Below are 57671 nucleotides of genomic sequence, written 5' to 3'. Positions count from 1 at the left end.
CACCGCGCCGCCGCCGAGGCGCTGCTGGCCGCGGGTGTGCACTGTTTGATTGAGAAGCCGCTGGCCCCCAGCGTGAGCGAGGCGCGAGTGATCGCCGACGCCGCCGCCAAGAGCGGGGCCGTGCTCCAGGTGGGCCATGTCGTCCGCTACGACCCCGTCATGGTCGCCATCCGGCAGCTTGCGCTGGGCATGCCGCGCTTCATCGAGATCGACCGGATCAGTCCCATGACCTTCCGCAGCGTCGATGTGGGCGTGGTGCTGGACATGATGATCCACGACCTGGACCTGCTGCTGATGCTGCTGGAGCGCGAGCCCTCCGAGGTTCACGCCAGCGCCGTGAGCGTGCTGGGCGACAGCGAGGATGTCTGCAATGCGCGACTGACCTTCCCGCCCGGACCTGACGGCCACCGCTGCGTGGCCAACGTCACGGCGAGCCGCCTGGCGCTCAAGACCGAGCGAAAGATTCGCCTGATCGGCGCTGACGCCTACATGAGCGCCGACTTCGTCGAGCGCAAGGGAACCGTGGTCCGCAAGACCGCCAACCAGGAGAAGCTCGCCTCAGTCAAGAAGAGCCTGAAGGAGGGCGAGGATCTGAGCAGCGTGAACTGGCTGGACCTGGTCTCGGTCGAGCCGCTGGACGTGAAGGCGGGGGAGCCGCTGAAACTGCAGCTGCTGGATTTCATCGACGCCATCCGCACCGGGCGCAAACCCTTCGTGGACGCTGAAGCCGGATTCGCCGCGGTCCGCACCGCCGAGCGCATCGTGGCGGCGGCGAAGTCCCTTGATGCCGCGAGCGTTGTGTAGACCATGAGAGTCGGATCGCACCGAAGCGCGGCTGGCGGAGTTGCGAACGCGGTTCGCGAGGCTGTGGAGCGCGGCCTTGACTGCGTGCAGCTCTTCACCTCAAATCAGCGTCAGTGGCGGCCGCGCCAGCCTTCCAAGGAGGAATGCGCGGAGTGGCTCGAGGCGCTGAAGGCCGCCGGCTGGAGCGATCCTGAGGATCATCGCGTGGTGAGCCACAACAGCTACCTGGTGAATCTCGCCAGCCCCTCGGCGGAGGCTCGTAAACGGTCAATCGCCCTGCAGCGCAGCGAGCTGGAGCGCTGCGAGATGCTGGGCATCCGCCTTTGCGTGATGCATCCCGGCGCGCATCTGGGCGAGAAGCGCTCGCCCAAGGACAAGAACGACTTGAGCAAGGAACCCACCGGGGAGGAAATGGGGGGCCTGAAGCGCCTTTCCGCAAGCCTGGACCAGATCCACAAGGAACTGCCCGGCTACAAGGTGGTGACATGCCTGGAGAACACGGTGGGAGCGGGCACGACGCTGGGATACAACTTCAACCAGCTGGCGGCGGCGCGCAGCTTGGTCAAGGAGCATCAGCGGATCGCCTACTGCATCGACACCTGCCACGCCGTCGCCGCGGGCTATTGCATGGACACGGCCAGGGCCGCCGGGGAAACCCTCAAGCGCATTGACGAACACCTCACGGTGGAGCGGGTCATGGCCTTCCACGCCAACGACTCGCTCTTTCCCTGCGGTAGCCGCAAGGATCGCCACGCTCACATCCTGGAAGGCGAGTGCGGCGAAGCCTGCTTCAAGAGCCTGGCGTCGGTCAAGGCGTGGCGCAACGTGCCCGTGATTCTCGAGACTCCCAAGGAGGGTTCCTTCAAGGGTCGCGACTGGGATGTCGAGAATGCGGATCGATTGCGCCGGCTCTGGGGTGTGAAGACAGCGGCGGCCAAAGGCGCAGTGAAGAAACTGGCGAAGTCGAAAGCGAAGACCATCCTCGCGCTTCTGCTGCTGGCGCCGCTGCTCATGCTCAATGTGGGATGCAAGACCAAGACGCTCGAGCAGATCCGCGGCGAGACTCCGATCGAGAGCGCTCCCGCGGTGAGCGGACCCGCCGCCCCCAATGTCCGCGAGGCGGCCCAGCTTTCGCAGGCGAACCAGTTGATGCAATCGGGCGACTACGACAACGCCCTGGCCGCCTTCCAGGAAATTCTGCAGGAAAATCCCAAACTTCCCGACGCCTGGGTCGGCGTCGGCCAGGTGCAGGCCCTCAAGCAGGACTGGACGCAGTCGGAGAGCGCCTTCGCCAACGCCGCGGACTTCGACTCGAGCAACTTCGACGCGCAGTTCGGCCGCGGCAAGGCGCTGCAGGTGCTCAACAAGCTGGTCGACGCGATCCGCGCCTATCACCGGGCGCTGCTCATCCGGCCCGAGGACTTCGACGCCAACCTGAACATGGCCACCGCCTACCTGCAGCTCGACGAGAGCAAGAGCGCTGTGGTCTACGCCGAGAAGGCGGTGAAGCTGAAGCCGGACTCCGGTGTGGCCCGCATCAATCTTGGCGTGGCCTATGAGCAATCCGGCAAGCACGAGTGGGCGATCCAGCAGTACGAGATGGCCGCGGAGCTGATGGAGCCGACGCCGCAGCTGCTCACCAATCTCCTCAACGCCTATGCCAAGAGCAAGCGCTACCGCGAGGCTGTCAACGCCGCGCTGCTGCTGGTCAAGCTGGCGCCGACGGCCAACAGCTATGAGCGGCTGGGTTGGGCCTACTTCCGTGTGGGGGACTACGAGAAGAGCGTGCGCAGCTACCGCGAGGCGGTGCGCATCGATCCCAAGCACTGGCCGGCGTGGAACGGCGTGGGGGTCAATCTGCTCAACGCCTGGGTGGTCGGCGGCAAGAAGAACACGGCAACACAGGGCGACGCCAAGGCGGCCTTCGAGCGCTCGCTGCAGCAGAATCCCGAGCAACCGAAGGTGCTCAAACTGATCAAGGTCTATGGTCTCTAGCCATGGCCCCGACCGCACCAACTGAAGTCGTCCGCGCCTCCATCGCCGCCGCGCGAAAGAACGAACTCCTTTCCGCGGCGAGGGTGGATGAGACCCTGAGCGCGATCTTTGGCGGGGAAGTTCCGCCGCCGCTGGTCGAGGAGTGGCTGCGACTGCTCTCGGGACATCTGCCGACCACCGCGGAAATCCTGGGCGGCGTCACCGCGCTGATTCGAGTCGGGAAGACCGTCCCCACCAATATCTCAAGCGAGCGCATTGTGGACACGGCGGGCACCGGCGGGGCGCCCAAGGTGCTCAACGTCAGCACGCTCGCGGCCCTGATCATCGCCGCGTGCAAAGGCGTGGTGGCCAAGCATGGCAACCGATCGCGCACCGGCTTCGGCTCCTCCGAGACGCTCGCCGCGCTCGGGGTCAACATTGACGTGGCGCCGGAAGTCCAGGCAAAAATGCTGGAAGAGTGCGGTTTCTGCTTCTGCCTGGCTTCGAAGCATTATCCCGCCGCGCGCTTCGTGGCCGACGCCCGCAAGGCGATCGGAGCCCCGACGCTTCTCAACGCGATCGGTCCGCTGGTGAATCCGGCCGGCGCCTTGCGGCAGGTGGTCGGCGTCTGGTCGCGGGATCTTCTGGCGCCGGTAGCCGAAGTATTGGCCCGCTGCGGCGCGGTGAAGGCTTTTGTGGTCCACAGCGACGATGGCTTCGACGAGGTGAGCGTGAGCGCCAACACCCGCGCGGTCGAGGTGGTCCGGGGCCGCGTCCTGGGCGACGTGGTCTTCGAGCCGGAGCAGTTCGGAATTTCGCGGAGCAAGACCCAGCCGCGCGCCGTGGAGAATCTCGACGACGCCACAACGCTCTTTCGCAGGCTGGCTTCGGGGATCGACGGCGGTCCGGCGCTGGATTTGGTGCTGATCAACGCGGCGCTGGGATTGATGGTGGCCGACAAGGCGGGCGATCCGCGGGCTGCGGGGGCCCTGGCGGCGGATGCGATCCAGTCGGGCCGCGTGAATTCGCTGCTGGAGCGGGTCATCACGCTTTCAAACCAATAATTCCGGGGAAAATCAGCCGACATCGAAGGTGCGTCGGCGGCGCCTCGCCATGCTTGGCCGATGCGCAATGGAATCTTCGGACTGCTGGTCGCCATCGTCCTGACGGCCGCCGTTTCAATGGGACTCTCGATGCAGCCGGGTGCGGTCGCCGAGTGGATCATCGATTTTCTGATCGCGGCGTCGGTGGTGCTTGCACTTGTCGCGATGATTTTCAAGAGCAGGGAAGCCTTTGTTGCTTCGTTCCTCGCCCTGGCGTGCATCGGCGCGGCGTGGGGGGGACACGCGGCGACGCGGGAATCCCGCGGCAATGCGCGCGCGGCGGTCGGCGCGGAACCCGTGCTGGTTCGCTTCCAGGCCACGCTCGAGGAGCCGTTCAGGCAGCCTGATCCGCCCGAAGATGACCTGCTGGATCGATTTCAAAATGCGGCCGACCCGCCGCGACATCGCGCGCCGGCCACTCTTGATCACTTTCGCTCCGGTGATGTGGTGATTCCATGCTCCGGCACGGTCTCACTGACGATTGACGGCGAAGGTGCGGACTTTGCGGCCGGAGATGTTGTTGCCGGCGTCGGATGGATGCGCGGAATCGGTGCCCCGAGCAATCCCGGCGAGCCGGATTTTCGCGTGCGGGCCTTCCGCGACGATCGCTGCGGGAGCATCTCGGTCGTCGGTGTTCCGGAATTGGTTTCGAAGGCGACCGAGTCCAGTCATCCCTTCCTGAAGTGGCGAAGCCTGGCATGTGAGTGGGTCGATCGCAACTTGATCGCCTCAATGACCGCTACGGCACCGGCGAGAATCCGGACGCTTGTGGTCGCCATGACGACGGGCCGGCAGCTTCCGGGATACCGGCTGCTTCGACAAAGTTTTTCCGCCAGTGGGCTGAGTCACTTCCTGGCGATCAGCGGATTCAACGTGGCGGTGCTCTTCGGCGCGGTCTGGGTGATCATGGAATTCATCCGGGTTCCCTGGCTGATCCGGGGATGGATCCTGGCGACGACGGCGCTGCTGTTTCTATTTGTCGTGGATGTGGAGACCTCCGTGCTGAGGGCGGGAATCGCCGGAGTTCTCGCAGGCGTGTCGGTCGCCTGCGACCGTGGGTGGCGCGCCGACGGCCTGCTCGCCACCGCCGCGATCTTCACGCTGGCCGGCGATCCGTGGGCCGCGTGGAATCCCGGGTTTCAGCTGAGCTACGGCGCCGTGCTGGCGCTGCGCTATGGAAGCGGGCCGACACTGCAGTGGCTTGCACTTCCGTGGAAAGCGCTGCCTGGGCTTCCGCGAACGCCGGCTCCGGGCCCCGTGAAATCTCTCGCCACTGCACTTTCAGCCAGCGCCGCGGCGTGGCTGATGTCGACACCCATCACCGAATCCCATTTTGGAAGCGTGTCGCCCTGGGCGGCACCGGCGAGCACGGTGCTGGCTCCGCTGGCCGCGGTGATCACGGTGCTTTCGTCGCTGGCGTGCCTGGCCGGATCGATTCCCGGCGCCTCGATCCTGCTGGGCTGTCCGCTCTCGCTTTTTGCGTCGATCTTTCTGTGGCTCGCGGAAATGGTTGCGCGATTGCCATCGGCGAACTTCCGCGGCGGCCTCATTCCCTGGTGGTGGGCGGTCGCTGAGCTTGTCGCGCTGGCGGCGTGCTGGATGTGCCCGCTCGCGTCGATTCGTCGGATCGCGCTCCCTCTCTTCGCGTTCCTGCTGGTCACCGCAATGGTGTTTCCGCTGCCGGTGGTGAATGCGTCGCCACGGGGCTGGAAACTTCGGCTGATCACCATCTCGGTGGGCGATGGCAGCGCCCATGTGATCGAGACGCCAAGCTCGCGCGTGCTCTTCGACGCGGGCACGATTTCGCGGCACGCCGGCGGATCGATGGTGCTCGTGCCGGCGCTCAAGGCCCTGGGCTGCACGCATTTCGATGCGGTCATCATCTCGCACCCGCATCTGGACCACTTCTCGGCGCTGCCGGAGATCGCGGCGGAGATTCCCATCGACCGCGTCTACGCCACCGAGGCGTTCATCAAATACACCGGATCTCCATACGCCCCCGGCGTTCTGATCGACGCGATGCGCGAGCGCGGCGTGCGGGTCGAGACGCTTGTGGCCGGGAGCGGACTTGAATTTGACGGCTTTGCGTGGAGCGTGCTGCACCCCGCGGCCGGATATCAAAGCCGCATCGTGAACGATGGAAGCCTGGCATTCCGCATCCACCCGGCTGAAGATGAAGGCGACATGTCTTCAAAGTCATCGCCCTCCATGGCCTGGCTGACGCTGTTGGGGGATGCCCAGACCGAGGCGATCGCGAACCTTCTTGCCTCGCCGCAGTTCGGTCCGTCGCGCGTGATGGAGCTGCCACACCACGGAGCCTGGGCCGACGGCGTCGCTGAATTGATGGCGCGGTTGAACCCGGAGATGCTGGTGCAAAGCACGGGTCCGCAGCGCTTTCGCCATGACAAGATTGGCGCCGTGGTCGGTGCCCGACTGCGCGGCGTGACCTGTCGCGACGGCGCCCTGCGGGTCACCTGGTTCGGCGATGGCATCAAAGATCGGATTTTGCTGGAGCGCTGGCGGGGGAGCGGGTGGGAGGCGGTGACTCCGAGCATGAATCGGAAATGACGATGGCGTCGCCCAGTCGAAGGGCGCATCCAAAGGCGCCGCGCTTCGATTGATCGAGGCGGACCGTCAGCTCCTCGCCCTCGAAGGGCAGGCGAAGGTCGGTCGCGGCAAACTCCGGGGTCAGCGCCCCCTGCCAGAGAATCTTGCCGTTGCTTTCGATGGAGGCGTGACAACCGACCGCGCTTCCGAGCTGCGGCGGAATGGAGAGCGTCATCGACAGCGTGCCGCGTGTCTTGGGAAAGGAGAATTGAAAGGCGCCGGGGCCATGCAGGTCCAGCGGCGTGGCGTCGAAGGCCGTGGGAATGAAGGGCGACGAGATGGTGGGGGGCGAAAGCCTGGTCGCCGAGGCGTCTGCTTCGGGAATCGCCTTCCACGGGCAGTTTGCCAGCACCGTCATGGCATTGGAGTTCGGTGCGATCGCCAGCACGCTGGTCCAGGGCAGGACGACGCTCTCCATCTCCGCCACCGCGTGGGGCCGCCGGGCTCGGCACTGGTTCTGGTCATCGCTCCAGGAATCAACGTCGATTGCGCTTCCATCCGCGAGCCAGATCCGCCAGCCGCCAGCCGGCTTCGACTTCGACGCCAGCCGGATTTCCGCGATCCGGTCCATGGGAATGCGCATGACCTGCTTGCCGGGTTTCTCGCCCGGCGCAGGCGCCGGCGTGGCGACCTCGAGGCCGATCCCGGTGGCGACATCGACCGAGTCGATGAATCCCTCAAGCCGGTCGCTGTTGACGAGGATGATCATGTCCTTGGTCGAAACCAAGTCGCGCTTGCGGGTGAATGGTCCGATGGAGAGGGTCTGTTCCAGGTCAATGGGGACGGATTGCAGCGCGGCATTTCGCCACGAGGGCTTGAGGCCGCCCATCTCGAAGACGCCGGCGAGGCGCTGCCCGTCGATCATCATGTAATAGCTTTGAGCGCCCGACTTGCTGAAGAGGCCGGCCACCGAGCGCTGCTTCACCTTCGCGCCGCACCAGCCGGGCCAGGAGTCGCTGGGAGGAAGAGTCTTGACTTCGACGGGTGCCGCGGCGCCGCTCATGACCGGCTCGAAGAGAACGGGATCCGCAAAAGCGATGGCCCGCGTGGTCGGCGCCGTTGGGGCGGCTGGAGTGGTTGGTGTGTTTGGCGCCGATGGTGCGGCTGCCGCGATCGGTAGCGCCAGGCACATTGTGAAAAGATAGGGTGCGACGCCTTTCATTTCTGGAAGATCGGCAGGTAGCGCTTGGGCATCTGCAGCACGATCAGCGCCATCGACGTGCTGTAGGCCTGTCCGGCCTGGTAGTCGGTCCAGGCTCCGGTGTCAGACTGCTTGGAGATCATCTCGTCGCGGATGCGCGGCCACCAATTGGTCCACCGACTTCCGCCGGCGAGGTACATCGCCTGCACGGTGTAGTAGTGGCCGTAGAAGTAGTGCGCCTCGCCCGCGGGCCCGGCTCCGTCGGGATTGACCGTGGCCAGCAGGTAGTTCAGGCCGCGCTCAATGGAATCGTCGGAGTAGACGCCCGCGTAGTAGAGGCTGGCCACGCCCGCCGCGGTGCGCGGCCAGGCGCTCACGCCGACGGTGGTCATGTAGCGGAATCCGCCGTCCGGGTTCTGGCAGGAGCGGACATAGGCGATCGCCCGGTCGATGGTCTCCTTGGGGACCTTGATGCCGGCGTTGCGGGCACTGCGCAGTGCCATGACTTCGCAGATGGTCACGCTGATGTCCGCGTCGTAGGGGACGGGGTTGTAGCGCCAGCCGCCCTCCTCGTTCTGGCTGTTGACAATGAGTTCGACCGCGCGGGTCAGGGCGTCGCGCACCCGCGCGTCCTCGGGGTTCATGCCGTAGATCTCGCCCAGGAAAAGCGTGGCGAATCCATGGCCATACATCGGGCCGTGGCTGTTCTCGGCGGCGAGCAGGCCGGTTTCGGTGGCGCTGTTGAGCACGAACTCCAGGGCCTTGCGGACATTGTCGCCGTAGGCGCCGCGGCCGGGAAGATGGCCGTCGGACATGAAGGCCAGGGCGCAGAGCGCGGTGATGCCGGCGTGACGGGCGAAGCGACCGCGGCCGAAGGAACCATCGTCATTCTGCAGACTGGCCAGATAGCGGAGGCCGCGCTGCACGGACTCTTCCGCCGCGGGGGTGAACTCCGCTTCCATCGGCGTGTTCTGGGCGCTGGCGCCCACCTGGGAAGGTCGCTCCTTGTCGAGATCGATCGGTTCCACCGGCATGACCGGCGGTGCGGCGGGATCCGCTGCGGGCGCCTCTTGCGGATTTTTCGGCTCCGTTGCGGGCGCGGGTTTTTCCTGCGGATTTTTCTGCTCGGGCGCGGCCTGGTCTTTCGGCTCGGGTGCTGGAGCGGGGGCGGGAGAGTTCTGCGCCGCGAAGACGCAGAACGAAACGCAGAGCATCGCGGCGAGGGCGGCGGACTTGCGCGAAAGGATCATGGTCCACGGTCCTCGGCCATGCGCCGATAGTAGGCTTCGGTGGCCCGTTGATAGAGCGTGCTCACGCGGTCGCGCCGGCTTTGCGACATGATCTCGCGGATGCGCTGGGGCAGGCGTCCCCATTCGGAGCGACCCTCATCCATGGCGGAGTCGGCCTGCATGTCCGCATCCTGGAAATCGGGCGGATTCACCTCGTCGCCGGACTGTCCGTTTTCGTTGCGGCGTCCATCCTGATTCTTCTGGCCCGTGCCCTCGCCGGGCTTGGGCTTGGCCGCATCCTCTCCCGCCTCGCTCTTGGGATCGCCGGCGGATTGGTTCGACGCGTCGGACTGGCTCTTCTGCGACTGCTTCTTTGAGGGCTTGCTCTTGTTGGACTTCTCGAACTTCACCGCCGCATCGATCAGGGCGTCGAGCCGCGAGAGCGCCTGCGCCTGCACCCGCTGCGTGCCGATGCCCAGATCCCGCTCCTTGGAGACAAGTTCCTGCGCCAGCCGCATGTCCTTCATCGCGGCTTCGGCGAGATCGTCGAGAGATTCCTCCTTGAGGCCGCGCTCCAGCTGCTCCTTGCGCTGGGCTTCCGCGGCGCGCTCGCCGCCCTTGCCGCCGATGCCCAGCAGTTCGTCGAGCGTCTTGGCGGGGGCGTCCTGACTCTTGGCTGCATCGGGCGGCGCCGGCGCGTCAGAATTTTTCGGCGCCTCTTGCTGAGCGGGCGGAACTTGGGGAGTTGGATTTTGAGGATCGCTTGCCGGAGGATCGATCCCGAATCCGTGGAGCAGTGAGGAGGCCGAGCCCTCGGTGGGGGGCGGTGCTTTCTCGGGAGGCTTGGCGCTCTTGGGACCCTTGGTGGGGGCGGACGCCTTCTTCATGCGCTCGACCCAGTCTTCGCCAAGCGAGCGGACATCGTTCTGCAATTTCGAAAGGTCGTCGATGGCCTTGGACGCGGCGGGGGAATCCGCGCCGACCTCGTCGATGGTCTTGGTGCGCCGGTTGATCTGGGCCTGCAGCTCGCGCACCAGGCGCAGCTCCGCCAGCGGCGGAATTTTCTTTTTCTGCTCACCAGCGCCGCCGCCCGCTTCTCCGGCGCCCTCGTCGCCTCGGCCGCCATTGTTCTGCGCGAAGGGGTCGTCCTTCGGTTCGGGATCGGCGAGCGCGGCTGCCAGACTCTGCAGGGCCTCGGTGGTCAGGTCGAGCATCGCCACGGTGCCCGGCGTGGGAGTCGTCTGCGCCATCTCGTCGCGCGTCGACTTCATCCACTCGTCGATCAGCTCGTGCGTCTTGAGGAAGACGGCCGCCTCCTTCACGGTGGCGGATTCCTTGGGAACGCCCGCCACCTGGCCGCGCAGGGTTTCCTGTCGCTCAGCCATCTCGCGCGAAGTGGCCGCGGCGCGCCGGTCGAGTTTCTTCTGGTCCGGCGGAAGAATCGCTGCGACTTCCTGGCGCAGCAGGCCCTCGATCCGGGCGAATTCCGCATATTTCTTGGCGAGGTCCTCGCGTTCCTTTTCCGAATCGTCCGCCTCCTGCTTCTGCTTGGCTTCCTCGGCCTTGGCCAGCGCCTCCTTCAGCAACTCGAGCCCGCGCGACGAGGCGTCCTTGGCTGGATCGATCTGCATCGGTGTCGCGCGCAGAGCCACGACCACTTCGCCTTCGAGAACCGCGGCGCGCTCGAGCACTTTCGTCACCGGCTCCGCGGCGCGGCCGCCGCCCTTGGATTCCTCGGTCGCGGCGGAGGTGTTTCGCGAGAGCTGCTCGGCCTTTTTCCCCGCATCGTCCTGGGTCTGCGGCGCCGATTCCACGATGGCGTCGATGGCGCTTCGTCCCGCCTCCGCCTGCGCCACCAGGGCGCGAATGGTCTCGACCAGGCTCGAAAGGCGCCGCTTCAACTCCTCGTTCTTGGCCTGCCGATCGGCCTTGAGCGCCTTCTGAATCTTGGCGACGGCCTCGGCGGCGGCCTGCATGGAATCGTCGGCCGCGCCCGCCTGGTTGCGCTCGCTTCGATCCGCGGCCTCCTCCATGTGCTTGGCGGCGTCGCCGCGCTCGCCTTCGGCGGCCGCGCCGCGCAGCGACTGGGCCTGGATCTGGTCCTTCTTCTGCGTCCGTTCAGCGCGATCCTGCAGGTCCTCGATCAGCGCCCGCGCCTCCTGCGCTGCGGCCCGCTGCTTCTGGGCCTCGCCGCGCAGCTGGCTCTGATCCTCGGCGGACAATTCCTCGGCGGTGCGGCCCGCGGTGCGCTGGGCCGTCTGCTGCATTTCCTTGCGCAACTTGGAGATCGACTCGGCAAGGCGATCAGTGCGGCGCTGCGCCCCGGCGGCATCGTCGTCGCGGTCCAGAATTTCCAGCATCGACTGAATCGCCTTCAGCGCCTGGTTCTGCTCATCCTTCGCCTCTTTGATGGCCTCCGCCTTGCCATCGGCGCCCTGGCGAAGCTGTTGCGAGGCGTTCTGGCTGTGGGTCGAGGCGGCGGCGCCCTGCTGGTCGACCTCGCGCAGCGCCTCGGCGATGTTGGAGTCCTTCATGCCGTTGCGGCCGAGACGTTTGGAAAGTCGCTCGGCCGTCTTCTGTGCCTGGTCGATCCGGTCGCTCAGGCTCTTCTGGGATTGGATCGCGTTGCCGACATCCTTCTCGTCGATGGCGTCCTTCTGGGCCATCTCCAGCCGCGCGGCCGCCTGTCGCAGCGCGCTGGTCTGCTGGCGGATGTTTTGCTCGAAGACATCCTGCTCGACCACGCGGATCCGGCGCGGCTCGCTGGCGGCGGGCTTGCGTTTCTGCCCGTCGCGCTCGTAGAGGTCCAGCGCCGTGCCGCGCAGGAAAAGCGTGTCGCCGCTCTTCACCTCGAGACTTGCCAGCTCAAGTGTGGATTTGAATTCCCCCTCCCTCGAGGCCACTGGAGTTTCCTGGCTCGCCATCAATTTCGGTGCGGGCTCGCCCGATCGCTGCTGCCGGTCGAGGCGGAAGCCGATCGAAGCCAGTCCGAGATCGTCCTTGGCCTCGATGCGGGTCGGAAGGCTCGCCATGCGGGTGACCACTTCGTCCTGCTCCGGATCGGCCACCACCACCGTCGGCTCCTGGTCGGGGACGACCTGGATCCTCGCCCTCAGCGGCTGCGGACCACGGATCCCATTCTCGTCGCTGGGATCCACCACGATGTCCACGCTCGCGTCGAGGGGCCAGGTGAGCGCCCACTGCGTCGGGGAGGGGGCCGAAAACTGAATCGTCTCGATCGCGGCGCTGGTGGCCATGTCGATCGCGGCCACGGTGCGCGCCAGCCATGCGGGGTCGGCGCGTCCCTCCGCGTCCAATTTCGCCACCGAGGGAATGGAAAAGTTCATGCGAAGCGTCGCGGTCGAACCCGCGAGCACCGCCGGAAGCGCCGGCATCGCGCCGCCCTCCCACTTGACCTCGACGCGCTCGCGCATCGGCGCGGCATAGGCCGGCGGCGCAACCACCAGCTCCGCGCCTCGAACCGTCGGCGGCTCCACCACCTTGATTTCCACCGGCGCGGTCCGGGTGTCATCGGTGGCGAAGGAGATGGTGATGGTCTCGCCCTCCGCGACCAGCGGCCGCTCCCAGGAGCCATCGCTCTGGGCCACCATCTCGAAGGTCTTGGTCGTCACGGTTCCGCTCGCGTCCTTGATTTCGCAGACCGCATCCACGCGCATGCCCTCGATCGACTTGTGGCCTTCGCCCTCACCGGGTCGGGCCCGCATCAGAATGGTCTCGCCCTTGGCGACATGGGTCATCGGAATTTCGGCGCGGATCAGCATGCGCGGCGGCCACTCCGCCGAGCTCCACGGCAGCAGTGTCCGCGTGAGCGCGATCGAGGCAATCTGCGGCGCCGCAAGGAAGCCCCAGATCCACATTCCGATCATCAGCCACGCCACCGCCGCCGCGCCCACCGCGGGCATGCGGCGAATGTGCTTGCCGGGCTGGAGGGTCTTCCAGGCGCTCGAAGCTCGCTCCACAACCTCCGCCGCCAGCGGCTCCTGCTTTGACGTGCCGCCGCTTTCGAAGTCGACCGCGCTGGCCAGAAGTCCGCGCAGCGCCGGCTCCACCTCCTCGATGCGAATCGCGACACTGGTCTCGGAAGGCGTCTGCCTCCAGACGGGCCGCAACCAGCGCTGGAACAATTTGAATGCGGCGAAAATTCCCGCCGCGAGAATCGCCGCCCGCGCCGCCCTCGGCCAGTGGACGGAGTAGTCGATCACTCCGACCGTCAGCAGTGCCGCACCCAGAATCGCGACAGCGAATGCCACCGTCTGGACGCGGTGCAGGGAGATGATTCTCCTTCGAAGAATCGCGATTTGGCGGCTGATTTCTGGCACAAACAACCTCTCTTCAAAGCGTAGCAATCGGACTTTCGGATACCTCGTCCAAATATCAAGTCAACTGAAGAATTCTCCTGCCGATCCACTCCGCGGTCAGCAAAACCACGAGAAAAGCGTAAAAAATCCAGTGATTCCAGAGGGGCACCTGGATCGGCTGCCGCGTGGTGAAGGAGCGGCGGGGTATGAGCTTTTCCAGGCTCTCGAGATCCTTGACCGCCACAACCTGGCCCTTGGTCGCGGCGCTGAGCTTCTCCAGCGCGTCGTGATCAGGCGTTGCGTCGATCCGCTCGGCGTCTTCCTGAATTGCCACCAGCCGTGCCTCGGGGGCGTCCGCGATCTGGGGCTGCCGGATGCGGAAGGTCCACGCGCCCTCGCCGTCGCTGGGCGGCGTCCAGATGGCGGAGTAGCGGTCGCCGCTTTCGGGCTTCAGCGCGATGTCGATCACGCCGCTGTTCTTCTCGCGCCGCGCCTCGACCGTGACGACTTCATCCGTCGCCACGCCGGCGAGATCCACGGTGATGCGGACGGGCTGTCCGGTGGCGACGCGCGGCGGCTCGACCAGCAGGGTCACGCCCGCGCCGTTGCGCAGCCCGGAGCGCGCCAGGTGGCGGACCAGCTGGACCCAGAATCGCTCGGGCAGTGTTTCGCCGCGGCCGTGGCGCCAGCGCCACGTTTCGTCGGTGGCGACGTAGGTCGTCTGGCCGGCGCCAAAACGCATCGTCAGCACCAGCGGCGTTCCCGCAGCCGGTTCGCCGGGCTTCGTGTTCGTGTCGCGCTGCGGCACGGCCGTGGCCAGCACCTCCGCGGTCGGCTTCAGGTCGCGCGGATCGATGCGCTGCACCCACTCAAGGCGCGACCAGGGCTCGCCGTTGGAGGAGATCTCCCGCGGCCAGGCTTCCTCGGCGTCCTGTGTATTGCCCAGGCGGAGCAATCCGATCCGCGCCGCGGCCTCGGTCGGCTCCATGAAGACTGGACGGTCGACGCGCGGAAGGTCGAGCGAACCGCGGAAGGGCAGGAGGTCCTCCAGCGGCGTGCCGCGCCAGCTCGACGGCGTGCTGCGCTCGCCGGCGATCCACAGCAGCCCGGCGCCGCGCTTGGCCACCAGCTCCTGGATTCCCTTCTGCTGCACCGTGCTGAGAAATCCGGAGGGGACGTCGCCGAGAATGACCACGTCGAAGACGTCGAATTCCTTTTCGGTGCGCGGAAGTCGCGAGAGCGGCGTGGTGCCCTCCTGCGCAAAGTCGCGATCCGCGGAGAGGAGCATGATCGAGCTCTCGATTCCCTTCTCGCGCAGCAAAACATTCTTGAGGTAGCGGAACTCCCAGCGCGGCCAGCCATCGAGGTAGAGGACGCGGATGGCCCTATCGACGAAGGCGATGTCGACCCGCTGCGAATCGTTGGATTGGTCCGCGTCGGGGGCTCCATCGATCGCCACTTCCCAGACCGCGTCGCCCGACTTGGCCCCCTGCCCGACCAGCGTGACGTTGACCTTTCCATCGGGCCCGGAGACCGCCTCCTGCTCGTCGATCTTGCGGTTCGAATCCTTCTCGCGCAGCACCACGCGGATCTTCTCGTTGGGCTTGCGCGTGGCGAGCTGCGCCTGGACCGGAATCTGGTCGCGCAGAAATCCCGTCTGCGGCGCCTCGACCGAGACCACCGAGCGGTCGTTGACCCCCTCGGGATCTCCCAGCGGCATCGTGAAAATCGGCACGCCCAGCGACTGCATCTGGCGCAGCGTTGCGGTGCTGACCGTGTCCTGGCTTCGTCCGTCGGAGATCAGCACGATCGCGGAGAGCGGACGGCCCAGGTTCCGCTGAAGAGTTTCGTGCACCGCCGAGGCGAGCAGCGTCCGGTTCCCCTCCGCGGCGGGAAGATCCTTGACTGCCGGCACGGCGGTCGCGCCACCCGCCACCGCGATCCATTCCACCTTGTGCTCGGCGCCGATCCGATCCCACATGGCATTGCTCAGAATGGCGTCCTCGACTTCGGCGCGCGAGACAAGTTTTCCCTGCGGGTCCACAGCGTCACGGACCTGCATGCTCGAACTGCGGTCGACCAGCACCTCGACATAGTCCGCCTCGATCCGTTCGCGCGGCCATTCGATGGCGGGCTGCATCGCCAGCAGCGCGATCAACGCGAGCGCAGCGGCGCGGAGTGCCGCCAGCGCGGTTCGCCACGATCGCGATCCGCGCAGGTTGGCGTAGGAGTACGCCGACGCGGCGATGATGACGATCGAGCCCGCCAGCCACATCCAGGCGGGCGCGGGCCGCTCGAAGACCAGATGCCAGGGCTGCCCCTGAAGGTTGGGCGGCACTCCGATCTGGGTGAGGATGCCGTCGATCATGCGCCGGCTCCGACGATGGTTTCCTGGTGGGCAGGCCGCGGGGATCCGCGCTTGGAGAGAAAGCACTCGATCAAGGCGCAGAGCAGCGCCAGAATGAAGAGCGTTTCACTGACCGCGGGATCGGCCGCACTCCAGGTCGCGGGGGCAAGCTCCTCCTGGGCCTCGTCGCTGAATTGAATTGGCTTGACCTGGCCGAACCAGGCGCGGACCGCACTGTCAGAAAGTGGGCTGATCGAGGCCGCGGTCGGGGCGAGGTTGACGGCGTAGGTCTGCTTGCGGCCGCTCTTGGTCTGAAGCGTCCACAATCCGGTGACTGAGGTTCGCTTCTGCGACTGGCCATTCATGTCCAACTCGATCGTCGCGGCGCCACTCTGCGCCGGTGGCACGAACAATCCGCCGGCGGCCGCAGATCCCAGCGACACGGCGCTGCCGCTTTCCATGTCCTGCTGCTCGGCCGCGATCATTCGCCCGCCGCGGACCAGCTCCTGGAAGAGCGGCACCATCAGCGGCTTCATCGGCAGATCGCTCCAGGAAAGCACGGGCGGCACGCCCAGGATCGCGACGATGCCGCTTCCATTCCTGGGCTTGGCCCAGCACATCAGCGGCTTGCCATTGTCCAGGACCAGGATCGAGAGCGCCGCCGCGTCGGTGGTTTCCAGCGGCAGATATTTTGTGACATGGACGGGTTCGCTCAGCGCGTCAAGCTCGGCACCGAGAATCGCCAGCGGTCCGCCGCGCGGCTGCTTGGCCGCGAGGCGGAAGTCGCCGGTGGTCGCCGATTTCTGCGACCGGATCGGAACCTGCAGAAGCCGCTCGATGTCCGCCGCCCATCCCTGCTCAGAACTCTCCGCTGCGGGCGTGATGATGAGCACGCCGCCGCCCATCGTGAAACTCCCCAGCCAGGTCCAACCCGCCTGATCGACCAGATCCGGCCGGGTCAGGATGATGGTGTCCGACGCTGCGGGCGGACGAATTGAAATGGTTTCGGCGTCGGTTTCCTGGACGGCCATGCCCGTTGACTCGATCGCGCGGAGGATCCAGCTTGAGGCGGGCAGGTTCTCGATGTTCTGCTCCAGGGATTTTCTGCCCAGGATCGTGACCTGGAAATTCTCCGCGGCCTCGAAGGAAACGTAACGCCGGTTGTCCATCGGCTGGGCATCCGCCTGGATCGACGCCTGAATGCCCTGCTCGGAGCGCTGGCCAAGCTGGACCTGCACCTCGAACTCCTTCTCGGTGGCTCCCTCGTTCCAGAGCGCGTCGCTCTTGGCGACTGTCTCGTTCTGCGGATTCTGGAAGAGGACGGTGTTGGACTCCGCCCGCGCCGCTCCCTCGCGCTTGAGTTCCACGCGAACCACGCGGCGATTGGCCTCGTCGACTTCGCTCGCCGAGCGTGCCATCGAGCATTTCCAGAGCGACTGGTTGGCGGGATTGTCCTGCAGCGGACGGGTCGCCATCCACTTGACCTGCTCGCCGCGACCGCTCAGTCCCGCGGGAGGCGGCTGCTCAAGATCGAGGCTTCCGCGGCGAAATCCACTCCAGACTTCCACCTGCCGCGGATGGTTCTTGTCCTCCTCCTTGGGCCAGGCGAGCTCGAGCGCTGCCGAAAGATTCGCGGGAACTTCCTGCGGGGAAAGGCTGGCAATGGCCTGCGCGGCGACCTCGGGGTTGGAGGTCGGCTCCACCAGGACGCGCGGCGGAATGGAGGCGAGCACCACGGCGAAGCGATCTCCCGTGCTGCGCCCTCTGAGCGAATCGGTGACGGCCTTCTTCAGAATGGACAACTCGCTCTCGCCGCCCGGCCGGATCTCCGCCGAGGTCGCTCCATCGTCGATGACGATCCAACGCTCCTTGGCCACGCTCTCCTGCATCCACGCGCGGGCGAAGGGCCCGGCGACAGCGAGACCGACCAGGCCGACCGCGAGGGCCCGCAACAACAGCAGCAGCCAGCGCTCGATGCGCCGGCGGCGCTGGATCCGCGCCAGCGCGATCTTGAGCAGATAGTTCGATCCCCACGGCGTGAGCTTGGGGCGGCGCAGCAGCAGATGCAGCAAAATCGGAATCGTGGTGGCGCCCAAGGCCGCCCAGGCAATGGCGGGGCTCGCGAAGATCATCTCGCCCCCCGATGGCGGCTGAGCGTTTCGCGGCGGCTGAGCAAGCTGGTGATGGGCGGGCCGACGGATTCGTGACTGTCGATGCGACAGAGGTCGTAGGCGAAGCTGCGCGTCATCCGCTCCAGCTCCGACTCATGCTGCTTGAGGGCGGCGAGGTAGGGTCCGCGCACACTTTCCGAATCGGTCTCGATGTCGCCCTGGCCCTCGAGATCCTCGAAGCGCCGCAGGCCGTCCATCTTGAACTCCAGCTCGCTGCGATCGAGGATCTGCGCCAGCACCAGGTCATGCCCCTTGAACTTCAGCTTGGCGATCGAGTCGCGCACCTTGTCCAGCGGGAAAAGAAAATCACTGAGCACAAAGATGAGGCAGCGGTGGCCAAGCCCGGCGATCAGTTGATCGATGGCGCGCGGCAGGTTCGCCGTGCCCTTCACCGGAACGGTCGCCAGCGCCTGCACCATGCTCTTCCACTGGCCGCGGCTGCCCGATCGTCGCACCACGGAGCGCGTCTCCTCGGAAAAAATCTGCAGACCGACGCGGTCGCGCTGCTGCAGGCAGAGGTGGGCCAGCGCCACCGTGATCGCGGCGGCGCAGTCGAACTTGGTCCACTGGCTGGCGTGGCGGCCGGCGTCGGTGCCGCCCCATCCGGACTTCGTGCCCAGGGTGGAGAAGCGCATCGAGTTGGAGGCGTCGACCAGGATCACCACGTCAAGGCTGTTCTCCTGCTGGTACCGCTTGATGTAGAGCTTGTCGCTGCGGCCGAACATCTTCCAGTCGAGATGGCGCAGCGATTCGCCGGGGGTGTAGGGGCGGTGCTCGGCGAACTCCACGGCCATGCCCTGGTTGGGGCTGGTGTGCATGCCGCTGGAGATCCCCTCGACGACCATCCGCGCCCGCAATTCGAAGGATGAAAGTTGCGCCAGGGTCTCTGGTGCCAGATATGCCTCGGCGCGGAGGGGTGCGCCGCTCACTGGATCAGCGTGCCCAGCGGCCGCTGGCTGGACGCCGCGTCAAGCGGAATGGTGTTGAGCAGGGTCTGCACCACGGTGTCGGAGTTCACACCGTCCGCCTCGGCGTTGAAGTTGGTCACGATGCGATGGCGGAGCACCGGCAGGGCCACCTCCTGAATGTGCTTGGGAAGCACGTGATGTTCGCCGGAGAAGAGCGCCTTGGCCTTGGCCGCCAGCACCAGGAACTGGCTGGCCCGCGGCCCGCCGCCCCAGGCGACGTAGTCCATCACGATCTTGGGCGTGGCCTCGTTGAGCGTTCCGTCGTAGGCGCTGGCGCGGGTGGAACGCACCAGCCGCAGCGCGTAGCGGGCCACGTGATCGGCGATCGGAATGCGCCGCACCGCGGCCTGCACCCGCATCAGATCCATCGCGTCCAGGACCGAGGCGGCCTCGTACTTCGCCTCGCCGGTGGTGCGGGTCACGATGTCAAGCTCCTGCTGCTCGCTGGGATAGCCGATGCGGATGTTGAGCATGAAGCGATCGAGCTGCGCCTCGGGCAGCGGATAGGTCCCCTCCTGCTCGATGGGATTCTGCGTCGCAAGGACGAAGAAGGGATTGGCCAGCCGGTGCGTGGCGCCGCCCACCGTGACTTGCCGCTCCTGCATCGACTCCAGCAGCGCGGCCTGCGTCTTGGGCGGCGTGCGGTTGATCTCGTCGGCCAGCACGATATTGGCGAAGATCGGGCCGCGGACGAAGCGCAGCGAGCGCATGCCGCTCGAGCGGTCCTCCTCGATGACCTCCGTCCCGGTGATGTCGGAGGGCATCAGGTCGGGGGTGAACTGGATCCGGCTGAACTGCAATGAGAGGCAGCGAGCCAGCGTCGAGATCAGCAGCGTCTTGGCCAGGCCCGGAACGCCTTCCACCACCGCGTGGCCGCCGCAGACCATCGCCAGCAGCACTTCGTCAAGCACCTGCTCCTGGCCGACGATCACCTTGTGCACGCCCGCGCGGACGCGGCCGACGGCCTCCAGGGCCCATGCTGTTTCGCTTCGGATGTCATTCTCGGGCGAGCCGGTGGGGGAGGTTTCGTTCATTGAATGAGTATAGAGTTCCAGCGTGCCGGAACTTCCCGAAGTCGAGACGATTTGCAGGGGTTTGATCCGGCATTGCGTCGGGGCGAAGGTCCGCCATGCACACGTCCACCGGCCGGGTTTCATCCGTGGCTCGCGCACTCCGGCCGCCCTCTTCGAGGGACTGGTGATCGCGCGGGTGCATCGGATCGGAAAGCATTTCGCCCTGGAGTCCGAGTGCGGCCGCGCGATGCTCTTTCACATGGGGATGAGCGGCTCTCTTGGCCTGGTGCCTCTCGGGTCAGGCCGCGCCGCCCACGTGCATGTTCGCTGGATCCTGTGCCGCGACGGAAAGACGTTCGAACTTCACCACAAGGATCCGCGGCGCTTCGGCTTCGTGCGGCCCTGCCGGGACATGGGCGAGGTGCGGGAGCGGTGGTCCGATCTCGGTCCGGACGCGCTGGCCGTCACGGCGAAGCAACTCCAGGAGAAATTCAAGAATGGAAAGCGGGCCGTGAAGGCCGCGCTGCTCGACCAGTCGGTCACGGCGGGCGTCGGCAACATCTACGCCGATGAGTCGCTCTTTCAGTCGGGCATTCATCCACTGCGAACGTGCGGAACTCTTTCATTGAAGGAGCTGGAGCGCCTGGTCGTTCGACTTCGGATCATCCTGAAGGCGTCCATTCGTGGCGGCGGGTCGACCATTCAGGACCACTCCAACGCCTCTGGGAAGGCCGGCACCTACCAGAGCCGGCACCAGGTCTATGGTCGCGGCGCTGAGCCCTGCAGGGTCTGCGGGACTCTCCTGAAGCAGATCGTCTGCCAGCAGCGCACGACCGTGTTTTGTCCCCGCTGCCAGCCTCGAAGAACCGCCAAATAACACGAAGCTCTCGTTATTTGGTGGCTTCCTCTGTTCTGCGTTCATCCATTGATCTATTCATAGTCATAGATAGAGGCCCTTTCGATTTGTGGACAACTCAATCGGAGCGAATCGAAGAACCGCACGCATAAAGGCTTAGGGGGTTGTTGCCCAATGAACGACCTGTCGACGGGCGTTCGTTTGGCTTCGCGCCGATTCGATGGAAACCATTCACCTTCGATGCGTGGCCGCAAAAGGTTATTGCAGTCAAAAAGACTGACATCAACTGGACAAAACCGACAACTTGTTCACAACACCTCGCGACCCACGGCAGGCTGTGGAGAAGTTGTCGGGAAGGCATCGGAAACCCGCAATCCCTCCTCCAGGCGCTCGACATCGGTGCGCAGGCATTCATCCATCCCGCTTCGCGCGGTGACGGTGCGGACCGCATGGAGCACGGTGGTGTGGTCGCGGCCGCCGAGATAGCCGCCGATCTCCTCCAGGCTGTAGCGCGTGTGTCGCCGCGCCAGCCACATGCAGACCTGCCGCGGCAGCACCACGCTCTTGTGGCGGCGCTTCCCCAGCAGGTCGGTCAGTTTCACATCGTAGTAACGCGCGACTGAATCCAGAATGGTCTGCATCGAGGGCTGGTTGTTCTTTGATCCCGAGGCAAGCACCGCGACGCCCAGCGCCTCTTTGGCCAGGTCAAGGTCGATGGGCCGGCCCAGCGCCAGCGCTACGCCGCGGATCTTGGTGAGGGCACCCTCAAGCTCGCGGATGTTCGAATCGATCCGCGCGGCGACGTAGGCAGGCACGTCGTCGGGAAGCTGCAGGTCGTGCAGGCGCGCCTTGGACTTCAGGATGGCGACGCGCGTCTCGTAGCAGGGGCGGTCGATGCGGGCCACGAGTCCGCTGTTGAAGCGGCTGACCAGGCGCTCTTCAAGGTCGGGGATCTCGGAGGGGGCCGCGTCGGAACTCAGCACGATCTGCCGCCCAGACTGGTGCAGCATGTTGAAGGTGTGGAAGAACTCCTCCTGAGTCTGCTCGCGCTTGGACAGGAAGTGCACATCGTCCAGCACCAGCAGGTCGACGTTGCGGAAGCGGTGGCGGAACTCACTCATGCGCCCCGCCTTCACGCAATCGTGGAAGGCGTCCATGAAGGTGTTGCAGCTGATGTAGAGGATGCGCGCCGCCGGCTGGGCGCGCAGCGTCGACTGGCAGATGGCCTGGAGCAGGTGGGTCTTGCCCAATCCGACGGCTCCATGCACGAAGAATGGGTTGTAGGCGCGGCCCAGCTTGGAGGTCACGGCAAAGGCGGCGGCGTGGGCCAGCCGGTTGCCCGGCCCGACCACGAAGGAATCGAAGGAATAGTCCGGGCTCAGCAGCATCTGCTCGTCGAGCAGGATCGGCGTCTCGGAGAAGCCCTCGCTTCCATTGGAATTGGCGGAGCGGACCAGTTTGACGGAGGTGTCGACCTTCTCCACATCCGATCCCACGAAGCGAACCGTCATCAGGCGCCCGGACGCGGCCTGGGCGGCCTCGGTGAAGGAGGCGACGCAGGTGCGCTGCAGGTACTTGAGGCGAACCGGCTCGTCGACGATCAGGCGCAGCAGGCCGCCCGAGACTCCCGCGACGCGAATTTGATCGAACCAGTGGCGGCACACTTCGGGATGGTGTCGCCTGAGATAGGCGTACATTTTCTCTCGAAGTTCTTCATCGGCCATGGACATTGTTCAAGCCTTCGTAGAGGGAATCCGGCAAGCAGGCCGTTGATGAATCGCGTCCATTCGATTCGGCAACACAGCGTGAAGAACAACATCACACACGATGAAATCCGTGACAAGGTGCGGCGAGCCAATGTAAAACCAGTTCGACCCCTCGTCAACCAAATTCAAAACTTTTTGCCAAGAAAATTATTTCTCGATCGGCGGAGGATCCGGAATTTTGTTTTCGTCCCGATCGCCGCTCTCGAGCACCTGCCGCTCGAGGCGCTGCCGGTTGGCGCGGTGATCCATCAGGATGTGGACGCGATCCATGTGCGAACCCAGGGCTTCGTTCAGCCGCTCGCGTGCGAATTGAAGATTGGTGCGGCGGCTGATGTGCACGATCACCACCGACTCCGCTTTCCACGCCTCCATCAGCGGCAGAAGATCGTCCACATGGATGTGCCGGCCCACACGAGCGCGATCCCGGTGCTCCTTTTCAAAGAAGGTGCATTCGGTGATCACGATCTTAGCCTTGGCGAACTCATCGCGATAGAGGAAGGGACCGACTTCCGTGTCGCCGGTGTAGGCCACCAGCGGAATCTCGGTGGTGCGCGTGATGTCGGTGCCGGACATCTTCAATTCGCGCAGACGATCCTGCGGCAGTCCCTGGAACTCATCCTTGAGTTTGCTCCGATTCTCGATCACGCTGAAGCCGAGGGTCGGCGCCGAGTGACTGACCTCGATGGCGCGCACATTCAAATTCGGGCGCAACGCGTAGTGGCTGTCCGGTTCGATGCCCACAATTTCATGTGGTGTCTTTTGGCGCTCGAGGTCGATCCACGATTCCATCATCACCTTCAGCGGACGGACCAGCTTGGGATGGCAAAGCACGCGTCCGGTGCCGAGCTTTTGAAAGGCCCGCTGGCTGAACCAATAGGGAAGCCCCGCGACGTGGTCCATGTGCGCATGGCTCAGGCAAACCGTTCCGGCAACGAGACTTGCACGCGGACAGAGGCCGATGTCAAAGACAATGTCCAATTCGGGCACATGCACCACGGCCTGCTCGCCCGCGACGCTCACCCCCTGAATGCGGTAGGGGGGCAAATAGAGAAAGCCCAATTGCCCTTCTCTGGGCGGAGGCTTTGGAACCATCGTGGAATCTCCTCGAACGGCGCTTTCGCGCGGTTGGGCGTGAAAAAGTCGGAGTGTAGCGTTTTTGGAGCCGAAACATTGAATAAACTTTGAAAATCGAATTATTTCCAATGCCGCAAGACCCAAACCCCATTCCAACCCCTGCGGCGGGCCCGCCCATTCTGAGCGATTACCTGGCGGACGAGACGATGGTGGAGATCATCCAGATTTTTCTGGAGGAACTGCCCCAGAGAATCGCCGCCCTGGAAAAATGTCACGCCGCTGGAAACAAGGATGAGTTCGGCAAACTGGTCCACCAGCTCAAGGGGGCGGGCGGCGGCTACGGCTTCTCGGTCATCACGGTGTCGGCACTGGCGCTGGAAAAATCGCTCCGCGCCTCCGACGATGCATGGCCGGCCGCGGTCAAGGTCCGCTTCGACGAGTTCACCAACATCCTCCGCCGCGTGCATGCAGGGCGGGGCGTTTCAAGGCACACTTGAGTCATGGCTGAAGAGAATCCCATTCCGCGACTGCTCGCGATCGATGATTCGGAATTGATCCATCGACTGCTCGAGGCGCGCCTGCAGGGGGAAAACCTGGAGCTGCAGACCGAGATCAGCGCCGCGGAGGGTTTGAAGAAGGCCCGCGCGTGGCAGCCCGAGGTCGTGCTGCTGGACATCGCCATGGAGGGCATGAATGGATTCGAGCTGCTGGAGAAATTGAAGGAGGATCCCGAGACGCGCAATATCGCGGTCATCTTCATCAGCGGCACGGGCGAGCCGATGGATCGCGTGCGCGGTCTGGACATGGGCGCCATTGACTTCATCACCAAGCCCTTCGAGTCCTTCGAACTCAAGGCGCGGGTGCGCAGCGCACTGCGAACACAGCGACTGGTGAAGATGCTGGAGCAGCGGGCCCAGCTCGACGGGCTCACCGGCCTCTGGAACCGCCGCTACTTCGACCAGCGCCTGGTGCAGGAAATCTCCGAGGCCAAGCGGCACCAGCGCCCGCTCACGCTGGCGCTCTGCGACATCGACCGCTTCAAGAGGCTCAACGACCAGTTCGGCCATCCCTTCGGCGACATCGTGCTGGAAAAGGTGGCGCAGATTCTTTCCAGCGGCCGCACCGGCGACACCGCCTGCCGCTATGGCGGCGAGGAGTTTGGACTGGTGCTCTCCTCCACCAACATCGACCGCGGCCGCGAGGTGGCGGAGCGGCTCCGGATGGCGATCGAATCCGTCGTCTGGCCGGGCAATCCGGATCTGGTGGTCACGGCGAGCTTCGGGGTCTGCGACACCGACTGCATCGCGGGCGAGATCACGCCGGAGGCCATGCTCAAGTGCGCCGACACCGCGCTCTACCGGGCCAAGCAGTCGGGCCGCAATCGCGTGGAGGCCGCGGCCCGCGTTCCGCGCGACGCGCAGGGTGGAAAAAGCGGCGCCTCCGGCAAGTCCTGACCGTGTCCGCGACCATCGACGAAGCCATCTGCCTGAGACATTGGGATTGGTCTGAGACAAGCCAGACCGTGGTGCTTTTCACCCGGGGCAGCGGAATCTTGCGCGGCCTGGCCAAGGGGGCGAAGCGCGACAAGGGAAAATTTTCGGGCGGCTTCGATGTGCTTTCGACGGGCGAAATCGGATTCCTGCTCAAGCGCGAGAGCGACCTGGCAACACTGACGGAATGGGATGTGCGCGAGACTTTTCCAAGGCTCCGAGACAATCTCGAGGCCAATCGTTCAGGCTGGTACGTGGCCGACATGCTGCACCGGATGCTTCCGGTCTTCGATCCGCACCCGGTGCTCTATGAGACCACGCTGCATCTCCTGCGCTCGCTTCAGCGGGGAGCGACTCCGACACCATCGCTTTTGCGCTTTCAATGGTCGTTGCTGGAAGAGACGGGTTGGCGTCCGGAGTTGACGAATCCCGATCCCGGCGCGGCCACCCTCGCCTTCGATCCGGTAGGTGGAAAATTCCTGCGCGACATGGGCGACGCGGGCCACTGGCGCATCCGGCGCGGCACGCTTCAGGCGCTCGAGTCGCTGGCGGTCAACCAGGATCCGGTCGGCGACGAGGAGAGCCTCAACCGCGCCAACCGCCTGCTGGCCGCCCATCTGCGGAATGTTCTTGGCGAGGAGCCGATGACCATGGCCGCGGTGTTCGGCGAGCTGCCCGCGAGCGCGCAGAAACCGACCCGCTCCCGCTCGGCCACGCGCTGATCAGATCAAATTGTGTTGTGCGTCAGAAGAAGCGGATGCCCGCTTCGTAGTGCTCCAGCCGTCCGCCGGCATCTCGCACTGGATGACACCAAGCCACCATCGATGGCCGGTCGATCCGAATTCCCGTCGGGCGATGGATCAGCGTGAGCCCGGTCAATCCCTCCGACAGGAAGCAGCTGGTTGAAATCCTGGCGCCCTTCTCGCTGATGTCCAGCGTGCAGTAGGCGCGGAGCTGGTCCGGCTCATGGTGCCAGACGACGAGAATCTCGCCGGTGGCCGCGGCTCGCTCCTGATTCCTTCGATTTTGCAGAGTGGATGACGCGCCGAATGGCTCGGCGTTCTCCGACGGGTTTGACTCCATTTTGAAATCCACGGGCCAAGAGTCTTATTTAACTTTCCCGCGGCAAATACCTCGTGGAAAAAACCCCGGAGAAACCGCAGGAATTCAAAGCTCCCTTCGCGGCCCAACACCCGATAAGCGTGGCCCTCACGGGACAAACTAGACTGGCCCCATGACCTTTGAGTACCGGGAGGCGAGGCTCTCCAACGGATTGACGGTGATCGGCGAGATCGACCCCGCCACGCACACGGCCGCGGCCGGTTTTTTCGTGCGCACCGGGGCCCGGGACGAACCCGGCGCCATCATGGGGGTGAGCCACTTCCTCGAGCACATGATGTTCAAGGGATCGCAGCGGCGCAGCGCCTTGGACGTGAACAACGACTTCGACCAGATCGGGGCGAGCCACAACGCCTTCACCAGCGGCGAGATGACGGCCTTCCACGCCCACGTGCTGCCGGAGCATCTGCCCACGGCGATCGAGATTCTTTCGGACATCCTTCGGCCCGCTCTGCGCGACGAGGATTTCGAGGAGGAGCGCGGCGTCATCCTCGAGGAGATCGCCATGTACGAGGACAACCCCTTCATGGGCCTCTACGAGAAGATGATGGAGACCTACTACCAGGGTCATCCGCTGGCCCATCGCGTGCTTGGCACCAAGGAGACCGTGGGAGCGCTGCCGCGCCCGAACATGTCCGAGTATTTCGCCAACCGCTATGCCGCCGACAACATGGCGCTGGCAGTCGCGGGAAAGATTGACTTCGACAAGATCATCAAGGAGGCGGAGCGGCTTTGCGGAGCGTGGCCGCGCGGCAAGCCGGGGCGGGTGCATGCGCCCTTCACGCCCAAGCCCAGCGAGTTCACCCAGACCATGCCCAACACCAACCGCGCCTACCTGGGCATGATGATGGCGGCGCCGGCGCTGGGCGATATGCGCCGCTACGCCAGCAGTCTGATCAGCCAGATCGTCGGCGACCGCGAGGGCAGCAAGTTCTACTGGAGCGTGGTGGAGACCGGTCTTGCCGAAGAGGCCTCCTGCTCCTATGAAGGGCGCGACGGACTCGGCGAGTATCTGGTCTTCGCGGCGTGTCAGAGCGAGAATGTGCCGGAAGTCGAGAAGCGATTGCACATCGAAATGAACAAGCTTGGCCCGACACTCAAGCAGGAGGAGCTGGATCGGGCGCGGGCCCGCATTGCCACGGGAATCGCCCTGGCCGGAGAGCGCCCCGCCGGTCGCATGCACCGGCTGGGCTCGCAGTGGGCCTACAGCCTGCCGCCGATTCCGATCGAGCAGGAGATGGAGCGCATCGAGAAGCTGACGCTGCGAGATCTGCGCCAATGCCTTGAGGAATTTCCGCTCAAGCCCGTGGTGATCGGGCGCATGATGCCGCCCGCGCCGTGACCGATCATTCCAGTTTCAGCGATCGGTGATCAGGGCCGCCTGCTCGTCGGCGCGGTAGCTGCTGCGGACCAGCGGCCCGCTCTCGCAGATCCGGAATCCGCGGGCGAGAGCCTGACTCTTGAACTCGGCGAACTGCTCGGGACGGACCCAGCGGTCGATCGGCAGGTGGTTGCGCGTGGGTTGCAGATACTGGCCGATGGTCAGGATGTCCGCCTGCGATTCGCGGCGCACATCGTCCATGAGCTCCAGCACCTCGTCGTCGCGCTCGCCGATGCCGGCCATGATGCCGGTCTTGGTCAGCAGCCCGCTCGCCTTGAACTGCCGCAGCACTGCCAGCGAGCGCTCGTAGCGGGCCTGCGGCCGCACCGCGGAGTGCATGCGCCGGACCGTCTCCATGTTGTGGCTGATGATCCGCGGCCGCGCGTCGCACACGGTCTGAATCGCCTTTTCGTCGCCGCAGAAGTCTCCGACCAGCACCTCGATGCTCATGCCGGGACAGGCGGCGCGGGTCTGTCGGATGGTCTCGGCCCACACTTCAGCGCCGCCGTCCGGCAGCTCGTCGCGGTTCACGCTGGTGATCACGACATGCTTCAGGTCCATCAGGCGCAAACTTTCCGCGACGCGGCGCGGCTCATCCAGATCCAGCTCGGCAGGACGGCCGGTCTTTACATTGCAGAAGCCGCAGCTTCGCGTGCAGGTGTCGCCCAGGATCATGATCGTCGCCGAGCCGCGGCTCCAGCATTCGCCCATGTTGGGGCAGCTCGCCTCCTGGCAAACCGTGTGCAGCTTGTGTTCGTCCAGGATGGACTTGAGCCGGTGATACCCCTCGCCGCCGGGCACGCGGGCGCGGAGCCAGTCGGGTTTCTTGCCGATGAGCAGGCTCTGCCGCGCCTCATCGCCATTGTTCAGGATGAGCTGCGAAAGGCTGAAATTGGGGGCCGGAAGATTTCGCGCAGTGTCGCCGCCGAGGGGCTTGGGATGCCTCGCAAGAGCGCGATCGACGGCAGTTTCCGGGGGAGTCACAGAGCAGCAGCGTAGCCCCGATCCGCGATGGAATTCAAGCGCGAATCGGTGCATACTCGCCCCATGCCGAGAAACGCTGCCATCCGACGCGAAAAATTTTGGCGCGGCATCCGGATCGGGGCAACGCTGGCGGCGATCGTGCTGATGCTCGGCGGCTGTGCGTCCCAGCCCGCGCCCATCCTGGTCTTCACCAAGACCACGGCCTTCCGGCACAAGAACATTTCCGAGGGCGTGCAAGCGTTGCGCGAAATTGGTTCCGGGAAATTCACGGTCGAGCACACCGAGGACGCCGGCGCCTTCACTGCGGACAACCTCAGGCGATTTCCAGCCGTGGTTTTCCTGAGCACCACAGGCGACGTGCTCAACGAAGATCAGCAGAAGGCCTTCGAGCAATACATCCACGCGGGTGGGGGATTCGTGGGCATTCACGCCGCGGCGGACACGGAATATGGTTGGCCCTGGTATGGCGAGCTGGTCGGTGCCTGGTTCAAGGATCACACCGAAGTCATTGCCGCGACCGTGCATCGCGAGGACTCGACGCACATCAGCACGGCGCACTTTCCCGATTCATGGAAGTCGATGGATGAGTGGTATCGCTTTCAATCCAACCCGAGACACAAGGTCCACGTTCTGTTGACCGTCGACGATGGCGATCTCGGGGTTGTCACCATGAATGGGGACCATCCGATCGCGTGGATGCATGAGTTCGAGGGGGGCCGCGCCTGGTACACCGCGATGGGGCACACCAAGGAGCTGTTCGCCCAGCCGGAGTTCCGCAACCATGTCCTGGGCGGCATCCTGTGGGCGATGCACGCGGCACCCTAGCCGCCTACTCGCCCAGATCCCACGCCGAGGCGTAGCGCCCCGTCTCAAGCTTCAGGATCTGCCGCAGCAGATCATTGGCCAGCGAGCTTGCGCCAAAGCGGAAGAGGTCAGGCGTGAGCCACTCGTCGCCGAGCGTCTCCTTCACCATCACCAGATAGTGCAGCGCCTGCTTGGCGGTGCGGATGCCGCCGGCGGGCTTCATGCCGATTCGCGGGCCGCCGCGCGAATGCGTGTCGCGGATGGCTTCGAGCATGACCAGAGTGACGGGCATGGTGGCCGCGGGTTGCACCTTGCCGGTGCTGGTCTTGATGAAGACTTCGCCGTCGGTGATTTTTTTCCCGGGCTGACCCAAGATGGCGTCGATGGCCAGGTCGCTGGCGCGGCGGACATTGTCCAGCGTCTCGAGCTCGCCCGTTTCCAAAATGATTTTCAGGTGCGCTGGGCCGCAGGCTGCTTTCGTCTCGACGATCTCCTTGCGCACCAGGTCGAACTGCCCGGCGAGGAAAAGGCCGCGGCTCACCACCATGTCGATCTCGTCGGCGCCTGCCTCGACGGCGGTGCGCACGTCGCGGATTCGGATGTCCAGCGGATACTGGCCGCTGGGAAATCCCGTGGCGACCGCGGCCACCTTCACCGGATGTCCCCTGAGCGCCTCCTTGGCGATCGCGATGAGCGTGGGATAAACGCACACCGCGGCGACCGAGGGCACCGGAACTTTCAGCGGCGTGCTGGAGATGTGCGGATGGACCGCCTTGGCGCAGAGGGCGCGGATCTTCTCCGGACTGTCCTTCCCCTCGAGCGTGGTGAGGTCGAGCATCGACATCGCCAGACGCAGTCCGGAGGATTTTGCGGAAGTCTTGATGCTGCGGGTGGCGAAGGCGGCGGCGCGGCGCTTGGCCATCACCGCATCGACCGGCGTGTGTGGAATGGTCGTGGAGTGGATGATCGCGTTTCTCCCAGTCGAATGACCGCGGACGCCGAGAGCCGCGGAACTAGTTGCCGCGGGCTTGCTTGAAGATGTCCGCGAGGTTCTTGGTGGTCCGCAGGTCGAGGACCTTGTTGTAGACGTCGCCGTAGAAAATCATCAGGGTCTCGCTGCGGTCATCGACCAGCCAGAGCAGGTCGTAGGTGTCGGAGCCGGTCTGGTTTCCGCAGGTGATGGTGGACATGCAGAAGCCGTTTGAGGTGGAGACCGAGTCTGCCTGGGCGGTCTGGATGCGTCCCGCCTGGGTCAGGATGAGTCCGCCCAGCACAAAGGCGCTGGCCCAGAGGGCGACGTTGTTGATTGGAAGTGAGCTGGTTTTCTTTTTCATGGGATGGCTCCTGTCGACTCAGCGGGACTTCTGAATCTGCTCGACTTCCTTGGGAATGTTGCGGTATCCGATGCCGAAGAGGTTCTTCGACGAGTCGTTCCATGAGAGCGAGATCAGCTCCTGGTTGGACTGGTCCAGGATGTAGGCCACGCCGGCCTGGTTGAGGACATAGCGACCGCCGACCATCAGGTACTGGCCGCGCGAGCGGGGGGCCTGGGCCTTGGCGCCGGGGCCAAGGGTCACGGCGCCGAGCAGCGCCAGCAACAGGGCGTTGAGGAGGATGAGAGCGTTCTTGGGCTTGATGCTTTTCTTCTTCATGGGTTCCTTCTAGTCGAGATTCTCGCGCTTGCCGGTGTAGAGGCTGACGTAGACGGCGCCGCCCACCAGCAGGAAGGCCAGGCCGTAGCCGACCAGCGGCCATCCGGAGGGATTGTTCAGGTCGGGCATCGGCGGAGCGTCGCCACGGGCCAGCGCGGCCGGGGTGATCGAGGCCGCCATCATGAGAACCGCCGCAAAAAACCTCTTCATGCCCACAGTCTAACCAATGGCCGTGAATTGATGAATCGAAGCCGCCGGTGATTTTCGGGCGGCGTCAGGCCAGCAGCTTGTCGGGATTTTCCAGCAGCCCCAGCACCGTGTTCAGGAAGCGGGCGCCCTCGGCGCCATCCACGATGCGGTGGTCGCAGGAAAGGCTCAGCGGCAGCACCAGTCCGGCATAGAAGGCCCCGTCCTTGGTCAGCACCTGCTCCTTGGCGCGGCCCACGGCCAGGATGGCCACCTCCGGATAGTTGATGATCGGGGTCGCGAATGCGCCGCCGTAGCTGCCGACATTGCTCATCGTGAAGGTTCCGCCGACCAGGTCCTCGCGGGCGACGGTGCGCTCCTTGCAGGACTGGGCGAGCTGCTTCACCAGCGTGGCCAGCTCGCCGACGCTCTTGGTCTGCGCGTTGCGGAGCACCGGCACCATGAGTCCGTGATCGGTGTCGACGGCGCAGCCGAGATGGATCGGATCCTTGATCAGGATCTCCTCGTTGGCGTCGTCCACGTTGGCGTTGAGCGTGGGGTGCTTGCGCAGCGCCTTGCAGACCGCCAGCATGACGAAGGGCAGCATGCTCAGCTTCGATCCCAGCGCCGCCGCGTACTCGCGGCGCTTGCGGTCGAGCTTGGTGATGTCGGCGCTGTCGACCACGGTGAAGTGCACCGCGGTCTTCACCGAAAGGTCCAGGGCTTGGGCGATCTTGCGGCGGATGCCGCGGAAGGCGATGGTCTCCTTGACCCCCTCGCGGGAGACGGAGGGATAGTTGATCGCCATCGCGGTGGTGGTCACTGGCGATTCGCTTGGGGCGGAGCGCGCAATGGGCTGGGCCACCGTGACGCGCGAGGCCGTGGTTTCGCGGGCGACGTCGGCGGCGCCGCTGCTCACCGCCTGGATATCGCTCGCCGTGACGCGCCCGCCGCGGCCCGTTCCGCGGACCTGCTGGATGTTGACGCCCAGTTCGCGGGCGATCCGGCGCACCGCGGGAGTGGCGAGGGAGCGCGAGGCCCCCGATGAAACGCTTTCATGTTCGGGTTGGCGGGCGAATCGGCTGGGAACGCCCAGCGAACCGCTCACGTTTCCGACCACGGTTCCGGCATCTTCATTGTTCGAAACCGGGGCGACAGGCGCGGGCACCGTGTGATTCTTGGCCGCCGTGGCGGCGGTCGCGGCAACCACCCGGTCCGTGCCGGCGGGAGAGGCCCCGCTCTTGGCATAGCGAACCAGCACGCTCCCGACCAGGATGGTGTCGCCCGCCTTGCCGCAGAGCTCGCCGATCACGCCGGCCCACGGGCTGGGCACTTCGACCAGCGCCTTGTCGGTCTCCATCTCCGCCATGGTCTGGTGTTCCTTCACCGTGTCGCCGACAGCCACGCGCCACTTGATCAGCTCGGCCTCGTGGACACCCTCGCCCAGATCGGGAAGGATGAAGTGACTCTTGTCGTCGGGTTGCTTTACGCCAGCCATGTGAAGTTCTCCAATTAGTACGCGGCGGTCTCTTCGATCGCCCGCGCGATGCGGTCGGCGTCGGGCATGTAGTCGAGCTCAAGCTTGTAGTAGGGCATGATGGTGTCGAAGCCGGCGACGCGCTGCACCGGGGACTCCAGATAGAGGAAGCATCGCTCCATGATCCGGGCCGCGATTTCGGCGCCGAAGCCACAGGTCTTGGGGGCCTCATGCACGATCACGCAGCGGCCCGTCTTCTTCACGCTGGCCTCCACCGCATCCATGTCGAAGGGATAGAGAGTGCGCAGATCAATCAGTTCGATCGACCGGCCGCTGCGCTCGATGGCCTGCATGCACTGCACCACGCTGGAGCCCCAGCTCACGACCGTCATCGCGTCGCCCTCGCAGACCACGCGGGCCTTGCCCAGCGGCAGGGTGTACTCGTCCTCGGGCACCTCCTCGCGGAAGGCGCGGTAGATGCGCTTGGGCTCGAAGAACATGACGGGATCGGGATCGCGGATCGCGGAAATCAGCAGGCCCTTCGCGTCATAGGGGCTGCTGGGCATGACCACCTTCAGGCCGGGCTGGTGGATGTAGATGCTCTCCGGGCTGTCGGAGTGGAGCTCCGGCGCGTGGATGCCGCCGCCCACCGGCACGCGCACCGTCAGCGGAATGGTCATCGCCCCGCGCGTGCGGGTGCGCATGCGGGCCGCGTGGCTGCAGATCTGGTCGTAGGCGGGGCCCAGGAATCCCTCGAACTGAATCTCCGGAATCGGGCGCAGGCCCGCGATGGCCAGGCCGATGCTGGTGCCGATGATGCCGCTCTCGGCCAGCGGCGTGTCGACCACGCGCTTGGAGCCGAAGCGCTTGTGCAGACCCTCGGTGACGCGGAAGACGCCGCCGTTGGGGCCGACATCCTCGCCGAGGATCAGCACGCGGTCGTCGCGCTCCATTTCCTGGATGAGCGCCAAGTTGATTGCCTGCACCAGTGTGAGATTTGCCATTGTGTTGCCTCTTAGTGAGCGGACTTGGCGGGCAGCTCGATGACCGCGCCTTCGATTTGGGATGGATCCTGTCCGATGCCGTGGGTCTGCGCGGTGTCGCGCTGCAGGGCCAGGTCGGGCGGGATGGTCGCGTACATGTGGTTGAAGAAGTCGGTGCGATTGGGGGCGGCGATGCCCTCGGCGCGCTCGACCGCGGCGGCGACTTCGCGCTCGGCGCGCTCGGCGAGCGCCGCTTCCTTCGCATCGTCCCACAGCTTCTTCGCGGTCAGGAACTTGCGGATGCGGATGATCGGGTCGCGCGCCTTCCAGGAATCCACTTCGGCCTGCTCGCGGTAGCGGCGGGCGTCGTCGGCGGTGGTGTGATCGCCAAGGCGGTAGGTGACTGCCTCGATGAAGAAGGGGCGGCCCTTCTCGCGGGCGAGCTTGGCGGCCTGGCGCACGCAGTGCACCACCGCGAAGATGTCGTTGCCGTCGCACTGGATGGTGTCCATGCCGTAGGCGACCGCGCGCTGAGCGATGGTGGGGGCGGAGCACTGAATCTTGCCCGGCACACTGATCGCCCAGAAGTTGTTTTGGCAGAAGAAGATCACCGGAATGTCCAGGTTGGCCGCGAAGTTCATCGCCTCGTGGAAGTCGCCTTCGCTCGTTGCACCGTCGCCGAAGAAGGTGCAGGCCAGGCGCTTCTCGCCGCGATACTTGGCGGCCCAGGCCAGGCCGGTGGCGTGCAGCATCTGCGTCCCGATCGGGATCGCCAGCGGCATGCAGTGCAGTTCGCGCGGAATTGCGTTGCCGCGCTCGTCGCCCATCCAGTGCAGCAAAATCATTTCCATCGGCATGCCGCGCCAGATCAATCCGGCGTTCTCGCGGTAGCAGGGCACCAGCCAGTCAGTCTTCTCCAGCGCGTAGGCCGCGCCCATGCTGGTGGCCTCCTGGCCCATGTTCTGCGGGAAGGTGCCCATGCGGCCGGAGCGCTGCAGCTTAAAGGCCACCTCGTCCAGTTGGCGGCAGATGCACATGTGCTCGTAGAGCTTGACCAGGTCCGCGTCGGGGATCAGGCCCGCGCCGAGCTTCTCGTCGAAGCGGGCCTCGGCGTCGAGGATGGAGACGTGGTCAATGGAGGTGGTGAAAGCACTCTTGATCGGCATGGCGATGTCCTCGAGACGGGCGGCGTGTTGCGAAGGCAACCGCGGCTTAGGTGAAAAGTGTACCGGGCGTCGCTGCGTTCCTCATGCGGTGGTGGCGACCCGCTTGGGTGTCGTGGGAGTCTTGCGTCCCTGCTCGATGCGGCGCTTGGCGTAGGAGACGGCGGCCTCGTGGGTGCTGTGGGCGTGGGCGGCCTCCTTGAACACGGAGGTCGTGGTGTGCTCGATCTGCTCGATCTTCTGGTTGATCTGCGATTCGGTCATGCCGAGGTAGAGGCCGGCCAGGCGGATCAGGCCGCCCGCGTTCACCACAAAGTCCGGCCCGTAGAGGATGCCGCACTTCTTCAGGCGGGCGCCATCGTCGATCGCGTGGAGCAACTGGTTGTTGGCGGTGCCGCAGACCATTTCACACTTCAGGTGCGTGATGGTGCGGTCATCCAGCACGCCGCCCAGGGCGCAGGGGGCGAGGATGTCCACCTTGGTGTTGAAGATGTTTTCGCTCTCGCCGACGGCGGAGATGCCCAACTCCTTGACGGCCTTCTCCAGCGCGCCGCGATTGACATCGCTGGCGATGACCTTGGCGCCGGCTTCCTTGCAGAGCTTGGCCACGCGGTAGCCGGTGGCGCCGACACCCTGCACGCCGACGGTCAGGCCGGCGAAATCGACCTTGCGGCCCAGGTGCTTGAGGCAGGCCTTCATCGCGTTGAAGCAGCCCTGCGCCGTGTAGGGACTCGGGTCTCCGCCGTGGCTGACGGTCTCGCCGCCCATCACATGCTGGCTCTCCTCGGCCATCCAGTCGCAGAACTGCGGCGTCACGCCGACATCTTCAGCGGCGATGTAGGTGCCGTTCATGGTGTCGACGAAGCGGCCCATGGCGAGCCCCTCGGCCCGAGTCGCGGTCTGCCCCGGCTTGGCCAGGATCACGCTCTTGGCGCCGCCCATCGGCAGGTCGGCGGCGGCGGACTTGTAGGTCATGCCCTCGGAGAGGCGCAGCACGTCGCGGATCGCCTCAGCCTCGTCGGCGTAGGCCCAGCGGCGCGTCCCGCCCAGGGCGTTGCCCAGCACGGTGCTGTGGATCGCGATGATGGCGCGGAGGCCCGTGGCCGGATCGTGGTGGAAGGTCAGCCGTTCGTGTCCGTGAGCCTCGAGCATTTCGAAAAGTTTCATGAGCGATTCCTCTGTGTGGGGTGGTGAGACAACAATGCCGCCGCGATCTTACGAGCCGATCTTCTGGCCCTTGAAAGTGCTTCCCGAGCCGAACTGCGGGATGTGGGTCTGGTTGAATTTCTGTCCGGTGCCGCGTGCCTTCAGGTCAAGCGTGCGCTCGGGGATGGAGTAGGCGCCGTTGGGCAGCAGATCGGAGCGCTTCATCGCCGCCGCGGCCGCCCGCTTCATGGTCTGGTCGGTGTTGTGGTGCAGGGCGCGGATTTCCGCGTCGATCTCCAGCTCCGCCATCGCCACCAGATGCTCAACCATGGCCAGGTCGTGCTGCAGCGCCTCGCCCTCCAGGCCGTGGCGCAGGGCGCGGTCGAGCTTGCTGAGCGAGCAGACCATGGCGTGGATCCACAGAGCGCACATGGAGAGGCGCATCTGCACGGTCTGGTTGGAGACCAGCTTCTCCTCGTGCTCCTTGAAGGCCAGCTTGACCTGGTGGCCATGCTCGCGGATGCGCTGCATGACGGCGTAGCCGAAGCGGCGCAGGCGCGGGTGCAGCTTCTCGATCTTGGGAAGGCCGCCGCGGACGCCAAGATAGACCTCGCTGCCGATCTTCATGGCGCTGCCGATCGCCTTGAAGGGGTTGGAGCGGACGGAGAGCATCCACTCGCCCAACTGCTTCGAGCCGTAGGCGAAGATGAAGCTGTGCATGACCTCGTTGGCGCCTTCCACGATGATGTTGATGCGCGAGTCGCGCCAGATGCGCTCCACGCCGTTCTCGCTGATGTAGCTCTCGCCGCCCATGATCTGCATGGTGTCGTCGACGATGCGGAAGCCCATCTCGCTGCAGAAGACCTTGCACATCGCGGTCTCCAGCATGATGTCCTCGTCGTGGCGGTCCAGGAATCCGGTGGTCATGTAGAGGATCGCATCCATGGCGTAGAGCCGCGCGCCCATGCGGGCGATCTTTTCCTGGATCAGGTCGAATTCACCGATGGGCCGGTCGAACTGGTAGCGGTACTTCGCCCACTTGCAGGCCTGCTCGTAGGAGTAAGCGGCGCCGCCGAGCATGCCGGCACTGAGCGTGCAGCGGCCGTAGTTCAGGCAGGAGAGCGCCACCTTCAGGCCGCCGCCCTCCTTGTGGAGCAGATTCTCCTTGGGAACCTTGACGTTGGTGAATCGGATGCGGGCCTGCCAGGTGCCGCGGATGCCGCACTTGGAGCGGTTGCGGCTGAAGATCTCCACGCCATCCATGTCGGGGGTGCAGATGAGGGCGGTCACCGCGTCTTTTTCTTTTCCAGACTTCGGGTCCTTGATGCGCTGCTTGGTCATCACGGTGAAGAAGCCGGCGAGGGCGGCGCTGGTGGCCCACTTCTTTTCGCCGTTGAGGATGTAGAAGTTTCCGCAGGGGCTGATCTCGCAGTGCGTCTCCTGGCCGCCCGCGTCGCAGCCGACGTTGGGCTCGCTCAGGCAGAACGCCGAGAGGGTGTCCTTGGCCATGCGCGGCAGGAAGGTGGCCTTCTGCTTCTCGTTGCCGAAGAGCATGAGCGCCTTGCAGCCGATGCTCTGGTGGGCGCTGACCATGACGGCCGTGCTGCCGCAGTAGCGGCCAATGAGCTCGAGCGAGCGGTTGTAGCTGGTGATGCCGAAGCCACCGCCGCCGTGGTTCTTGGGGATGGTCATGCCCAGCGCGCCGAGCTCGAAGAGTTTGCGCACCACCCACTCCGGGATCTCCTGCTTCTGGTCGATCTCGATCGCGGGATGCTCGCTCTTGAGGTATTGCTCAAGCGCCGCCAGCAGCTGGTCGCAGCGGGCGGTCTCCTCGGCGGAGCTCTCGGGGTAGGGGAAGGCGACGCTCTCGCGGAAATTTCCCCAGAAATAGTTCTTGACCAGCCCCATCTTGGTGGGATCGGGCCCGATCATTTCCTGCGCCTGCTCGATCTGCTTGCGATCCTTCTCGGAGAGGTTCTTCAGGTCTTTGGCAAGATTGGTGGCGGTCATGATCGATCTCCTGGAATGGTGCGGCGGCGGGAAGCCTATTCAACACGCGTCGGAGTGGGGGATCAACCCCGGAATGTGCGCGTAATGCAAGGAATTCATAAATATGCATGCAGCCGGCGGAGGCGGCAGCGCTTATCGCTTCAAAAAGGCTTCGAGCTTGGCGCGGGCCTCGGGAGTATGCCGCAACGCAATCAAGTGCTTCTGCTCGCGCGCCACGCCGGCGTCGAAGCCGCCATGGATTCCTGCCTCGATGGAGTCGACCACGGCGCGGGAGGCGGCGGTCTTGGGAAGATCATTTGCGACGCTTTGCAGCGCGGCGCTAGCGCGGTCGCGCAGCGCGGGATCGGCGACGGAGATCGGCGTGGCGCGGGGCGTTGTTCGCGGATGGGCGCGGATCCAGGATGCGGCGGCTTCGACTCCATTTTCATTCGCCGCATAGTGCGCAGCGAAAAGGCCGGGGGGAATGTCCGCGGCATCGAAGGGCGCGCCGGCACAGGTGGCCGGGATCGCCTTCGCGGCGTCGATGCGGGCCGCGAGCATCATCGTGCCGCCCCAGCCCGGACAAATGCCCAGACCGCATTCGGGCAGCCCGACCTTCCAGCTTTTTTCGCCGGCCGCGGGAGTCGCGCCGACCAGCGCGTCGCAATGCATGGCCAGCTCGAGACCGCCGCCAAGGGCCGCCTTGTGAATGAGAGCGGCGCTGGCGAAGGGTAGCTTGTTGATCCGGCCGAAGGCCACCGAACCCGCCCGCAGATAGCCGTCGAGGTCGGCGTCGTTGAGGGCGTCGATTTCCGCGAGGTCCGCGCCGGCGACGAAGACGCGATCGCTGGCGCTGCGAAGGACCAGTCCGCGCAGCGGTTGCTTGGCCAGGCTCTGCAGTGAGTGGTCCAGCGCATCGATCAGCCAGCGGTCGAGCACCACCACGCCGCCGCGCGGCTTCGCGGGATTGGGAATGAGCGACAGCACGGCAATCTGGTCCGGACGAATTTCAACGGGAAGCGGAGTCTGATCCATGGTTCACTTCGGGGCGGGGGCGAATCGGGCGCGCAGCCGCTCCTGGGCCTCGCGTCCGGCGATGAGGCTGGCGGAAAGTTCCGCGGCCTTGGAGAGGACGGTGTCGTTGAGCAATTCGTCGAGCTCGTGCAGGCTGCGCTTGGTCGCGCCCATCGCTTTGGGTCCACCGCCGGCCAGCTTGGTTGCAAGCTCGCGCGCCGTTGCGTCAATCTGATCAGTCGGGGCCAGATGGGTTGCCAGTCCGATGCGCACCGCTTCGGTGCCGTTGATCAGGCCGCCCGCGAGCAGCATCGCGCGGGCGCGGCCGGCGCCGATCTTCGAGATCAGGAAGGGTGCGACCACCGCGGGGCAGACGCCCAAACCGACCTCGGGGTAGCCCAGCTTCGCCTCCGCGTGCGTGATGGCGAAATCAGCGGCGACCACCAGACCGCATCCACCACCGATCGCCGCGCCTTGCACGGCTGCGATCACCGGAATGGAAAGCTTGCGAAGTGCGAGCTCGATGCGGGCCAGCCCATGCAGCATCAGGCCCATCTTCTTGGCGTCGTCAAGCACGCCGCGCAGATCCATGCCGGCGCAGAATGACTTTCCCTCGCCGCGCAGAATGAGAACTCGCGCCGCGGCATTGGAGGCGACCGCAGCGACGGCGGCCTCGAGCTCCTGGACCAGTTCAAAGCTCAGCGCGTTGCGGGCGTCGGGGCGATTCAGGGTGAGCTCAACAATGCCCGCGCCCGCAGTGAAGTTGCTCTTGACCAGCTCGCCCATGCGTGAAAGAGTAGCGAATGCCCGGGGCGATCTGCTACGCGTCCGACGCGCGCTTCTTCCAGATGGCGGCAACGCGATCGATGCTCTCGCTTCCACCAACTCCGGAAAGGCTCGCCGCCAGTGAGTTGGCCCGATGCGATTTTTGAACCAGGGGATCGAGTTGCCGCAGCCACCACTTGGTCGCCCGAAGCGCGTGTGGCCCCTTGCTGAGAAGCGCACCCGTGAGCGCCTCGGTTTCCTTTTCGAGCGTGGTCGCGACCAACTGGGAAGCGAGTCCAATCTCGAAAGCCCGCGTGCCGTCGACCAGCTGTCCGCCCAGCATCAGTCGGCGCGCCGGGCCAAGACCCACGCGCGAGGCGAGCGTCGGGCCGCTGACGGCCGGCGACAGGCCGATGGCATGAGTCGGATATCCGAATTGAGCGTTCGGTGTGGCGATGACGAAATCGCAGGCGGAAACCAATGCGCAGCCGCCCGCCAGCGCCACGCCCTGGACAGCGGCGATGGTGATTGCGGGAAGCTGGGACAAGGTTTCAATGCAGCGATTGAGCCTGCTCAGAAAGTCCGCCAGCACGGGTTGGGCGGGATCCGCGTCGTTTGCCACGGTGCGAAGGTCGAATCCGGAGCAGAAGGAAAGACCCTTGGCGCAGAGCACCACGACGCGCGTCGGCGCGTCCGCGGAAAAATCCGGATTTGCGGCGAGATCGCCCAGAGTCATTCCGCAATTCCTCTGGACATCCGCCAATGCCCGCTCGAGCGCGTCGAACATGGAGCGACCCAGCGCGTTGTGTCGGTCGGGATCATTCAGGGTGATCGCGGCCACGGAATTATCCGAAGCCCCCACAACGCCGCCATTCGAATACTCCAGCCGCAGCGGATCTCGCGCATCCGGACTCATCGCCCGACTCCCGGTCCCGAGGGAACGGCGCCCATGCTCCAGATGACTTTGTTGATGTGCTCCCAGCCGAGCACGTTCACGCTGCCGGCGCGGATGGCGAAGCTGCGGCCGCGGGTGACGGGCAATTCAAGCCAGGTGGCGATGAGCACCCGCGCGAAGTGGCCGTGGGTGAAGAGGGCGATGTTTCCCGTCATGTCCCTGCAGCGATCCAGCAATTGTTCGGCGCGATCATGAACATCGGACAGCTGCTCGCCGCCGGGGCAGCCATTGTGCCAGAGATCCCAGCCGGGATTCTTGGCGGCGATCTCCAGCGAGGTCCATCCCTCGAAGTCGCCATAGTCCCACTCGGCCAGCAGAGGTTCGATCGCAACCTGCTTGCCCAGCCCGCAGAGATCGGCGGTGCGCAGGGCGCGGGCGCGCGGACTGGACAGGACGGTTCCAAACGCAACCTTGTCGATCCAGGGTTTCAACTCTCGCGCCGCCTCGTCGCCGCGCGCGGTCAGCGGAATGTCGGTGCGCCCGGTGTGCCGGCCGTTGAGGCTCCATTCCGTCTCGGCGTGTCGAATGACCCAGATCTGCGGACGGGGATCAATTCGCATGTTCGAATCGGTCTTTCATTTGGCGTGCGGAGTCGCGGCGGCAGCGGGAACTGTGGCTGCAGGCATTGCGGCGCCTGGAATCGCCACAAAGGGATCGCGCTGATAGACCAGGATGGCGCCGTCGGAGCCCGTCAGCGTGAGCCGGTCGACCTCGACCAGCGGAGTCATCGACAATTCGCGCCGCTCCGGCGGGGGATCGATGATCATCCGGAGCATGCCATTGACAATTTTCCAGGTGCCGCGGCGCACGAATTCGCCGGCGCGGGCCGTCATGACTCCACCCTCGCCCAGAGAGAGCGTGGCGCCGATCGGGCTCTCGATCGCCTCCTCGCCCTCGGCGGCCTTGGAATCGTGCGACAGCGTGCTGTCGCCGGGAGAGAAGATCCAGCGGCCCACAAGCTGGGGCATGCGGCCCTCGACAGCCTCGACCGGCTTGGGCCGCGCCGAGGCGCAGGCGACCAGCAGCAGGAACATCGTTGTCGCGAGAAGTGTGCGGCGCATCACGGCGGCATCTTACGGCGAGAGCATCGGCAGGGGCACATCCAGCCGCGCCGAGAAGGCCCGCAGCAGGAGCAGTTCCTGCGTGGTGAACGTGCCATCGGAGGTGGCGGTGGAGATCAAGGCCCGGGCGAGCATTTCGCGGTCGTGCGGCGCGACTTCGTCCAGCCGCTCAAGTGAAAGATGCAGCGCATCGAGCGTGCACTCGGAGGCATTCGGAAACGACATTCCCTCCAGATCGCACTCGGCGATGCCGCGGGCGAAGGCCTGCGGCGCCTGTGCGGCGCCACCGGCGTTGGCCAGCGTGCCCAGCGCGATCCGTATTTCCTTGGAACAATTCGCCAGCGAGTAGCGCCCCGGCCTTGAGGGGAGGGCGCCGAATCGAGTCTCGATCCTGCGGGTGAGCACGGCCTGCAGCATCCACTCGAAGAGGTCGATCTGGCCGTCGGAGCGAATCGCTTCGGTGAGCGCCGCGCGAAAGGCCAGATACTGCTGCTTGGAGAGGTGCGTCAGCGTGGGCACGCAGAGATCCAGCACGACGAGGCGGATCTCGTCGGGAAGATTGGCCATCAGCGGCGCGATCCGGTCCCAGCACTCGGCCATGGGATCGCCGAGCTGCTTCTGCACCAGCGATCGAATTTTCGAGCGTGCGGCGGAACCGGTGACCAGCAGCAGAAGCACCGCCTGGACATCGAGCGGTTCGCGGGCCGCATCGCGCAGGCCGGCGGGAATCTGCCCCATCAATGTGCGGGCCCGGTCAAGCGATTCCTTGGGAATGGCGCTGGCGGCGACGGCGTCGTGGATTCTCGCGATGGTGACGGCGCTTCCTCCGACAAGCGACGCGCTCTGCGCCGTGGCGGTCTGGGCCGCCGAAGCGATCGGCGAGGGCTGCGATCGCGCGCCGGAGATTTCGTCGACGAAACCCGTCTGCTCGATCCGCCGGATGCGCTCCGCCAGCGGCGGATGGGAGGAGAGCCAGGAATGAATCGACTTGGAGAAGAAGAAGTGGTTCAGTCCGGAGGCGCTGGTCGCCTTGATCGGCGCGAAGGGGAGCGAGCCTATTTTCCTCAGCGCCGCGGCGATGCCCGCGGGGTTCCGCGAATACTGCACCGCGGAGGCGTCGGCGAGGAACTCGCGCTGGCGGCTGACCGCGGCCTGCAGGATGCGTCCGAAGAAGGCGCCGATGCCGCCGACGACCAGCAGTGCGAGTCCGATCGCGAGGAATCCGGCCGCCGCACCGCCCTTGTCATTCTTTCCCCTGGAGACGACGGGGGAAGTCGCGACGCGCCCGGCCACCTGCAGCATGACGCGGCCGATCAGGGCGATCAGCATCACGCCCGCCACGGCGCAGGAGAGCCGCATGTTGATCAGGGTGTCGCGGTGGGCAACATGGCTGAACTCGTGGCCGGCCACTCCCTGCAGCTCGTCGCGGTTCAATCTCGCGACGGCGCCGCGCGTGAATCCCAGGATCGCGGTCTGCGGATTGTTGCCTGCCGCAAAGGCGTTGATGCCCTCTTCCTCCAGGAGATAGATGGGAGGCACGGGCATGCCGCTGGCGATTGCCATCTCGCTCACGACGTCGCGCAGCTTCTGCTCGTCGGGATCGACCGTCGAGCCCTGCAGCGGCTGGCCGCCCAGCGCCTCGGCGACGGACTTCCCCGTGCCACCGAGCCGGATGCGCTGCGATCCCGCGCCGAGAAAAATGATCAGACAGGTGCCGCCGAAAACCTGGAGGAAAAGTTCCGGCTTCCACCAGACCGCGGCGCCGGTCGCCTTGGGGTCGGGGTGCTTGGCGGCGACCGCCATCAGGGCGAGTCCGTAGAAACTGATGGCGACGCACAGAATCGCCAGCAGAAAGAGCAGCACCAGCCACACGGTGCGCCGACGGGCCCGATCCTGTTGCTCAAAGAAATTCATGAAACGGTTTCGACAGAATTCACGGCTTGCTCCCGACAAAGTTCATGGATCGATCTCAGCCGGAAACGCGCACGGTGGGCAGCGCCCGGGATTCCTCCGTGGTCGTCCACTGCTCGGCGCGCTGGAAGCGAAAGACGCCGGCGATCAGATTGCCCGGAAAGGTGACCACCGCCTCGTTGTAGCGCATCACCGAGTCGTTGAAGGCCTGCCGCGCGAAAGCGACGCGATTCTCGGTGGAGACCAGTTGCTCCTGCAGCGAGAGGAACTGCGCGTTGGCCTTGAGGTCGGGGTAGGCCTCGACGCGGGCGAAGAGTCCGCCCAGCGCGCTGCCCAGCGCCGCCGAGGCGGTCGACAAGGCGCCGATCGCGCCCAGATTGCCCGCCGCGACGTTGCCCGACGCGGCATCCACTTCGCCGCGGGCCTTGATGACGGCTTCAAGCGTCCCGCGCTCATGCTGCATGTAGCCCTTCACGGTCTCGATCAGATTTGGAATCAGGTCGGAGCGTCGGCGCAATTGCACGTCGATCTGGCTGAAGGCGTTGGCCATGCGCACGCGCCGCACCGCCAGCCCGTTGTAGAGGATCACGATGACCACGAGCACGACGAACGCCGCGACCGCGATGGCGATGAAAAGTCCGGAGAGAGCCCAGGAGGAGGAGTTCATTGAGGCCGCATTATGCCCACTTTTGCGGGCGGGACTTATGCCTTGCGACCGCTCGCGGGCACCATCAGGCGGGCGGCGACCAGTCCGGCAACTTCCTCGGTCGCGGCGGCCAGGTCGTCGTTGATCACGAAGGCGTTGTAGATGCCGTTGTCGCGGGCTCGCTGCATCTCCTTGGTGGACTCGCGGAAGCGCCGCTGGATCGCGGACTCATCCTCGCGGCCGCGCTGCCGCAGGCGCACCAGCAGCGAATCCTCGGTGGGCGGCAGAATGAAGATGCCGAGCATGTCGGGATAGAGGCTGTGCACCATTTCGGCGCCCTGCACGTCGATGTCGAGCACAACCAGTTCTCCGCGGGCCAGTGCCTGGTCGACAGGTTGCTTCGGCGTGCCGTACCAGCTTCGGCCGAAGACCTGGGCGAACTCGATGAAGAGCTTCTGGTCGATCATGCGCTGAAAAGTTTCCGGTGTGACGAAGGAGTAGTCCACGCCGTCCTTCTCGTCGTTGGCGGGCGATCGCGTGGTGGCGCTGACGCTGAAGTGGCCGCCGAAGCGCCGCAGCAATTCATGGGCGATGGTGGTCTTGCCCACGCCCGAGGGACCGCTGAGAACCAGTAGCAATCCTGCTGCCATGGGACGATGCTACTGAAACCACCTCCGGCGGGAAACGCGGGGCTTCGCGAGGGATCCTTGCGGAAATCACACCACGCCTCGGAGGAGTCCGCGGACACGTCAGGGGTGCGGCAATTCGGCGCAGAATTCCTGATAGAGCTTCAGCACCACCTTGTCCGGGAGCGCCGTCCTCCAGCGCGGCCCATACTGCTGCTCCATCATCTGGGCGAAAGCCCACTCCTCCTGGACGGTGTGCGAAAGCGTCTTCTTCCACCAGGGCAGTCCGGTGGCCGCGTGGGTGCCGATGCTATTGATCGATGACGCCGCGCCCGAAGGCCGGGTCGCCACGCTGCCGGCGACGGCGCCGGCGGCGCAGAGGAACGCGAGCAGAAAAATGCGAGCGCGCTTCGGTACGTGCGGTGGGATGTTCAGGCTCCGAGCCATCGGGCGCCTCCTTCCGCATCGACGAAGCGGGCTTCCTGCAGGATCCGCCACCCGGAGGGCCGGAAGTTCGGGAAGCGCCCCATGGTGCCCGCCAGAATCCGCACTTCCTCGTCATCCAGAACCCAAGGCTCATCCGTAGCGCGCTGATGCCGCTCCAGGTCCATCTGGAAGGCGCGCTCGCGCAGGCTCCAATTCTCCAGCCGATCCGCGATCTCCATCGCCTTGTTGGTGAAGACCGCCATGCGCAGGGCGTTCTCCTCCTCGTCAAAGTGGCGCAGCGCCACGTTGCAGCCGAAGATGCACCACCACCCCCAGCTTTCGAGCCAGTCGCCCGGGGGATGCGCCTGCACGTCGACGACGCGGTCCAGCGCCACCATCAGGCGCTCGATCGCGTCGCGCGGCGAGAGATCGCCAAGCACCGCCTCCACTTCGAGCAGCCCGCCGCGGCAGGTGTTGGCGATGGCGGCGTAGCGATCGTCGCCGAAGGTGTCGGCGAGATCCTCGTACTCCTTGAGTGCTTGCGAGAGATCGGCGCGGGCGCGCTTGGCGTGGGCGCAGGCAAGGTCCTCCTCGACGCGGATCAGCCGGCGAAAGCTGTTGCCGCGGACGTAGTGCGCAAAGGCGTGGCAGACGCGCTCGCGCCGCTCGGTCAGGGCGCTCCCGTCGAGCATCTCGATGACCTCGCGCGCCGCGGCGCGGCTCTCGGTGAGATTCCACACCGCGTAGTGGGCGTTGGCCAGGTTGACCGTCAGCATGAGTCGCAGGCCTGCGGCGATGCCCTGCTCCGAGAGGGCCGACTGCAGGCAGGGGACGCTGCGGGTGTACTGGCCGAGTCCGTCGTGGGCGCCGGCCAGCCGATTGCAGGCCAGCGCACGCTCGCCCGGAGTCTTGGCGATCGCGATCATCTGCCGCGCCACGCAGGACATCAGGCGGTAGTCGCCGGCGCGATGCGCCGCGAGAGCTTTCGAGTCCAGCTCGGGAAAATCGCTCCCCAGCGCGCCCGCGTCATCCGCGGTCCAGACCCCCTCGACGATGTCGCCCACGGTCCAGTCCAGCGCGTCGGCAAGGCCGACGACAAGGTCCAATTTTGGATTTCCGCTCTGCGGCAGAAGCTTGCCGGGATCACGGCCCAGCGCGCGGGCGACTTCACCGCGCGACCAACCCCGGTAGACCTTGGCTAAATCGATGAATTTCGCCAACCGCTCGCGCCGATCGTCGGCAGTCCGCATAGAGCACAGTCCTTGCAGCCGGCCCCACGTGGCCGACACCCCGCATCTACACGCTTGAATCTTGACAGAAGATGTCGGGGCTCGCGGCGGCTCGCAAAATTTTCAGGGGTTTATTCCGGATTGGTCAATGGAATGCAATAGAAGGCCATCGTGGCTGCGGTCGCCCACCCACCATCAACAAACGACTTCGATCCGAGAGCGAATTGCCGCGCAAAATCGGTGGACAAACCGTTGACCAGCAGGAGATGGGGCGCCAGAGCTCAGCCGTGAATCATCCGGCCTTCGGTCGCGAGCGCGGCCTCGTGGATGCTCTCGGCCATGGTCGGATGCGCGTGCACCGTCGAGATGATGTCCTCGACCGTCGCCTCCAGGCGCTTGGCCACGCAGATCTCGTGGATCAGCTCGCTGGCGTCCTCGCCGAAGATGTGCGCGCCCAGGATCTCGCCGTGCGGCTTGCTGGTGATCAGCTTCACCAGTCCTTCGGTGGCGCCGACCGCGATCGCCTTGCCGTGGGCCTTGAGCGGATACTTGCCGACGGTGTACGCAATGCCCTTGGACTTTGCGTCGCGCTCGGTCATGCCCACGCTGGCCACTTGCGGATTGCAGTAGGTGGCGCCGGGAATGCTTTGGTAGTCCACGCCCAGCGTGTGATGACCCATGAAGCGCTCGACGCAGGCGACCGCCTCTTCGCTCGCGACATGGGCCAGCCACGGCGGTCCGATCACATCTCCGATCGCGTAGATGCCGGGAATGCTGGTCTGATAGGTGGGCTCCGGCTTGTCGACGTAGTCCGTCCAGATGTGTCCGCGCGCCGGGCCCGCGTCCCACATCTTCAGGCCGAGCGACGCATCGCACAGACCCTCGACGCGGGCGCGCACGCCGGCGGCCACCAGCACCACCTCGCACTCCAGCGTCTTCTTGCTTCCATCCTTCACGCTCTCCACGGTCACCTTCGCGCCGCTGGCGCCCTTGTCCACCGACGCCGCCTTGTGTGCGGTGAGAAACTGGATGCCTTGCTTCTCGAATGATTTCTGCGCGGCGGCGCTGATGTCGTCGTCCTCCACGGGAAGGATCCGCTCCAGCATCTCGACCACGGTCACCTTGGTGCCGAAGGCGTTGAAGAAGTAGGCGAACTCCATGCCGATGGCGCCGGAGCCGATGATCACCATGCTCGAAGGCCTCTTGGGAAGGTTCATCGCCTCGTAGCTGGAGATGACGATCTTGCCGTCGTTGGGCGCGAAGGGGAGTTGCACCGGCTGGGCACCGGTGGCGATCATGATCCGATCGGCTTCGATGGTCTCACCTGCCGCATCGCCCGAACCGCCGTAATAGGCGCCGGTTGCCTTGCCCACCAGAATCTTGCATGGGCCGCCGGCTGTCTTTCCCGAAAGAATCTTCGCGTGACCTGCGATGTGCTCGATCTTGTTCTTCTTGAAGAGAAAGGCGATGCCGTTATTCAGTTTCCCGGCGATGTCGCGGCTGCGGCCGACCACCTTGGTCCAGTCCACGCCGACCTCCGCTGTTTTCTGAAAGCCCCACTCGGCCCCGTGGGTGATCGCCTCGCGGTAGAGCTCGGCGTTGTGCAGCAGCGCCTTGGTGGGAATGCAGCCCCAGTTCAGGCAGACGCCGCCGAGCTTGTCGCGCTCGATGCAGGCGACCTTCTGGCCCATCTGCGCGGCGCGGATCGCGCCGACATAGCCGCCCGGACCGCCGCCAATCACCACCAGGTCAAATCGTTTCAGGGCCATCGCTCACTCCTCAGGTCGAACCGGATCGCTCCCGCAAATTCCCGGAACAACCGGGAAATGAAACGGGAATCGCGTGAGAAGTTATCGTAGCGATGGTTGGGGCGTTGAGCGGCGGATTCCCGGTGTTCCAGAAATGCGGCACTTATGAGCAACACACCACACGAAGCAGATTCGCCCGATCCGCAGGAACGCTTGGCCGCGGCCCTCGAGGCGGCGGGTCACGGCGTGTGGCACTGGAATCTGGCCGATCGGGCGGCGTGGTATTCGCAGAGCTTCCGCCGATTGCTGGGCTACGACCGCAACGAGTTTCCCGACCGCTTCGAGACCTTCGCCAGCCACGTGCACCCCGATGACATCGGCCGCGTCCATCACGCGGTGGCCGCCCACCTGGAGGGCAAGTTCGACTTTGATCTGGACTTCCGGCTTCGCGCCAAGGATGGATCGTGGAAGCGGGTCCGCGCCCGCGGCCGCGCCATTGTCGAAGATGGAAAATCAACCGCGATGATGGGCACGCTGACGGAGTGGCCGCAGACCGTGGCGCGCGACCGCCTGGCAGCCTCGGCGAGCGACCAGCTGGCCGCGGCGCTGCACGATCAAAGCCAGAGCTCGCGCGAGCTGGAGCAGGCCCGCGCCGATCTCCTGCGCCAGAACCAGGCGCTGCAGGAGGCTCGATCGCTGGCGGAGGCGGCCACGCTGAGCAAGAGCATGTTCCTGGCCAACATGAGCCACGAAATCCGCACGCCGATGACCGCCATCCTGGGTTTCGTTGATCTTCTTTCCGAGGAGCAGACCGACGCCAAGGAGCGGGCCTTCATCACCAACGCGATCCGCCGCAACAGCAAGCACCTGCTCACCATCATCAACGACATCCTGGACCTCTCCAAGATCGAGGCCAGCGGCATGGGCGTGGAGATCATTCCCTGCTCGGCGCTGGGCGCCATTCAGGAAGTCATTGCGTCGATGCACTCGCAGGCGCAGGAGCGCGGGCTGGAACTCTTTGTGGAATTGCGCAGCGCGATTCCCGAGAGCATCGAGACCGATCCCACGCGTTTCCGGCAGATTCTGATCAATCTCGTCGGCAACGCGATCAAGTTCACCGAGCATGGCGGTGTGAAAGTCTCGGTCGATCTGGTGCGCGAGCCGCTGTCGCCGCGCGATGATCCCGATGTGAGCGACGCGGAGCCCGCCGCAGTGCGACTGCGCGTGGAGGTGACGGACACCGGCATGGGCATTGATGACACGCAGCGGCAGCGTCTCTTCAAGCCCTTCATGCAGGCGGACGCCTCGACCACGCGGCGATTCGGCGGCACGGGCCTGGGCCTGACCATCAGCCGGCGCCTGGCCCGGATGCTCGGCGGGGACATCACATGCCGCAGCGAGGTCGGCCGCGGCAGCGTCTTCGCGGTGGAGATCGGCGTGGGAGATTTGAAGAACGCGCGGATGGTTTCGGCGCTGCCGGCCCAGGCGAAGCGCGATGCGGAGTCCAGTCCCGGCGCCGCCGCACCGGCCGCCGCGCATTCGAAAGGCGCTCCAAGCATCTCGGTGCTGGTCGCGGAGGATGGCGTGGACAACCAGCGCCTGATCGAGCACCACCTCACCCGCGCCGGCATGAAGGTCACGGTGGCCGGCAATGGCCGCGAAGCGGTGGATCTGGCGACCGCGGCGCAGCGGCAGTCGCGGGCGCCCGACGTGATTCTGATGGACATGCAGATGCCGGTGATGGATGGCTACGAGGCCACCACCAAGCTGCGCTCGCAGGGATGGAGCGGGGCGATCGTGGCGATCACCGCCCATGCCATGCGCGGGGACCGCGAGCGCTGCGTGGAGGCGGGCTGCGACGACTACCTCACCAAACCGATCGACCGCGAGACGCTGATCCAGACCGTGCAGCGGCTGGCCCGGCGCCCGGCCTCGGGTCGGTGACCTCGTTTCGTCCGGCGAATCCGCTCAAATGAAATGCGTTTTTGACGCATCCGCGGCCCCGCCGTAGCATCGGTGCCCCTTAGGGAAAACGCAGTGCGCATAGGCATCATCAGCGACATCCATGGAAACTTCGAAGCCCTGGAAGCAGTGCTGGCGGACATCGACCGCCAGGGGGTGGACGGCATCATTTCGCTGGGCGACATCATCGGCTACGGGCCCGATCCGGTGGCCTGCGTGGACCTGGTCGCCAAGCGCTGCAAGTGGAGCCTGATGGGCAACCACGATTTCGGCGTGCTCTACGAGCCGACCAACTTCAACGCCGCCGCCGAGGCCGCCGCCTACTGGACCCGCGCCCAATTCGAGGAGGAGGCCAAGCGCGACCGCAAGGAAGCCACCAAGCGCTGGGAGTTCCTTGGCAAGCTGCGGGTGCGCGTGGCGATGGGACCCTTCCTCTGCGTGCACGGTTCGCCGCGGCGGCCGATCAATGAATACATGTTCCCCGAGGACGCGGAGAACAGCCCCAACAAGATGACGCAGATCTTCGAGCGCATCGACAAGTTCTGCTTCGTCGGCCACACGCATGTGCCCGGCGTCTTCACCGGCGACAACGAGTTCTACCGCCCCGCCGAGTTGAACAACGTCTACGAGTTCAACGACGAGGAGAAGGCGATCATCAACCCCGGATCCGTCGGCCAGCCGCGCGACCTGGATCCGCGCGCCGCCTATGCCATCGTGGAGATGAAGGATGACACCAAAGCGGAGCGGGTGCACTTCTACCGGCTGGAGTATCCGATCCAGCCCGTGGTCGACAAGATCCACGCGATTCCCCAGTTGACCAACTGGCTGGGCGACCGGCTGCTCGAGGGGCGATAGAGCATTGAGCGAGCACAAGAAACGACCGCGCTGGCCGCTCACGCTTGCGGCATTCCTGGCCACCGGCGGCGTGATCGCGCTGGCCATCTGGGGGCCTGGCGCCAAGAAATCCGGCGGCATTGATCCGTCGATGCCCGCGGCAACGACGCAGGCCGCGAAAGACGCGGCGCCTGCGACGCCCGGGACAGCCAGCACTCCGCCAACGAATCCGCCCGCCGGGAGCGCCGCTTCAACTGCGGCCACTCCGCCACTCAACGCAACGCCTTCGAATCCGCAGACCGCGGCGTCGACGACCAGCGCTCAGGCTCCACCGGCGGAAACGCCAGCGGTCGCTCCGGCTCCATCGCAGAAATACAAGGCGCGATTGCCCGCCGGCACCACCGCGCCGACCGCCCCCGCGCCGCTGGGCTCGCTCGATCCGACTGCCTTCAAGTATCAGATCCAGTTCGCCCAGACCAGCGCGGGATTCTCGCGCATCATTTTCAGCGACTACTGGAACGACGCGGCCAGCGCGCAGGCAGCGAAGCGGTATCAACAGGCGATCGCTCGCGGCGATGACCACCAGTCCTTCGCCGCGCCGCCCGCGGATTCGCACCGCTATGAGCTGCAGACCGTGCAGACGCTGCAGGGTTACCAGGTGCCGCTGCTGGGCGCCCGTGGCGTGGAGATCGACGGCAGCGCCGCGAGCCTCTTCGGTGCGGTGTGGGCGGAGCGATCCGCGGGCGTCTTCGAGACCGAAGTTGTCGACGAATCCGGCAGCGTCGTTCTGAAAGTGACGCGCCGCTTCACGCTGGCGAAGGACTCATACGACCTGGGTCTGGAGCAGAGCGTCGAGAACGTTTCCTCGCAGCCCCACTCGATCCGCTGGATCCAGTACGGACCGGGTGACCTCTCCATGGATCAGGGCGGCATGATGGACATCCGCCGCTTCCAGTTCGGCTATCTCTACAACGCGCAGCGCGACCCGAGCCGGGCCAACGTGGTCGTGCACGGCGCCATGTTCGAGCGCTCCGACGCGCTGAAGAAGGTGACCAGCGGCACGCCGCTGCTCTGGCCGCAGCCCGACCAGAAGGCGCAGGGATTCGAGCTGAGCTGGTATGGCACCACCAACCGCTACTTCGCCCTGGCCGCGCACGCTCCGTACGCGCCGCCGACCAACAACTCCAAGATCCTGACCGCGGTGGAGAGCGTCTTCGCCCTGGCCGATGCCGGCGCGGGAGCCGCGCAAACCATCGTGTGCGAGTTGCGCAGCGCCCTGGTGCAGGTGGCGCCGGGGCAGACCGCGCGCTTCGACCTGGGCGTCTACGCCGGGCCGCTCAATCCCAAGATCCTCGATGTGGTCGAGCCCTATCCCTCGCTGCGGATGGATGGACTGATCCTCTATCTGATGGGCGGCTGCTGCAGTTTCTGCACCTTCAGCTGGCTCGCCGATCTCATCGTGATCATGCTGACATTCCTGCACGACCATGTCGTGTTCGATTGGGCGCTGGCGATCATGGTGCTGGTGATGGTGGTGCGTTTCCTGCTGCATCCGGTCACCAAGCGCAGCCAGATCTCCATGACCAAAGTGACCCGCGGCATGGCGGCGATCAAGCCGGAGCTGGAGGCGCTGCAGAAGCGCTACGCCGGCGACACCAAGAAATTGCAGGCGGAGCAGATGCGGCTCTACCGCGAGAAGGGGATCAACCCCGTGGGCTGCGTGGGCGGCATGCTGCCGACCTTCCTGCAGACGCCGATCTGGATCGCGCTCTACGCGGTGCTCTACTTCGCCTTTGCGCTGCGGCAGCAGCCGGCGTTCTTCGGGGTCTTCCAGCTCTTTGGCGGATGGGAATTCCTGGGCGACCTCAGCGCCGCGGATCATTTCATCCGCTTCCCCGCGCCGCTGATCAAGTGGCCCTTTGAGTTCGCCTCCATCAACCTGATTCCGATTTTGATGGGCGCGCTTTTCTTCCTGCAGCAGAAGTACATGACGCCGCCGCCCACGGCCACCATGACCGCCGAGCAGCTGCAGCAGCAGAAGATGATGAAGTGGATGACCGTGGTGCTCTTTCCGGTGATGCTCTACAACGCACCGAGTGGATTGACGCTCTACATCATGACCAGCACCACCATCGGCATCTTCGAGGGCAAGCGGATCCGGGCCCAGATGGACAAGATGGACTTCACGCCCAAGCCGCGCGATCCCGCCAAGCAGGACCGCATCGGCCGCTTCTACGAGAAGGCAATGGAGCGGGCGCGGAGCAAGCGCGAGCCGCCGAAGAAGTTCAAGGACCGCGACTGAACCCGCGGGCCGCCCGTGAAACTAAAATCGATTCCCATGAGATGGGGCTGGCGTGAATCCTGAGGCCGAGCCTGCGGAAGCCGCGCGCGATCCGTGGCGCATGGACGATGTCATCGTCGCCGCGTCTTCGCCGCCGGGCCGCGCCGCGCGGGCGGCGATTCGTGTTTCCGGTAGCGGCGCTCTTGATGTGTTGCGAAAAATCGAGCGAACTCCGGCGCCGCGATCGCGCGGCATCCATCGCGGCCGACTCCACTTTTCATTCGGCGAGCTTCCGGCTCTTGTGGTCGCGTCGCCCGGACCGGCCTCCTACACCGGCGAGGATTCCTTCGAGCTGCTCGTGCCGGGCAATCCCGACCTGATCGAGATGATGATCGCCGAGATGGTCGCCGCCGATGCGCGAGTCCGCCGCGCGGGCCCGGGCGAATATTCACTGCGAGCCTTTGCGCGGGGGCGCCTCACGCTGGAGCAGGCCGAGGGAGTGGCCGCGTCGATCGCGGCGCGGACCGATGCCGAGCTCCGCGCCGCCGAACATCTGCGCAAGGGAACGCTTGGGCTTATCGCCGCGCGCCTGCTGGAGGCGCTGGCTGACATGCTGGCGCTGGTCGAGGCGGGCATCGACTTCACCGACCAGGAGGATGTGGTGGCGATCGCGCCGAGCGCCCTTTGCGCCGGCCTTCGCGCCGCGCTTGCGGAGGTGACGGGCATTTTGGATTCCAGCATTCCCATGGAGCGGCTCGAGGCGGCGCCGTGGGTCGTGCTTTCGGGAAAGCCCAATGCGGGCAAGAGCGCCCTGCTCAATGCGCTGCTGCGGCAGGAGCGGGCCGTCGTTGCCGATCAGGCCGGCACCACCCGCGACGCACTCGCCGAGCCGTGGAAGGTGCCGGTTCCCGGCGGCACCTTGGAAGTGCTGCTGGTGGATTCGCCGGGTTTGTCGGATGAAACCACGCTTCTGGATCAACTCGGGCAAGAGGCTAGGGCGAGGGCGATCGAGCACGCCACGCTTATTCTGCGCTGCCAGACTGTGGATGAGGGGAATGCACGAGGGATTGTGAATGCGAAAGCGGTAGGGGATGCGAGCAATTCGATGCCCGCCGCGGCCAACGAAATTCTCGTGCTGACCAAGTGCGATCTGCCGCATTCGATCGCGATTCCGGCAGCGGTCAAGACCAGCGCCAAGAATGGAACCGGCCTGGAGGAGCTGGCCCGGGCGGTCGGCTCGGCGCTCGCCTCCAGCGCGCTCTCGACCGCGGGCGAGGGGATGGCACTGGCGCAGCGGCACCGCGCGCTGCTCGCGGCCTGCGCCGGGGATTTGCGCCAGGCGCTCGACGCGGCGAAGGCCGATGAAGCCAAGCGGCACCTCGCGTTGCCGGAACTGGTTGCCAGCGCGATGCACTCCGCGATCGAGCATCTCGGCGGCATCGCCGGCCGCATGGCGCCCGACGACATCCTCGGCCGGATTTTTTCCCGATTCTGCGTGGGCAAGTAAGCCACGCTACCTTGCCGCCATGAAGGGCACCCTGACCGTGCGAGTGCGCTACTGCGAATGCGACCCGATGGGAGTCGTGCATCACGCGGTCTATCCGGTCTGGTTCGAGATGGGGCGCACGGAACTGTTGCGCACCACCGGGAAAAACTACCGCGAGCTTGAGGAAGCCGGCGTCTTTCTGGTCATTGTCCGGTTGCAGGTGAGCTACAAGCGGCCGGCCAAGTACGACGACGAGGTGCGCCTGGAGACGACGATGACCGACATCGGTCATGTGAAGATCGAGCACACCTATGAGTTGTTCCGCGGCGACGAGCTGCTCTGCACCGCCTCGACCACGCTGGCGTGCGTCGACCGCGAGGGCAAGGCCCGGACATTGCCTGTGGACCTGTTTGTAAAATAATAAATTGCACAGTTTGTAAGTCGGCGCGAAACCATCTGCAACTAGCCTCTAAAAATCGGGCTGCTTATTGAGGATGTCAATGTCACCGAAGAAAGCGGTTGCCTTGCTGCCCCCATAAAACCCGAGGCGAATCAAGCAGCGAAGGGGGGGCAGCTCGCCTACCTGATACCAGAAGACATTGGGACTAGATGCTTGCTTCGGTACGTTCGCCAACAAAGCATCAACACTGTTTGCAAGGGCAACTCTATTTGCATCGATCTCTGCCGAATTTAGTTCTGATGGAAACACAATCCAGTCCGCATGTGTTCGCAGCCCACCCATCCATCGCTTTTTGAAGTGGTGATAAAAAATACCACGTGCTATTAGTTCAAGTGTGTTTTGAAACCGTTCTCCATCCAAATCAACCTGCACCGCATTGTGCGTCTTGCCGTTCGCGCTATCAACTATGTGACACTCTTTACCGCTCTTGACAATGGTGTTGGCCAGCGCGGGGCGTCGAATGATTGTCCGGGCCAGCTTGGTTTGAAAGTGCTCTAGTGCAGTCTGGTTTGATGTGATAGTTGTGACGAGAACATACAGAAAATACTCGTCATCCCGCGATTTACGGAAATTGTGGTCTGCACAAGATGGAACCGTGATCAAGTTATGTCGAAAGTCTGCGCCACCAGCAGCATCCTTTTGTTCTGGGAAAAGGCACTTGGGTGGAACATGTTCCCGCGATGTTGCGGGGTTGGCACACGCGTAGCAGAGTTCCATCTTTCTCCTTGGTGGCTAGCGACAATTTCGTAAATCTACGTGGCTGCAAAACCTGGTTCTTTGCCAGCGTAATGCACCCAGCATTGCTTATGGGTACCCCCCAAACTCTAAACTTCCTGGAACTTGCCCACGCGCGTCCGCACGCGCAGCAATCCCGGCACCGCGTTCATCAAGTCGCTCTGCAGGCCCTCGCGCAGTGAGCGATCCACCTCGAAGGCGGCGGCGGAACTCTCCACCATCAGCGTGAGCGTGCCTCCGCGCAGCGATTCCACCGCGGCGACCTGCTGCAGCCCGAGCGGCGCCAGCTGCATCCAGGCGTCGCTGGCGGCGCCGATGGATTTCTCCGTGCGGACCAACTGCTTCGCCATCAGCGAGCAGTCCTTGCCGATGGAGCGGTCGGGCTCGCGCCACGCGCGCCATTGGCCGAGCTTCTGAAGCTTGTGTTCGAGCAGATTCACGCAGGCATCCTATCGGTTCGATGGCGGGGTGGAATCCACATTTCGGGCGGTGCCGCAGCTTGAATGGTGGGGGAATCCATTCAAAACCACCGGCCATCCGCTAGAATTGTCTGGTGTCGGGGGTGGCATTTCGCCTGGCATCACCGATGCCGGCAAGAAGCGAATCAAAGAGGAAGAACCTATGCAGGCAAAGAAAGAAAAGAGCGGGTCCGCATCCAAGTTCATCATTGGCGGAATATTTGTGGCGATTGTCTTGGTCGTCATCGTGGTTCTGAAGAGGGGATAGTCCGCTCATTCCGAACTTCGCGTTCGGTTTCGCGGGTCGTGAGTATCCTCCGCCGAGATGCTTCCGATCCGGCTTGAAAAGTTGCGGCGCGAGTTCGGCTCGACCATCGCCGTGGATTCGGTCGACCTGCTCATCCCCAAAGGGTCGCTCTTCTTCATGCTCGGGCCATCCGGGTGCGGCAAGACAACTTTGCTGCGGATGATCGCCGGGTTTCAGGAGCCGACCAGCGGAAAAGTCTTCTTCGGCGATCGCGACGTCACCGCCACTCCGCCGGAGAAGCGCAATGCCGGCATGGTCTTTCAGAGTTATGCGCTCTGGCCGCACATGAGCGTCGCCGACAACGTCGCCTTCGGCCTGCAGGTGCGCGGCGTCTCCGCCGGCGAACAAAAGAAGCGCGTTGGCGCGGCCCTGGAGATGGTTCGCATGGGCAATTTGGCCGCGCGCAGGCCCAACCAGCTATCGGGCGGTCAGCAGCAGCGGGTGGCCCTGGCCCGGGCGATCGTCTTCAACCCAGAGGTGCTTCTGCTGGACGAGCCTCTCTCCAACCTTGACGCAAAATTGCGGCTTGAAATGCGCGGCGAGATCCGCCGCATCTGTGACGAGATCCGCATGACCACGGTCTACGTCACGCACGACCAGAAGGAGGCCCTCAGCCTGGCCGACGGCATGGCGGTGCTGCGCGACGGCCGCGTCGAGCAGACCGGTGGACCCAAGGATCTTTACCAGCGGCCGCTCAACAAATTCGTCGCCGAGTTCATGGGCGAGACCAATTTCATTCCCGGCACGGTCCGGCGCAGCGACGCCGGCGGCTGCGAGATCGAGACCGCCGTGGGCTTCCTCAACAGCACCGCAGGATCGGCCCCGACCGGGGCGAGGGTCACCCTGAGCATCCGCCCCGAGGCGCTGCGGATCGGCGCGGGCCCCAACGCCATGCGCGGCGGCTGCCGCAGCAGCATGTATCTTGGCGAGATGTCGCAGCACCAGGTGGAGACTCCCGCCGGAATTTTGAAAGTGTTCGAGCTCGATCCGCGCGAGACGACCCGCGCCGGTCAGCAGTTGT

General features: G+C 65.2%; 50 protein-coding genes (2 of these 50 cut by a window edge). 17 read left to right on the top strand and 33 right to left on the bottom strand.

Going from position 1 to position 57671, the window contains the following annotated elements:
- The 4 genes in view from K8R92_07445 to K8R92_07430 are tightly spaced (at most 60 nt apart) and all read left to right on the top strand, a layout consistent with a single transcriptional unit that may run on beyond the window.
- Positions 1–804 carry the 3' portion of a Gfo/Idh/MocA family oxidoreductase gene (locus tag K8R92_07445; protein ID MCE9619729.1) on the top strand. Its footprint begins 231 nt before the window's first position, so the window shows 804 of its 1035 coding nt (coding positions 232–1035); its start codon lies beyond the left edge, outside the window; the stop codon is at positions 802–804.
- Positions 805–807: 3 nt separating this feature from the next.
- A complete protein-coding gene (locus K8R92_07440) occupies positions 808–2799 on the top strand; it encodes a deoxyribonuclease IV (GenBank protein ID MCE9619728.1) in 1992 nt (663 codons plus the stop codon).
- Positions 2800–2801: 2 nt separating this feature from the next.
- Entirely contained in the window at positions 2802–3842 is a 1041-nt protein-coding gene (gene trpD / locus K8R92_07435) for an anthranilate phosphoribosyltransferase (GenBank protein ID MCE9619727.1), read from the top strand.
- Positions 3843–3902: 60 nt separating this feature from the next.
- Entirely contained in the window at positions 3903–6449 is a 2547-nt protein-coding gene (locus K8R92_07430) for a ComEC/Rec2 family competence protein (protein ID MCE9619726.1), read from the top strand.
- Here K8R92_07430 and K8R92_07425 read toward each other — a convergent pair.
- From K8R92_07425 to K8R92_07395, 7 genes are all read right to left on the bottom strand, one after another.
- On the bottom strand, positions 6373–7650 hold the full coding sequence (locus tag K8R92_07425; protein ID MCE9619725.1) for a hypothetical protein: 1278 nt from the start codon (positions 7648–7650) through the stop codon (positions 6373–6375). The genes K8R92_07430 and K8R92_07425 overlap by 77 nt on opposite strands.
- Positions 7647–8663 (bottom strand): terpene cyclase/mutase family protein, encoded by a 1017-nt coding sequence (locus tag K8R92_07420; protein MCE9619724.1) that lies wholly within the window; start codon positions 8661–8663, stop codon positions 7647–7649. The genes K8R92_07425 and K8R92_07420 overlap by 4 nt, the downstream gene beginning before the upstream one ends.
- Positions 8664–8875: 212 nt before the next feature.
- The gene (locus tag K8R92_07415; protein ID MCE9619723.1) at positions 8876–13129 is read right to left on the bottom strand and encodes a hypothetical protein; all 4254 of its coding nucleotides are present in this window, start codon (positions 13127–13129) and stop codon (positions 8876–8878) included.
- Between the two features lie 124 nt (positions 13130–13253).
- On the bottom strand, positions 13254–15545 hold the full coding sequence (locus tag K8R92_07410) for a VWA domain-containing protein (protein MCE9619722.1): 2292 nt from the start codon (positions 15543–15545) through the stop codon (positions 13254–13256).
- Entirely contained in the window at positions 15542–17656 is a 2115-nt protein-coding gene (locus K8R92_07405; GenBank protein ID MCE9619721.1) for a BatA and WFA domain-containing protein, read from the bottom strand. The genes K8R92_07410 and K8R92_07405 overlap by 4 nt, the downstream gene beginning before the upstream one ends.
- Positions 17653–18624 carry a DUF58 domain-containing protein gene (locus tag K8R92_07400; GenBank protein MCE9619720.1) on the bottom strand — a complete coding sequence of 324 codons (972 nt, stop codon included), beginning with the start codon at positions 18622–18624 and terminating at the stop codon, positions 17653–17655. The genes K8R92_07405 and K8R92_07400 overlap by 4 nt, the downstream gene beginning before the upstream one ends.
- Positions 18621–19697: an AAA family ATPase gene (locus K8R92_07395; protein ID MCE9619719.1), complete on the bottom strand. Its 1077-nt coding sequence runs from the start codon at positions 19695–19697 to the stop codon at positions 18621–18623. Before K8R92_07395 ends, K8R92_07400 begins: the two co-directional genes overlap by 4 nt.
- Before the next feature lie 22 nt (positions 19698–19719).
- Here K8R92_07395 and mutM point away from each other — a divergent pair, with 22 nt between their 5' ends.
- Positions 19720–20553, top strand: coding sequence for a bifunctional DNA-formamidopyrimidine glycosylase/DNA-(apurinic or apyrimidinic site) lyase (gene mutM / locus K8R92_07390; protein MCE9619718.1), 834 nt, complete (start codon positions 19720–19722; stop codon positions 20551–20553).
- Positions 20554–20840: 287 nt separating this feature from the next.
- Here the strand turns inward: mutM and dnaA are convergent, their stop codons facing one another.
- Positions 20841–22256 (bottom strand): chromosomal replication initiator protein DnaA, encoded by a 1416-nt coding sequence (gene dnaA, locus K8R92_07385; GenBank protein MCE9619717.1) that lies wholly within the window; start codon positions 22254–22256, stop codon positions 20841–20843.
- A gap of 189 nt (positions 22257–22445) precedes the next feature.
- On the bottom strand, positions 22446–23390 hold the full coding sequence (locus K8R92_07380) for a hypothetical protein (protein MCE9619716.1): 945 nt from the start codon (positions 23388–23390) through the stop codon (positions 22446–22448).
- A gap of 110 nt (positions 23391–23500) precedes the next feature.
- Here K8R92_07380 and K8R92_07375 point away from each other — a divergent pair, with 110 nt between their 5' ends.
- The 3 genes from K8R92_07375 to recO are packed head-to-tail and all read left to right on the top strand — an operon-like array spanning position 23501 to position 25584.
- Positions 23501–23869 (top strand): Hpt domain-containing protein, encoded by a 369-nt coding sequence (locus tag K8R92_07375; protein ID MCE9619715.1) that lies wholly within the window; start codon positions 23501–23503, stop codon positions 23867–23869.
- 3 nt (positions 23870–23872) lie between these two features.
- The gene (locus K8R92_07370; protein MCE9619714.1) at positions 23873–24826 is read left to right on the top strand and encodes a diguanylate cyclase; all 954 of its coding nucleotides are present in this window, start codon (positions 23873–23875) and stop codon (positions 24824–24826) included.
- Positions 24827–24828: 2 nt separating this feature from the next.
- On the top strand, positions 24829–25584 hold the full coding sequence (gene recO / locus K8R92_07365) for a DNA repair protein RecO (GenBank protein MCE9619713.1): 756 nt from the start codon (positions 24829–24831) through the stop codon (positions 25582–25584).
- 22 nt (positions 25585–25606) lie between these two features.
- Here recO and K8R92_07360 read toward each other — a convergent pair whose 3' ends face one another.
- On the bottom strand, positions 25607–25945 hold the full coding sequence (locus K8R92_07360; protein ID MCE9619712.1) for a PilZ domain-containing protein: 339 nt from the start codon (positions 25943–25945) through the stop codon (positions 25607–25609).
- A gap of 151 nt (positions 25946–26096) precedes the next feature.
- Here K8R92_07360 and K8R92_07355 point away from each other — a divergent pair, with 151 nt between their 5' ends.
- On the top strand, positions 26097–27323 hold the full coding sequence (locus K8R92_07355) for an insulinase family protein (GenBank protein ID MCE9619711.1): 1227 nt from the start codon (positions 26097–26099) through the stop codon (positions 27321–27323).
- 15 nt (positions 27324–27338) lie between these two features.
- On the opposite strand, the gene lipA is transcribed toward K8R92_07355, so the two are convergent.
- Positions 27339–28400 (bottom strand): lipoyl synthase, encoded by a 1062-nt coding sequence (gene lipA, locus K8R92_07350; GenBank protein ID MCE9619710.1) that lies wholly within the window; start codon positions 28398–28400, stop codon positions 27339–27341.
- A gap of 90 nt (positions 28401–28490) precedes the next feature.
- Here lipA and K8R92_07345 point away from each other — a divergent pair, with 90 nt between their 5' ends.
- Positions 28491–29171, top strand: a complete 681-nt coding sequence (locus K8R92_07345; protein ID MCE9619709.1) for a ThuA domain-containing protein — start codon at positions 28491–28493, stop codon at positions 29169–29171.
- A 4-nt stretch (positions 29172–29175) separates the two neighbouring features.
- Here the strand turns inward: K8R92_07345 and deoC are convergent, their stop codons facing one another.
- From deoC to lpdA, 20 genes are all read right to left on the bottom strand, one after another.
- Positions 29176–30072: a deoxyribose-phosphate aldolase gene (gene deoC / locus K8R92_07340; GenBank protein MCE9619708.1), complete on the bottom strand. Its 897-nt coding sequence runs from the start codon at positions 30070–30072 to the stop codon at positions 29176–29178.
- Between the two features lie 91 nt (positions 30073–30163).
- A complete protein-coding gene (locus K8R92_07335) occupies positions 30164–30484 on the bottom strand; it encodes a hypothetical protein (GenBank protein MCE9619707.1) in 321 nt (106 codons plus the stop codon).
- Positions 30485–30502: 18 nt separating this feature from the next.
- Positions 30503–30802: a hypothetical protein gene (locus K8R92_07330; GenBank protein ID MCE9619706.1), complete on the bottom strand. Its 300-nt coding sequence runs from the start codon at positions 30800–30802 to the stop codon at positions 30503–30505.
- Between the two features lie 9 nt (positions 30803–30811).
- The gene (locus K8R92_07325; protein MCE9619705.1) at positions 30812–31012 is read right to left on the bottom strand and encodes a hypothetical protein; all 201 of its coding nucleotides are present in this window, start codon (positions 31010–31012) and stop codon (positions 30812–30814) included.
- A 64-nt stretch (positions 31013–31076) separates the two neighbouring features.
- Complete coding sequence (locus K8R92_07320) at positions 31077–32486, bottom strand: 2-oxo acid dehydrogenase subunit E2 (protein MCE9619704.1); 1410 nt, start codon at positions 32484–32486, stop codon at positions 31077–31079.
- Positions 32487–32500: 14 nt separating this feature from the next.
- Complete coding sequence (locus K8R92_07315) at positions 32501–33469, bottom strand: alpha-ketoacid dehydrogenase subunit beta (GenBank protein ID MCE9619703.1); 969 nt, start codon at positions 33467–33469, stop codon at positions 32501–32503.
- A gap of 11 nt (positions 33470–33480) precedes the next feature.
- Complete coding sequence (gene pdhA / locus K8R92_07310; protein ID MCE9619702.1) at positions 33481–34614, bottom strand: pyruvate dehydrogenase (acetyl-transferring) E1 component subunit alpha; 1134 nt, start codon at positions 34612–34614, stop codon at positions 33481–33483.
- An 81-nt stretch (positions 34615–34695) separates the two neighbouring features.
- Positions 34696–35778 carry a hypothetical protein gene (locus tag K8R92_07305; protein ID MCE9619701.1) on the bottom strand — a complete coding sequence of 361 codons (1083 nt, stop codon included), beginning with the start codon at positions 35776–35778 and terminating at the stop codon, positions 34696–34698.
- A gap of 48 nt (positions 35779–35826) precedes the next feature.
- Positions 35827–37767, bottom strand: coding sequence for an acyl-CoA dehydrogenase family protein (locus K8R92_07300; protein ID MCE9619700.1), 1941 nt, complete (start codon positions 37765–37767; stop codon positions 35827–35829).
- A 132-nt stretch (positions 37768–37899) separates the two neighbouring features.
- On the bottom strand, positions 37900–38781 hold the full coding sequence (locus K8R92_07295) for an enoyl-CoA hydratase/isomerase family protein (GenBank protein ID MCE9619699.1): 882 nt from the start codon (positions 38779–38781) through the stop codon (positions 37900–37902).
- Between the two features lie 3 nt (positions 38782–38784).
- The gene (locus K8R92_07290) at positions 38785–39546 is read right to left on the bottom strand and encodes an enoyl-CoA hydratase/isomerase family protein (GenBank protein MCE9619698.1); all 762 of its coding nucleotides are present in this window, start codon (positions 39544–39546) and stop codon (positions 38785–38787) included.
- Between the two features lie 34 nt (positions 39547–39580).
- Positions 39581–40441, bottom strand: coding sequence for an enoyl-CoA hydratase/isomerase family protein (locus tag K8R92_07285; protein MCE9619697.1), 861 nt, complete (start codon positions 40439–40441; stop codon positions 39581–39583).
- Positions 40438–41040 carry a histidine phosphatase family protein gene (locus K8R92_07280; protein ID MCE9619696.1) on the bottom strand — a complete coding sequence of 201 codons (603 nt, stop codon included), beginning with the start codon at positions 41038–41040 and terminating at the stop codon, positions 40438–40440. The genes K8R92_07285 and K8R92_07280 overlap by 4 nt, the downstream gene beginning before the upstream one ends.
- Before the next feature lie 15 nt (positions 41041–41055).
- The gene (locus K8R92_07275) at positions 41056–41541 is read right to left on the bottom strand and encodes a hypothetical protein (GenBank protein MCE9619695.1); all 486 of its coding nucleotides are present in this window, start codon (positions 41539–41541) and stop codon (positions 41056–41058) included.
- A gap of 12 nt (positions 41542–41553) precedes the next feature.
- Positions 41554–43455, bottom strand: coding sequence for a M48 family metallopeptidase (locus tag K8R92_07270; protein ID MCE9619694.1), 1902 nt, complete (start codon positions 43453–43455; stop codon positions 41554–41556).
- Between the two features lie 55 nt (positions 43456–43510).
- Positions 43511–44119, bottom strand: a complete 609-nt coding sequence (locus tag K8R92_07265; GenBank protein ID MCE9619693.1) for a LemA family protein — start codon at positions 44117–44119, stop codon at positions 43511–43513.
- Between the two features lie 35 nt (positions 44120–44154).
- Positions 44155–44748, bottom strand: coding sequence for a guanylate kinase (gene gmk / locus K8R92_07260; protein MCE9619692.1), 594 nt, complete (start codon positions 44746–44748; stop codon positions 44155–44157).
- 99 nt (positions 44749–44847) lie between these two features.
- Positions 44848–45171 carry a hypothetical protein gene (locus K8R92_07255; GenBank protein ID MCE9619691.1) on the bottom strand — a complete coding sequence of 108 codons (324 nt, stop codon included), beginning with the start codon at positions 45169–45171 and terminating at the stop codon, positions 44848–44850.
- Positions 45156–46400, bottom strand: a complete 1245-nt coding sequence (locus K8R92_07250) for a hypothetical protein (GenBank protein MCE9619690.1) — start codon at positions 46398–46400, stop codon at positions 45156–45158. The genes K8R92_07255 and K8R92_07250 overlap by 16 nt, the downstream gene beginning before the upstream one ends.
- Before the next feature lie 260 nt (positions 46401–46660).
- Positions 46661–48148 carry a dihydrolipoyl dehydrogenase gene (gene lpdA / locus K8R92_07245; GenBank protein MCE9619689.1) on the bottom strand — a complete coding sequence of 496 codons (1488 nt, stop codon included), beginning with the start codon at positions 48146–48148 and terminating at the stop codon, positions 46661–46663.
- Between the two features lie 144 nt (positions 48149–48292).
- Between lpdA and K8R92_07240 the strand changes: the two genes are divergently transcribed.
- The 5 genes from K8R92_07240 to K8R92_07220 all read left to right on the top strand — a co-directional run bounded on the left by K8R92_07240 (position 48293) and on the right by K8R92_07220 (position 55111).
- A complete protein-coding gene (locus tag K8R92_07240) occupies positions 48293–50071 on the top strand; it encodes a response regulator (GenBank protein MCE9619688.1) in 1779 nt (592 codons plus the stop codon).
- A 93-nt stretch (positions 50072–50164) separates the two neighbouring features.
- On the top strand, positions 50165–50944 hold the full coding sequence (locus tag K8R92_07235) for a metallophosphatase family protein (protein ID MCE9619687.1): 780 nt from the start codon (positions 50165–50167) through the stop codon (positions 50942–50944).
- Positions 50945–50948: 4 nt separating this feature from the next.
- Positions 50949–53225, top strand: a complete 2277-nt coding sequence (locus K8R92_07230) for a YidC/Oxa1 family insertase periplasmic-domain containing protein (protein ID MCE9619686.1) — start codon at positions 50949–50951, stop codon at positions 53223–53225.
- A gap of 364 nt (positions 53226–53589) precedes the next feature.
- The gene (locus K8R92_07225; GenBank protein MCE9619685.1) at positions 53590–54711 is read left to right on the top strand and encodes a 50S ribosome-binding GTPase; all 1122 of its coding nucleotides are present in this window, start codon (positions 53590–53592) and stop codon (positions 54709–54711) included.
- A gap of 19 nt (positions 54712–54730) precedes the next feature.
- On the top strand, positions 54731–55111 hold the full coding sequence (locus tag K8R92_07220; GenBank protein ID MCE9619684.1) for an acyl-CoA thioesterase: 381 nt from the start codon (positions 54731–54733) through the stop codon (positions 55109–55111).
- A gap of 48 nt (positions 55112–55159) precedes the next feature.
- Here K8R92_07220 and K8R92_07215 read toward each other — a convergent pair whose 3' ends face one another.
- On the bottom strand, positions 55160–55867 hold the full coding sequence (locus K8R92_07215) for a hypothetical protein (protein ID MCE9619683.1): 708 nt from the start codon (positions 55865–55867) through the stop codon (positions 55160–55162).
- Between the two features lie 107 nt (positions 55868–55974).
- Complete coding sequence (locus tag K8R92_07210; protein MCE9619682.1) at positions 55975–56325, bottom strand: DciA family protein; 351 nt, start codon at positions 56323–56325, stop codon at positions 55975–55977.
- Between the two features lie 28 nt (positions 56326–56353).
- Here K8R92_07210 and K8R92_07205 point away from each other — a divergent pair, with 28 nt between their 5' ends.
- Positions 56354–56611, top strand: coding sequence for a hypothetical protein (locus K8R92_07205; protein ID MCE9619681.1), 258 nt, complete (start codon positions 56354–56356; stop codon positions 56609–56611).
- 57 nt (positions 56612–56668) lie between these two features.
- Positions 56669–57671, top strand: the 5' portion of a protein-coding gene (locus tag K8R92_07200) for an ABC transporter ATP-binding protein (protein MCE9619680.1). 47 nt of this gene lie beyond the right edge of the window; only the first 1003 of its 1050 coding nucleotides appear in the window; it begins with the start codon at positions 56669–56671; the stop codon falls past the right edge of the window.

The organism is Planctomycetota bacterium, from assembly GCA_021414025.1.
Classification (GTDB): domain Bacteria; phylum Planctomycetota; class Phycisphaerae; order Phycisphaerales; family SM1A02; genus SYAC01.
Note: the sequence above shows the minus strand (reverse complement) of the source record. Positions and strands in the feature narration are given on the sequence as shown.

Bases quoted from the DNA above. Each gene is read 5' to 3' on its own strand.
- K8R92_07290 (MCE9619698.1), bottom strand. From the start codon at position 39,546: ATGGGCGAGCTGGTCAAGAGCAACTTCACTGCGGGCGCGGGCATTGTT.
- K8R92_07305 (MCE9619701.1), bottom strand. From the start codon at position 35,778: ATGAAACTTTTCGAAATGCTCGAGGCTCACGGACACGAACGGCTGACC.
- trpD (MCE9619727.1), top strand. From the start codon at position 2,802: ATGGCCCCGACCGCACCAACTGAAGTCGTCCGCGCCTCCATCGCCGCC.
- K8R92_07330 (MCE9619706.1), bottom strand. From the start codon at position 30,802: ATGAAGAAGAAAAGCATCAAGCCCAAGAACGCTCTCATCCTCCTCAAC.
- K8R92_07425 (MCE9619725.1), bottom strand. From the start codon at position 7,650: ATGAAAGGCGTCGCACCCTATCTTTTCACAATGTGCCTGGCGCTACCG.
- K8R92_07380 (MCE9619716.1), bottom strand. From the start codon at position 23,390: ATGGTTCCAAAGCCTCCGCCCAGAGAAGGGCAATTGGGCTTTCTCTAT.
- dnaA (MCE9619717.1), bottom strand. From the start codon at position 22,256: ATGGCCGATGAAGAACTTCGAGAGAAAATGTACGCCTATCTCAGGCGA.
- K8R92_07395 (MCE9619719.1), bottom strand. From the start codon at position 19,697: ATGAACGAAACCTCCCCCACCGGCTCGCCCGAGAATGACATCCGAAGC.
- K8R92_07420 (MCE9619724.1), bottom strand. From the start codon at position 8,663: ATGCCGGTGGAACCGATCGATCTCGACAAGGAGCGACCTTCCCAGGTG.
- K8R92_07265 (MCE9619693.1), bottom strand. From the start codon at position 44,119: ATGAACTCCTCCTCCTGGGCTCTCTCCGGACTTTTCATCGCCATCGCG.
- K8R92_07300 (MCE9619700.1), bottom strand. From the start codon at position 37,767: ATGACCGCCACCAATCTTGCCAAAGACCTGAAGAACCTCTCCGAGAAG.
- deoC (MCE9619708.1), bottom strand. From the start codon at position 30,072: ATGGCCAAGCGCCGCGCCGCCGCCTTCGCCACCCGCAGCATCAAGACT.
- K8R92_07430 (MCE9619726.1), top strand. From the start codon at position 3,903: ATGCGCAATGGAATCTTCGGACTGCTGGTCGCCATCGTCCTGACGGCC.
- K8R92_07215 (MCE9619683.1), bottom strand. From the start codon at position 55,867: ATGGAACTCTGCTACGCGTGTGCCAACCCCGCAACATCGCGGGAACAT.
- K8R92_07440 (MCE9619728.1), top strand. From the start codon at position 808: ATGAGAGTCGGATCGCACCGAAGCGCGGCTGGCGGAGTTGCGAACGCG.
- K8R92_07320 (MCE9619704.1), bottom strand. From the start codon at position 32,486: ATGGCTGGCGTAAAGCAACCCGACGACAAGAGTCACTTCATCCTTCCC.
- K8R92_07225 (MCE9619685.1), top strand. From the start codon at position 53,590: ATGATGATCGCCGAGATGGTCGCCGCCGATGCGCGAGTCCGCCGCGCG.
- K8R92_07255 (MCE9619691.1), bottom strand. From the start codon at position 45,171: ATGGCTCGGAGCCTGAACATCCCACCGCACGTACCGAAGCGCGCTCGC.
- K8R92_07295 (MCE9619699.1), bottom strand. From the start codon at position 38,781: ATGGATCAGACTCCGCTTCCCGTTGAAATTCGTCCGGACCAGATTGCC.
- K8R92_07280 (MCE9619696.1), bottom strand. From the start codon at position 41,040: ATGCGAATTGATCCCCGTCCGCAGATCTGGGTCATTCGACACGCCGAG.
- K8R92_07250 (MCE9619690.1), bottom strand. From the start codon at position 46,400: ATGCGGACTGCCGACGATCGGCGCGAGCGGTTGGCGAAATTCATCGAT.
- K8R92_07315 (MCE9619703.1), bottom strand. From the start codon at position 33,469: ATGGCAAATCTCACACTGGTGCAGGCAATCAACTTGGCGCTCATCCAG.
- K8R92_07375 (MCE9619715.1), top strand. From the start codon at position 23,501: ATGCCGCAAGACCCAAACCCCATTCCAACCCCTGCGGCGGGCCCGCCC.
- K8R92_07275 (MCE9619695.1), bottom strand. From the start codon at position 41,541: ATGCGCCGCACACTTCTCGCGACAACGATGTTCCTGCTGCTGGTCGCC.
- K8R92_07345 (MCE9619709.1), top strand. From the start codon at position 28,491: ATGCTCGGCGGCTGTGCGTCCCAGCCCGCGCCCATCCTGGTCTTCACC.
- K8R92_07405 (MCE9619721.1), bottom strand. From the start codon at position 17,656: ATGATCTTCGCGAGCCCCGCCATTGCCTGGGCGGCCTTGGGCGCCACC.
- gmk (MCE9619692.1), bottom strand. From the start codon at position 44,748: ATGGCAGCAGGATTGCTACTGGTTCTCAGCGGTCCCTCGGGCGTGGGC.
- K8R92_07370 (MCE9619714.1), top strand. From the start codon at position 23,873: ATGGCTGAAGAGAATCCCATTCCGCGACTGCTCGCGATCGATGATTCG.
- K8R92_07335 (MCE9619707.1), bottom strand. From the start codon at position 30,484: ATGAAAAAGAAAACCAGCTCACTTCCAATCAACAACGTCGCCCTCTGG.
- K8R92_07240 (MCE9619688.1), top strand. From the start codon at position 48,293: ATGAGCAACACACCACACGAAGCAGATTCGCCCGATCCGCAGGAACGC.
- K8R92_07285 (MCE9619697.1), bottom strand. From the start codon at position 40,441: ATGAGTCCGGATGCGCGAGATCCGCTGCGGCTGGAGTATTCGAATGGC.
- K8R92_07220 (MCE9619684.1), top strand. From the start codon at position 54,731: ATGAAGGGCACCCTGACCGTGCGAGTGCGCTACTGCGAATGCGACCCG.
- K8R92_07355 (MCE9619711.1), top strand. From the start codon at position 26,097: ATGACCTTTGAGTACCGGGAGGCGAGGCTCTCCAACGGATTGACGGTG.
- K8R92_07360 (MCE9619712.1), bottom strand. From the start codon at position 25,945: ATGGAGTCAAACCCGTCGGAGAACGCCGAGCCATTCGGCGCGTCATCC.
- pdhA (MCE9619702.1), bottom strand. From the start codon at position 34,614: ATGCCGATCAAGAGTGCTTTCACCACCTCCATTGACCACGTCTCCATC.
- lipA (MCE9619710.1), bottom strand. From the start codon at position 28,400: ATGCACCGATTCGCGCTTGAATTCCATCGCGGATCGGGGCTACGCTGC.
- K8R92_07270 (MCE9619694.1), bottom strand. From the start codon at position 43,455: ATGAATTTCTTTGAGCAACAGGATCGGGCCCGTCGGCGCACCGTGTGG.
- K8R92_07410 (MCE9619722.1), bottom strand. From the start codon at position 15,545: ATGATCGACGGCATCCTCACCCAGATCGGAGTGCCGCCCAACCTTCAG.
- K8R92_07325 (MCE9619705.1), bottom strand. From the start codon at position 31,012: ATGAAGAGGTTTTTTGCGGCGGTTCTCATGATGGCGGCCTCGATCACC.
- lpdA (MCE9619689.1), bottom strand. From the start codon at position 48,148: ATGGCCCTGAAACGATTTGACCTGGTGGTGATTGGCGGCGGTCCGGGC.